This is a genomic window from uncultured Porphyromonas sp. (genome assembly GCF_900541275.1).
Taxonomy (GTDB): Bacteria; Bacteroidota; Bacteroidia; order Bacteroidales; family Porphyromonadaceae; genus Porphyromonas_A.
This window is the reverse complement of sequence record NZ_UQJH01000011.1, coordinates 1-47,615: the sequence shown is the minus strand read 5'-3', so window position 1 is coordinate 47,615 and position 47,615 is coordinate 1. Positions and strand designations below refer to the sequence as shown.

The following is a 47,615-nucleotide window of genomic DNA, read 5'->3' as shown; positions in this document are numbered from 1 at the left end:
AGGCATATATTTCGTCATATTGGGATAGATGATTTTTGGCTTACTGAAATCCTCCAAATATGCGCAGTTACGGAGGTTATAGGGAGTATCCCCTTTGTCTGCACGGACGGATATTTTATCCCAATATTGGTCCAGATGAGTCTTTACTGCAGGGTAATCGTTGATATCAATTCGTGGCATTTTTCCCTTAACGCCGTTGTGGGTATTGATCAGATATAGACCATTGTCCACGTATCCGTAGCGCTTGATGTCTCTGCCGCGCAATATGGGTCGTATAAGATCTTCCGTGCGCTGGTGCTCGTCCTCGGTCTGGCAGTTTGATAGGATCTCATCACGCTTGGCAGTGTCGATGATGAAGGCCTCGTTGCAGCCGGTAAGCACGCCACGATAAATCTGGATGTCCCAGTCCTTAAGCGGGGTGCCAACAGCCTCAATCTTCTCCTTGATGCGCTGCTCGATGGGGGTGAGGATGACCCAAGGGGCGGAAGTGAAGGCGGAGGGCGTCGCATGTTGCTGGACAAAAAGGCTCATTTATCGAGGGAGATGACCTCCTTGATGTAGCGGGAGAGGGTGTTGCGGTCGCACTTACAGATCTTGGCGATCTTGCGTAGCGAGATCTGCTCCTCGAGGAGTCCCTTGATCAACTGCTTCTTACGGTAGAGGGGATGCTTCTCCGGTGCCGTCTTGCGTCCCTTGGGACGCCCGAGGATGACGCCCTCGGCTCTCTTCCTGGCTAAAGCTTCCTTGGTGCGCTGGCTGATTAAGTTGCGCTCGATCTCAGCGCTTAGACCAAAGGCAAAGGCGAGGACCTTGCTCTGTATGTCGTCTCCTAAGCGGTAGTTGTCCTTGATCGTCCAGACGCGGCACTCCTTTGTCATACATATATTGAGGATCTCCATAATCATGAAGAGGTTTCGCCCGAGGCGGGATAGCTCGCTACAGATGATGATATCATCTCGGGTGACCTTGCGGAGGAGGTCTCCAAGCTGCCGCTTGGTGTAAGCCTTGGTGCCGCTGATGGTCTCCTCGATCCAGTCATCGACCAGGAGTCCGTTTCTCTTACAGAAGTTGTTGATCTCGAAGCGCTGGTTCTCTACCGTCTGCTTGTCGCTGCTTACTCTGATGTATCCGTACGTCATATCTAAGTGTGAGTTTGTGGTCCAACCTCTTGTGGAGATCAGGCCGGGATAAGTGAGTCGCAAATGTAAGTGCATACCGGCAGGAGGTGGATCGAGAAGTGTAGATTTGAGGAGAAACAAACCAATACAATAGCATATGGAATTTAAGAGACTTGGGCTCACTTCGGCAGCACCGAGTGACTTTACACTGGAGGCACTCAGGCAGCGCCATGCCGGCACTCTAGGCAGAGTTTACCACCTGATCAACCTCCGGGGTATAGACTTGAGTGCCTAACGCCTGAGTAGTGATGAAATAGGAAAGGATGCGAATATACCACCTCCCCGCCCTCCACTATCTCTCATGGTCTCCCACAGTCTCCTCTCTACAAGTAGTGTAGACATCTCTACCTTTTTCCCGCCACCTCGCCAATTTGCCTGCGCCCTCTCCCAGGGGTGACGCATTTGATCCTTACAGCCATGGAGAAGGCACCCCTCCGGGGTGCATTGCGACCCATCCGACCCGTCCGACCTATCCCAAAAACATCCCGTCACCTAATACCGGTAAAAGAATTCTCTAATACCGATATTAGAGATCACTAATACCGGTAAAAGAAATCTCTAATATCGGTATTAGAGATCCCCCCCTATCCGCCAGGGGGAACCCCACCTTGCGGGGTCTCTGGAAAGGGGGATTTCTGCTCGGCGACCCGCCAGGGGTCGAGGGGGTAGGGGCGGGTCTCAGCACATTTGAAACAAATGTGCGAGAATGGCACTTCGTGCAACATTCTCATAGAGCGAGCACCCTTCGGGTGCCTCACGACCCGTCCGACTTGTCCGACATGTCCGACCCGGGCATGGCGTCACCCCTGATCTACCGCCCGGGAGAGTAGGGAGAATAGGGGAGACCTTTGCATAATACCCCATCTGCGGCGTCACTTTCGAGATTCGGGCTTGGTCATGTGCGTAAGCACACTCCCTTCGCCCTCACTCTCAGTTCCTTGCATCTGGAGTGTTCTGCAAAGTCCCTGCCGAAAAAGCGGTGCTTTTTCGGTGAAAGACCATTTTGCAAAGGTCTTTAGGGGGGAAATGGCTACTTTTGTGGGAAGAGATTGTGACCACTTATGAAGTACGACATCACCTATACACTCGACCAACTCCCCGAGGTGGCTAAGGAGCTGCTGGAGAACTTTGGCGACCACCGCGTCTGGGCCTTTGATGCGCCTATGGGAGCGGGCAAGACGACGCTCATCGATGAGATCTGCAAGCTCCTCCGGATCCAGGAGGTGACCAGCAGCCCCACCTTTGCGATCGTCAATGAGTACCATACCGCGGACGACAGCGTCATCTACCACATCGACTGCTACCGGCTCGACGACCTGGCGGGCGCCTACCGCATCGGCCTTGAGGAGTACATCGACAGTGGCGAGTACTGCTTCATCGAGTGGCCCGAGGTGGTCACTCCGCTCCTCGACGAGGAGGCGCTCACGCTCCACATTGAGATCATCGACGACGGGCAGGCGCGCCGCCTCACCATCGACTGAGTGCCCCGATGACCGCCAGGCTGCTGATAGAGCTCTCGGTGGTGGGGATGTTTGTCCTCCCCGGGCTGCTGGCTCTCTGGGTCGGCATCGCCAATAGAGAGTGGTTTTTCTCCAACCCCCAGGCGCAGATATGGCTCCGTGCCCTGGGGCGAAAGGGTAGCCGCATCGCCACCATCATCATCGGTCTGCTCCTCCTCGCCTGCAGCCTCCTCTTCTACATTGATCCCCTCCACGTAATGAAGTCCTAAGCCCTGCCTATGAGACACCCCTTCTCCCCCTCGGAAAACGAGATGACTGACTACAACGCACCCAGGGGCAGACAGCTCATTGAGGATATCCTGAGCGGTCACTACGCCCGGGCCTTTGAGATGCTTGACGGCACGCCCACGGGCGACAGCCCCCGGCTCAGAGAGCTGACAGAGACCTATCGGCTCCTCTGCGACTACTATGCCAAGGGGGCTGAGGATCCCTCCCGCGACGAGATACTCCGCAAGATCGGGCGAGAGCTACGTATGCTGATCCGCGAGACGTGGGATGTAGAGAGGTTTCTGCCCCCAAGCTGCATAGATGCCAGGCGACGTCTCGGGGAGGGGTACGACCTGGCGGCGGACCTGGCGCACCCCCTGAGGAGGCAGGAGCCGGGCTACTACGACCGGCTGGACCGACTCTTTGACTACCTCTGGGCGACCAACCGGCTGACGGAGGCGGACTGTGAGGCGATACGGCGCTCTACCGACAGGGTGGAGCGGCACATGCTGCTCTCGGGGCTCTCCGTGGGGCTGTGCGAGGAGTATGACCCCGCCAAGCTGACCCTCCTCATCGAGGTGCTGGAGGATCGCGAGCCGGCCGATGTGGCGATCGCCCTGCCTGCCCTACTGATGGGCGGGCGAAGGCATCAGAGGGAGATCCTGCACTTCTACCCCGACCTGGCGGAGCGGGGGCTCGCTGCCCTGCGCCGCCTTCGGGAGGAGCTCCATATGGCGGTGGAGGTGCTCCTCGACACCTACGCCACAGAGCGCAATGACCGGATCTTCACCGAGGAGGTGCTGCCCAAGCTGCAGGGACTCGGGGAGCACCTGCGCGGTATGCCGGGGGCGACGATGGAGGATCAGGTGCAAAACTTCTACCACAGCCTCGATGAGCAGCGGGACGATGAGATAGAGGGTCTCCTCGCCGACGCGATGGGACGGCTGGGGGATATGCAGAAGGACCGCTTCGACATGGAGTACTCGTCGGCGAAAAACCTTAAGGGCTTCCCCTTCTTCGGCAGCCCTGCCCACTGGTTTTACTCCTACATCCCCACCCATCCCGATCTGATCGAGGGCAATGTGAGGATGCTGACCAACTGGGGCAAGGCACTCTTCGGTGGCCGGCGCCTGATCTCCTCCGACCGCTACTCCTTCTCCCTCATCCCCGGGCTCGACCGGATGATCCCGCGGATGGACCTGCCGGAAGGGGTCTCCCTCAGGGAGAGCGAACCGATGACGCTGCGGGAGCAGATGAGGGACTTCCTCTTCGGGGCCTACCGCTTCTACACGCTCTACAGCGATGCGGGCGACTTCATCAATCCCTTTGAGGGACATCCCTTCGTCCTCGACGGGCCCTTCACCCGCGCGGCAGACCTCTATACCGAAGAGCAGCTCTGCGACCTCGCGCTGCGGGTGGCGCACGATGGTCACTACGGCTGGGCGGGGCGGCTCTACGAGCAGTCACAGCGAGACTATGGAAGTCACTCTGGGGAGGTGTGGCGCGGCATAGCGGTGGTCTATATGATGGACGACAGGGACGAGGAGGCTCTCCACGCACTGGAGGAGGCGATCCGCGAGGAGGGGATGCGCAGCAGTACGGCAGAGAAGGTTGCCTCACTCTTGGTGAAGCTGGGTCGGAAGAGCGACGCCATCGACTTCATACGCAAGGCGGAGGATCAGGTGGAGGGTCCGGGAAGGGTCCGGCTGGTGGCGGAGCGTGTCCGGCTGCTGAGAGAGCGGGGAGAGCCGGAGGAGACACTCCAGGCGGCCTACAAAGCGGACTTCCTCGCCGACGGGGAGGATAGGGAGATCTCCGAGACCCTCTGTACCCTCCTCCTCGAGACGGGCCGGGCGGAGGAGGCGGTCAAGCGCGCCCACTCCTCCTCGCTCCCACTCCACGAGGGGGTCGCACTCCTCGCGACAGGAGAGCGGGCCGAGGGCATCGCCCTACTCCGTCAGGCACTCCATACGAAGCCCGGCAACGCCCCCCGACTCGAGGCGCTCCTGTCGCTCCTTGCTAGGTACGACATCCCCGACAGGGAGCGCGCACTGATCTACGACACCATCACTCTACCATCCTATGAGGCAAAGTAAGCCCACTCTCCTTCTCCTCGCCACCCTGCTACTGATCCTCGTCGGCTGCAGCCGCAAGGATCAGGCAGGCAGCCCCCTCGCCGTCGACCTCCGTCCCGGCACGCAGCCGGCACTGCTCTACACCTACGGCACGACCGCCATCAGGATCGACACGATCGATGGGAAGTATAAAGCGCACTTCGACCGCGACACGCTTGACTTCCTCGTGCTCACCGACACCACCGGACTGATAGAGGCGGTCCTGATCCCCGACACCACTAAGCTGAGGTACCGCCGCGGCAAGATCGAGGGAGCGCGCTACGCCGATGAGCTGATGGAGTGGCAGCGACTGATCACCGAGGCGGGCGACAGCATCACGCCCGACCTGAGGGACTTCTACGGGCGGATGACCGGCCGTCGGCTCAGCCTCTTCTACGCCCTCGACGGGCTACGGCGCTTCCCCGATCAGGAGCCATCACTCCTCAGGGGACTGCTCTCCGCGGCGCAGTACAGCCACACCGACCTCCTTACTGCCCTCGGGCTGAGCAACGAGACCTCTTTCAGCCGCTTCCCCGACCACTTTGGCAGGGAGGAGAGGGAGACAAAGGCCTTCATCAAGCCGGATCACTTCATGGCGGTGATGGCCCTCTGCGAGAGCGATATGGACAGCACGCTGCTCCGCCCCTTTTACCACACTGCCGACAGCCTCGGCGTCAAGAGTCTCCTACTGCTGATCGGGCAAGAGGAGGCGGCACCCTTCCTCCCCTCGTCCGACCGCCGGACCCGATTCGTCAGCGACAGCATCGGCGAGGCATCGACGATCGCCACCACACTCGGGGCGGAGAGCCTCCCCGCCTACTTCGTCATAGACACGCTTATGAGCGTCATCGATCGTCCCTCGGACCTCACCGAGCTGACCCGGTACATCCTCGCCCACGACACCATCCCACTGAAGAAGAGTAAGAGAAAATGATCGAGCTATCGGACGACCTCAGCTACCCCGGCGAGGGGGCTGAGGAGAGAGACCCCTCCCACGCCCTGGCCAAGATCTACGGACAGGCGGTCAATGGGCTCTCTGCCACCACGATCACCATCGAGGCACAGTGTCAGGACGGGGTGCGATACACGCTCGTCGGACTGCCCGATACGGCGGTCAAGGAGAGCCGGGAGCGGGTAGAGGCGGCGCTGCTGGAGTCCGGCATCAGCTGGAAGCGACGGCGCTACATCATCAATATGTCCCCGGCCGACATACGTAAGGAGGGCGCCGCCTACGACCTACCCCTCGCTGTCGTCCTCGCCGGGCTGATGTGCCCCCTCGACCTATCCCCTCTGGAGCGCGTGGTGGTGATGGGCGAGCTCTCCCTCGACGGCCGGATACAGCCGATCCACGGCATCCTCCCGATGGCGATCAATGCGGTGCGGGATGGCTTCCGCGCCATCATCGTCCCGCGTGCCAATGCGCGGGAGGCGGCAGTCGTCGACGGGCTGACCGTCTTCGCCGCCGACACGCTCACGCAGGTGCTCGCCTTCGTCTCCGGCACCGGGACGCTCGAGGTGGTGAGCGACCAGACAACGGAGGCGGACTTCGTCACCTCGATAGAGAGTATGCTCGACTTTGCGGATGTGAAGGGGCAGGAGGAGGTGCGGCGCGCCATGGAGGTGGCTGCGGCAGGCAATCACAATATCCTCATGGTGGGTGCGCCCGGCAGCGGCAAGTCGATGATGGCCAAGCGGCTCCCGGCGATCCTCCCGCCACTCACCAAGGAGGAGGCGATCGAGACGACGATGATCCACTCCGTCGCCGGCGTGCTGCCCCCCGACAGCGGACTGATGACGCGGCGCCCCTTCCGCTCCCCCCACCACACCACCTCCGGGGTCGCCTTAGTCGGTGGCGGCACCTACCCCAAGCCGGGCGAGATCTCGCTGGCGCATAATGGGGTGCTCTTCCTGGACGAACTGCCGGAATTTTCCCGCCACGTGCTGGAGGTTCTGCGGCAGCCGCTCGAGGACAGGATCGTCACCGTCTCACGAGCCCGCGGCACGATCACCTTCCCCGCCTCCTTCATGCTCGTAGCATCGATGAATCCTTGCCCCTGCGGCAACTACAATAATCCCGCAAAGGACTGCACCTGCCTCCCCGGGCAGATCTCCGCCTACCTCGGGCGTCTCTCCGGGCCTCTCCTCGACCGCATCGACATACAGGTGGAGATCGTGCCGGTCCCCTTTGAGGCACTCTCGTCGAGAGAGCCGGGCGAGTCGAGCGCCGTGATCCGTGAGCGGGTGCTGCGGGCGCGCGCCATACAGGCGGCACGCTACAGGGAGATCCCCGGCATCTACACCAATGCCCAGATGACTCCCGCCCTGATGAAGGAGTACATCCACATCGACTCCGCCGGGCGCGAACTCCTCCGCCGCGCCATGGACCACTACGGGCTCTCGGCGCGGGCCTACGACCGGATCCTCAAGGTGTCGCGCACCATTGCCGACCTGGAGGGATCGCCCGAGGTGCTCACCCACCACATCGGCGAGGCGGTCAACTACCGCAAGCTCGACCGCAGCAGCTGGGGCGAGGTAAAGTCGTAATCGCTCCTCGGTGTGATGAAGAGAGTCTACCACCTCGGTCTCCTTGGGCGTGACATCGGCTACAGCCGGTCCCCGGAGCTCTTCGCCGAGATCTTCCAGAGAGAGGGGCTCGACGGCTCCACCTACCGGCTCATCGACCGCCCGGAGGTGGGTCCCTTTTTCATAGAAATTCGCCGTACCGCCCGGTGGGACGGCTTCAACGTCACCACGCCCTACAAGACCGCCGTCATCCCCTATCTCGACCGGCTCGATCCGTCGGCATCGGCTGTGGGAGCGGTCAATTGTGTCACCTGCCGGGAGCGGATCCTCACCGGCTACAATACCGATGTGGAGGGCTTTGCCACCTCGCTCAGGGAAGAGATCGGGGAAGGGACTCTACCCGGCTGTGCGCTGATCCTCGGCAGTGGCGGTGCCTCAAGGGCTGTCCGGGTGGCACTCGAGCAGATGGGCATCCCGTCCGAGACGGTATCGAGGAGCCGGGGGCTCACCTACGAGGAGCTGACCCCGGAGCAGCTCGCCCGCACGCCGCTGATCGTCCATGCCACGCCACTCGGCAGTGCCAAGTACCCTGGCGCCAAGCCACCCCTGCCCTACGACGCACTCCACGCCGGGCAGCTGCTCATCGACCTCACCTACGAGCCGGAGGTGACCCCCTTCCTCGAGGAGGGGCTGGCGCACCGCTGTCGCACCGCCAATGGTCTCACCATGCTCCGCGCTCAGGCGGAGGCTGCCTGGCACCACTTCCGGGATAGGCACATCAGCGAGCCGTAATCCATCCCCTTCCCCCTTCCATGGGACACTGCGTCCGCAGTACTCGAAAACCGGGTTTTGCTGGCAAGGCTTTTCAGACGAAACTTGCGGAGCATATTATGAAGTGAAATCGGTACCTTTGCTCAAAGTAGAATAGGATGGAGAGGAATAGGCAAAAGAAGCCCAAGTTTAAGCTCAATCGTCAGACCTTCCTGGATCGCTTAGGCGACTTCTGGGAGGGGAAGTACTTGGTTCGCTCGATGAACACGCGGACCATGAGATGGGTGGTGGCAGTGGCACTCTTCTGCCTCGTCAGTATCTTCAATTCGTACCACAGCTTGCGACAGAAGAGCAAGGTGGACCGACTGGACCGCGAGATCACCGAGCTGAGGATGGAGTACGTATCCACCTCCTCAACGCTGATGGGCGCCCGTCGCCTGTCCGCCATAGAGAGCCGCGTCAGCGAGGAAGGACTGGAGATCTCCATCCCTAAGAATCCTCCCATTATCATCGACCGATAGCCGGTGGGAGAGGCGATATAGATGATGGAAGAGACGGAGCACAAGCTATCCAAGCAGGAGCAGCAGAAGAGACACAGACTGCGGCAGTCCTACCGGACCTACAGGATCATCGGTGGGATGCTGCTAGTGGCGGCGGTGCTCATCTTTGGCAGGACCTTCCTCACCGCCACGACAGATGCCCCTGCATGGCGTAAGCTCAATGCCAATATGCGCCGCGCCAATCAGCCCTCACAGCCCCTACGGGGGAATATCTACTCCGATGAGAACCACCCTCTGGCGATCAGCGTCCCCTACTACGACACCCGCATAGACTTCCGTGCCGGTGGCTTCGTCGACAGCCTCTTCACGGCCAATGTCGACAGCCTCGCCTATCAACTATCCAGCCTACTCAAGGACCGCTCCGCCGCCAGCTATCGCCAGCACCTGATGCAGGGATACAATAAGCGGAGCCGCTCATGGCGCGTCGCCACGCGCGAGGTGACCCACAGCGAGCTGCAGGAGATGCTCCGGATGCCCTACCTCCGCACCCGCAATCGCAATGTCTCCGGCTTCACCACCTCCCGCTACATCCGTCGCATACGCCCCTACGGTTCGCTCGCCCAGCGCACCATCGGTAGTCTCCGGCGCGACCCTGACAGCCTCGGCATCACGCACGGCAATAGCGGTCTGGAGCTCGCCTTTGACTCCGTCCTCTGCGGAAAGCAGGGGCTGGACGCCTTCATCTTTGTCCCCCCACGCTGGATCCGTGACCCGATCAAGCTCCCCACCGATGGCATGAGCGTCTACACGACGATCAACGTTACCATACAGGACATCACCGAGCGAGCGCTCCGTAGCGCCCTCGAGGAGTACGGCGGCACCTGGGCCTGCGCCATCGTCATGGAGGTGGCGACGGGGCAGATCAAGGCGCTCTCCAATCTCGATATGGCGGGTGAGGGACACTACATCGAGCGGACCAATCACGCGCTGGCAGACCTGCTGGAGCCGGGCTCGACCTTCAAGGCTATCTCCATCCTCGCCGCCCTCGACGAGGGCTACGTCACGCCGAGCGACACCGTCGATACCGGCAGCGGGCGCTACACCTACCGCAAGGGGCTGACGATCGTGGACTGGAAGGCTGGAGGCTTCGGTCGCGTCACGGTGCGAGAGGCGATGTATCAGTCCTCCAATATCGGTGTTGCTAAGACGGTGCTGAGGGGGTTTGAAAAGCGACCGGAGGACTTCTACAATAAGCTTATGGGGATGAATATCTTCTCCCCCATACGACTTGAGATCCCCGGCACCGCCGTCGCCCAGGTGGCAGACATCAAGAACTGGGGACCGGGCACCCTGCCGTGGGTCTCCTTTGGCTACAGCGTCCAGATGCCCCCGATCTACACGCTGCGCTTCTTCAATGCCGTCGCCAATGGGGGCAAGATGATGGAGCCCTACCTCGTCTCCCGCGTCACCGGCGAGGGCAGCACTTACTACGAGCGTGAGCCACAGGTGATCAATAAGCAGATCGCCGGACGTGCCGCCATCGACTCCCTGCAGAGCATCCTGCGGGGCGTGGTGATCCAGGGTACGGGGAAGCGGATCAATACACCCAATGTGACCGTCTCCGGCAAGTCCGGCACCGCCCAGTGCATCGATGCGGCGGGGCGGTATATGAATAATCGTCACCGCTACTCCTTTGCCGCCTACTTCCCGGCCGAGAAGCCAAAGTACTCCTGTATGGTGGTGATCAACGCACCCTATAAGGGCAATATCTCCGCTGCGCCCGGTGCGGTGATCCGCAGCATAGCCGAGCAGGTGAGCGCCACACAGCACAAGATCCTCCTCCGCGAAGTGCAGAGCGACTCGACAGCCGTCTTCACCCACGTCATGGGCGGAGGACTCCGCAGCGGTGTGGAGCAGGCGGCTCACGTGACAGGGATCAAGCGACCCAAGGGGAGCGCCGACTGGGTCGGCTACCTCCCCGAGGATAGTCTCCAGCGCCTCAGCGACCTGAGCATCCGGATGAATACGATGCCCAACGTCGTCGGTATGGCCACCTCCGACGCCCTCTATCTCTGCGAGACCCTCGGTCTGAGGGTCACCTGCAGCGGTCGCGGAGGGTACATTACCCACCAGACGCTCACCCCCGGCACCCCTCTGAGGGGTAGGGGAGCGATCCGCCTCACGCTCGGGGAGCCGAAGTAATAAAATCATCTCTTTATCTCACAATAGGTAATGAAACTCAGTAAAATCATGCGGGGCGTCCCCCACGAGCTGATCGCCGGGGAGGACAACATCGAGATCGGGCAAATATGCGCCGACTCGCGCTCCGTGGGCAAGGGGGACCTCTTCGTCGCCCTGCGCGGTCTGGTGACCGATGGACACCGATTCATCGATCAGGCGCTCGACCATGGTGCCGCAGCGGTCATCTGTGAGACCGTCCCCGACGAGTATCGCCCCGGGATCGCCTACATACGCGTCGAGCACACCGACGTGATCCTGGGAGATGTGGCAGCCAACCTCTACGACCACCCGTCCGACAAGCTCCGCCTCGTCGGCGTCACCGGGACCAATGGCAAGACCACCATCGCCACGCTCCTCTATGAGCTCTTCCGCAAGCTGGGCTACCGCGTGGGGCTGATCTCCACCGTCTGCGTCCGCATCGACGATGAGACGACACCGAGCCACCTTACCACACCCGACGCTCTGACGCTCCAGAGGTACCTCCACGAGATGGTGGAGGCAAGCTGTAGCTACGCCTTCATGGAGGTCTCCTCAATAGCGATCCACCAGCACCGCATCGGTGGGACCACCTTCGCCGGCGGGATCTTCACCAACCTTACCCGGGACCACCTCGACTACCACAAGACCTTCGCCAATTACCTCCGGGCAAAGCAGATCTTCTTTGACGAACTGCCGGAGGAGGCCTTTGCCCTCACCAACCTCGATGAGACGAATGGGATGGTGATGGTGCAGAACACCCGCGCCCAAGTCCACACCTACGCACTCAAGCGAAGTGCCGACTATAAGGGACGGCTCCTCGAGGAGCATCTCGACGGGACGGACCTGATCATAGACGGGGAGGAGATCTCTGTGCGACTGGTCGGAGCCTTCAATGCCTACAACCTCCTCGCCGTCTACGGTACAGCGCGACTGCTCGGGGCCCCTAAGGAGGAGACCCTCCGCCAGATCAGCACCCTCACCGCCGTGACGGGGCGCTTCCAGACCCTCGCCTCCAAGCGGGGATACTACGCGGTGGTCGACTTTGCCCACACGCCCGATGCGCTGGATAACGTCCTCACCACGCTCACCGACCTGCAGCGGGTCCACCACGGACGCGTCATCACCGTCGTGGGGGCGGGAGGACACCGCGACAAGGGCAAGCGACCCATCATGGCCGCCACCGCAGCGAAGTACTCCGACCTGCTGATCCTCACGTCGGATAACCCCCGCGACGAAGATCCGCGGCAGATACTCGAGGACCTCTGCGAGGGACTCTCGCAGGAGCAGCTCGCCTCCACGCTCCGCCTTGTGGACCGGCGCGAGGCGATCCGCACAGCCTGCACCATGGCACAGCCTGGAGACATCATCCTCATCGCCGGCAAGGGACACGAGACCTACCAGGAGATCAATGGGGTACGGCACCACTTCAGCGACGTGGAGGAGGTGCATCGCGTCTTTGAGGACGAGGAGCGCAGGAGCGAGTAGCCTATGCTGTACTACCTCTTCGACTACTTCGCCTCGCAAAACCTCCGCTGGTCGGCGGTATTCAATTACGTCAGCACCCGTGCCACCTTTGCCGTCATCGTCAGTCTGATCGTCTCCATCGTCATCGGTCGGCAGATTATCACCCTCCTGAGGGAGAAGCAGATCAGCGACGCCGTGCGACCCTACACCATCGAGGGTATGCTCTCCAAGAAGGGCACCCCCACGATGGGCGGGCTGATCATCCTCGCAGCGATCCTGATCCCGACGCTGCTCTTCTGCCGGCTCGACAATATCTACATCATCCTGATGATCATCGCCACGCTCTGGCTCGGCGGACTCGGCTTTGCAGACGACTACATCAAGGTATTTAAGAAAAATAAGGAGGGTCTCGCCGGGCGCTACAAGCTCGTCGCTCAGATGGGTCTTGGCGTGCTCGTGGCGCTCGTCTTCCTCACCTCCCCGGCGGTGGTGATCAAGGAGAATGCCCGCCAGGTGCTGGAGGAGGGTAGGGTGGTGACCGAGTTTGCCACCGTAGAGACGCAATCCCTCCAGACCACCATCCCCTTCGTCAAGGGGCACAACCTCGACTACTCCGCCATCGCACCGTGGCTCGGGATAGGGCAGAATAGTGAGCTCTTCACCATCATCTTCGTCAGCCTGCTCTTCGTCTTCATCGTGATGGCGGTCTCCAATGGCGCCAACCTCACCGACGGGCTTGACGGCCTCTGCACCGGCTCCTCAGCGATCATCGGTGTGGTGCTGGGGATCCTCGCCTACATCTCCTCCCATATCGAGATGGCAGCGTACTTCAACGTCATGTTTATCCCCGGGGCGGAGGAGCTGGTCGTCTTTGCTGCTGCCTTCATAGGTGCGACGGCGGGCTTCCTATGGTTCAATTCATTCCCCGCACAGATCTTCATGGGCGACACGGGGAGCCTGACGCTGGGCGGCATCATCGCCATCTTTGCCATCGTGATCCGCAAGGAGCTGCTCCTGCCGATCCTCTGTGGCGTCTTCCTCGTGGAGACGCTCTCGGTGATCATCCAGACCACCTACTTCCGATACACCAAGCAACGCACCGGCGTGGGGAAGAGGGTCTTCAAGATGACCCCCCTCCACCACCACTATCAGAAGCCCGGTGACGGCAGTATAGACGCCCTCCTGCAGCGGCCCTACCGACCGATCCCGGAGGCGAAGATCACCACCCGCTTTTGGCTCATAGGCATCGTACTGGCGGTGCTGACGATAGCGACACTTAAGTTTAGATAATATAGTATGGAATACACCATTGTCCTGGGAGGGGGCGAAAGTGGCATGTGGGCCGCCCTCCTGGCGAAGCGACTGGGGCACAGGGTCCTCCTCTCCGACAGCAATACGCTCCGCGATGCCACCCGCGACTTACTGCTCCAGCATGGGATACGGATCGAGGAGCGGGGACACTCCCTCCCCGAGCTCGAGCGTGCCACAAGGGTGATCAAGAGCCCCGGCATCCCCGACAGCGCTGCTGTGGTACAGCGCTGCATCGAGGCCGGCGTGCCGATCGTCTCAGAGATCGAATTTGCCGCACAGCACGTTGCCCAGGGTAGCACCCTCGTAGGCATCACGGGGTCCAATGGCAAGACCACCACCACCACCCTCACCGCTCACCTCCTGCAGGCGTGTGGCATCGATGCGGTGGCGTGTGGCAATATCGGTCTCTCCCTCGCCCAGTGCCTCGTCCGCGACCCGCACAAGGTCTACGTCATGGAGCTCTCCAGCTTCCAGCTCGACCATATGTACGACACCCACCTGCACGCCGCCGTGCTGATGAATATCACGCCCGACCACCTCGATCGGTACGACCACAAGCTGGAGCTCTACGCCGATGCCAAGGGAAGGGTATTCCAAAACCAGACCGAGGAGGACTACGCCATCACCTTCGCCGATGATCCTGAGACAGCCACCATGCTCGCCCGCAGGGATCCAAGCCCGGCGCGCGACCTCTCCTTCTCCCTCACCCGCACCGACACCGCCGCCTACCTCGAGGGCGACAGGATCCACATCCGTCTCTCGGGTGGCAAGGAGTGCCTCATCGACTACTCCCGCCTGCAGCTCAAGGGCCCCCACAACGCCTGCAACGTCATGGCCGCCTGTCTCGTGCTCCACGCCCTGGGGCTAGATCCCGACCTCGAGGACGGCACCGTCACCGGTGCGCTGGAGGACTTCACCGGCATAGAGCACCGCATGGAGCTGACGCGCGTCCTCCACGGGGTGAAGTACATCAATGACTCCAAGGCTACCAATATCGATGCCACCCGCCACGCCCTCGAGGCGATGCCTGACGGGCGGACGATCCTCTTCCTCGGCGGTACCGACAAGGGCAACGACTACGAGGAGATCAAGCCACTCGTGGAGGCGAAGTGCAAGGCGCTGATCTACCTCACCACCGACAGCGCCAAGCTGCACATGACCTTCGATCCCCTGCCTATCCCCTCCTTCGATGCGACGGGGATGGAGGAGGCCTTTGTCCTCGTGCAGAGTCTCCACCCGCTGGAGGGCGATGTGGTGCTCCTCTCACCCGCCTGCGCCTCCTTTGACCTCTTCAAGAACTACGAGCACCGCGGAGAGTGCTTCAAGGAGCAGGTCGCCAAGCTCTGACGCCTGACACTCATCTATATAGAGCCGACCCGTACGTAATGTACGGGTCGGCTCTTTTTTTATCCTAACACGCCCAGAGCAGATGTACTCCTCTGTACGTGAAAGCCCTAACTCCGAAAGCAAGGGAGCAGATCGCCTCAGTGCAATAGTCTCATTATATTTGCTTCCTTGGCTCAATAAGCGAGAAGGGCAAGACTTCTCTCTAATAGTTACTCGCTTATGGATTAGAGATTCTTCATCCAAGGAGCCAATAAATTACTCTTACCGACACGATGTATGAGGGGCTTTGGGGCGGGTAAAGTGATACAATTCATTCCCATCTTTGTCCAGCAAAAACATCGTAAGCCGGCCACTCTTGATGGAGATGAATGCAAACCCCGTCTCCGGACTACAAAATTGAGTCCCCTCTATCGGCTTCACTTTACGCGAGAGAGCACCCGAGGTCACCACCACATAGTCTACACTGCTACTATCTCTATGTATGTGCTGATGGTTGTGTATATGACCACTAAGATAGAGGTCGGCATGATACTTATCCAAAAGTGGAGCGACATATTTCTGCATATCCAGTCGCTCGGAGTCCGCTTTACTGGTATCGGCGTAGATTGGGTGATGGCCGGCAACAATCTTATAGTCTGCATTACTACCGGCTAATCCACTCTCAAGCCATGCCAATTGCTCCTCTCTGCTTTGCCCCTTCACACTTTTATACTCAGCATCATTGCGGTATTTATCGATTAGAGGGCAAGTGTCAAGCAAAAAGAGGTCGACAGTCTCTCCCTCATCAGTCCTGAAGCTTAGAGAATAATAGCGTCTATGGAGCTCCCACCGGCGACTAATCTTAGAGTAGTCGATCATGGCTTGCACATTACCCTTCTGTTCGTGGTTACCAATAATTGGGTACCATGGGATTTGTAGCTCGGGATGGTCATAGATCAATTCAAAATTGGTCATCCAAAGCGGGTCAGACACACTCTCCAAACCTATATAGTGGAAGTTATCCCCCAGAGTAAGTACAAACTCGGCATCTCCTTTACCGGCAAGCTCACCCATACTGTGAGCTATTGCTTTTTGGTCGTAATACCCATTGCGACCCTGGTCGGTGATAACAAGGAAGTTAAAGCCATCCTCGCTTGCCTCAGCTACCTCAGAGAGTGTCCTTTGGGCCGATACGGCTAATGGTAGCAATAATAACCAGAGGGCAATAAGTACTCTATTCATCTTATTTATCATACTATTAATCATCTGAGCTAATTACAAATTCCAGCGAATGCCAGCGTTAAATGTAGGCTTATAAAGCTCCAACTGCATCAACCGATCCTTTTCGCCTTGATAGTAATAGAGAGGGGTATTGAGTAAATTATTGGCATCAAAGAATACTTGCAAATTAGGCTTGATTTTATAATTGGCATTGAAGTCTAAAAAGGCTTGGCTTCCATAGTAACGATCTTCAAAATCATTTTTGCCCAATTGGTCCACGTAAGAGCTTGTAAAGTTGTATGAGATCCGCGCAGTAAAGTGCTTGTCTTCATACGCCAAAGAAGCATTGACAGTATGGGGTGCAGATCCCGGCAACATCATACCCTTACGCTCTTCACCATCCTCATTAGTGATACCCGAAGCCTTGGAGTGAGTGTAGGTATAATTTAGGTACAGAGACAAGTGCCGCAAAAAAGACGAGGGCAAGAAGTCAAGCTGACGATTGTAGGATACCTCCAGCCCATATATATCTACCGACTCACCATTGTGATGTGTCTTGTAATCCCACTCCTCACCCTCTGGAATTGGGTTGTGGCGGTCGGGGTAAAGCTGAGCAAAGTCATCGTGAGTAAAGCTACTGGTAGCATAGGTGTAGATGAAGTCATTAAGACGCTTGTAGAAAAGACCTGCGGAGAGTGAAGCAACATTACCGGGGTAATACGAAGCGATTAGGTCCACGTTGTGGGCATAGGTACTCTTGAGGTCTGAGTTGCCAAGCGAAATATTGTGGTCGGCATTAGAGATATTCATATAGGGTACCAGCCAATAGTAATTGGGACGTGCTATGGAGGTTGAGTAGGCAGCTCGGAGTACTGTCCTCTTATTGGGCTCATATTTGAGAGTCAAGTTGGGGAAAAAGTTGGTATAGCTATTGTTGTCCTTCACATTTTCGCCCTTCTGATCCTCAACTAAGGTATGTCCAATGTAGTCAATCGCTGTGTGCTCAATACGTAGCCCTGTGATGATCACAAATCGGTTAGTGACATTCTGATCCCACCTCAAGTATCCGGCGTAAATATTTTCTTTGGCATTATAATTAGCTGTCCAGTATTCACTGAGGATTGCCTCGCTTTCATATTTACTGGGATCATTTAGCTCTAGACTCCCAAGAAATGTTTTGCTTGGAAATACGCCCGGTACATAGCCTTTACTATTGAGAAACTTCGGGTCGTTCCACTCAACCAGATCCATCTCCGTAAAGGATGGGAAGCTGGTTTTAGGCTCATATTCATAGTAGATATTGTCACGATCCTTCTCCTTTAATCGGATCTTGACTCCCGCACGGATACGACCTTTCTGCTCCGAAATAACAGAAAAGGGAAAGCGGAAATTGAGCTTGCCACCCCACTCATTTTCATAGGTCATTTGCTCAGACTCGGAGAGCGTTTCTAGGCCAAACTTATCTAAAGACTCATTCTGTGCTGTCACCATAGGATAGCGAGTATCCGAAAGGTCTTGCCCAAAGAGGACTTTCTTCTGTCGCATATTGATATACCGCTCGTGGGGTCGATGCTCGGAAGCTCTAGAAAAAGAGATCCCCCAATTCATCTCAATTTTGCTCCTCAATAAGTGTTCACCGCCCAATGCGATGTCGTAAACACGCTGATCCTCTAACCGACGGTTGCGATTGCGGTCATTGTCTATCCCTCCTTTGGTTTGGCGATCAATCCGACCTGAATAGGTACCATCCTCCTCCAAGCTCATCTTGGACATACGGTATCGGAAGCGATTCTCTCGATCATCACGCCAGTTGTAAAGCGTCTTAAGGTAGATGGAATGAGAGCTATTAAACTTATAATCCATATTGATGGATCCGCTACGGCGAATGCGCTGCACATCGTACTTGCGGATCTGAAAGTCCTTCAAAAAGACATTGCTGTCTTTGGACGTCCATTCCCCCTCAATATTGTCTGACCCATAATCTTTATTTTGGTAGGAGAGCGAAACAACCATACCCAGTTTTTCATCAAAAAAATGATTGCCATAGGTGAGCGAACCATTAATGGTTGGTCTGTTCCTGATCATATTATAGCCACCACCCATGTTGATGGATAGGTTTTGACTCCTCGGTGCAGTTTTGGTCACTAGATTAACCGACCCTCCGATAGCATCGGCTTCCATATCGGGCAGCAGGGTTTTATTAACCTCTATCATTGAGATCATATCACTGGGTATCAGATCCATCTGCACGTTACGGTTATCTCCCTCAGCACTAGGTATACGCCCACCATTTAGGGTGACGGAGTTGAGGTGAGGTGCTAAGCCTCGCATCACTATGTTGCGGGCTTCTCCCTGGTCATTCTGCATGGTGATACCGGGGATCCGCTTCAACGCATCACCCACATTGGAGTCGGGAAATCTACCGATATGGTCAGCAGAGACCATATTTGTGATGTTACTATTACTCCTCTCAGTATTAATAGCACGTGCTTGACCTTTCGCCAATTCACCTAAAACTACCACCTCTCCGGTAGTAAAGGTAGACTCTTTCAGCTTTACTTTGATGCTACTATTTTTGCCTTCAATTACGGTCACCGTCGAACTATATTCCTCAAAACCAATGTACTTAACGCTCAGAGTATACGTACCAGCGGGTACACCAAGGAACACAAACGAACCATCGGCCGCAGAAACGGTGTATCTATTATCCCTATCCAATGTCAGGATCGCCCCTGGCAGATACGACCCGGTTTCATCAAGAATGACACCTGATAGGTTTCCCGTGCCTTTGGTCAGCTCTCTTTCCTCTCTACTGCTTATTAAGGATTCGACTGCAGAAACCTTTGGGCTGTAAGATAGGAGTGAAAGACCTGTAGCCACGCACCACAGTAGTACCCTTCCTTTCCTAAGAATCATAAAATGTCTCTAGTGTATAAAAATTATTGATAAAGTTTCCAATCAACTCGCACACAATAATAGGATATCTATATTACAACGATCCTTAATCAATATGACGTATCGGTTACACTAAATAAGACCTTTGCAAAATGGTCTTTCGCCGAAAAAGCGGTGCTTTTTCGGCAGGAACTTTGTAGAATACCCCAGATGCAAGGAACTGAGAGTGAGGGCGAAGGGAGTGTGCTTACGCACATGACCAAGCCCGAATCTCGAAAGTGACGCCGCAGATGGGGTATTATGCAAAGGTCTCTAAGTAGCTGTCGTATCATGCCTACCATCATTACTATCCCAAAGCGGGCGTATGGTGGTTAGCAGACTAAAGCTCTCTATCGGGCGAAGGGTGAGGCACATACAGTTGTGTCTATCAGAAGAGGGAGCAGAGAGTGAATCACCCGAGAGGGCGACTCATAATAGGCTACCTCAGGGGCCCGTATCGGGACTGTTACTTTTTATCCTAACACGGGATGTTGGCAGAGTGTCAATAGAGGGGGATTTCATGTTAGTCTGTGTGGAAAACTTTTTCTCGGATTTTGCTTGCTTTTGTGGCCGAAAAAAGGAACTCAGAAAGCCATCCGGATAGCCAAACTTTTTCCTCGAAAGTTATGCACCACTTTTCCACAGCCCCACTCACAATTTCACCATTCAGCCAATGTTGCTTGGGTAGGGCGTTCCTCGGAGGGGCTGACTGTTTCACCAACACTTTCCACACCCTTCACCATCTTCCTTTACAGCATTACATCAAGTCTATCTCTCTAAAAGGTATAATAGGATGAAAGGAGCGGGAGCGGCACGACAAAGCAAAGACATAGGGCTGCTCACTCCGTAGGCATCAGTCGATCCACGAAGTGCCTAAGACCGATCTGTACAATACACTGCTAATATCCCTCTATATCACTCCGATACGTGGTATCTCCTCCTTATCGGAGCATATAGGTTGTTGATCACCTTGCCTTGTATATGTTGGGCAATCTCATCGTCCCCCGATACAGCTCCTACTTCACACGCCAAAAGGTTTTGCGTTGCCCTATGGCTCTCTTACCGCCACCGGAACTTAGGAGACGCTACCTCATTAATCCTCTGTATCTGCATATCCAGGGCGAAGTCAATGTACGGATTGTAGTCCTCCGTTTCATAGAAGTGATCTATGGCGCTGCGGTATCGGAGTATGTCTGCCTGCCTATTAGATCGCACCGGGATGATATGAGCGCTCATCAGTACGATGCTCTCCACAAGCCGTGAGGTCCTCTTATTGCCGTCCGAGAATGGTTGCAGGCGAGCTATGTTGCAGTGCAGAAAGATGGAGCGAGCAAAGGGGTCATCGTACTTTTCTTGCTCTATTAGTATATCTGTGAGCTTCTGCTTGATCAATATAGGGTCTGATGGAGGGATATAGTCAGAGCCGGTTATTCTGACCTCGTGTGATCTTAAGGTGCCCCTTTGGGAGAGGGGCAAGAGGTCGTTTGTCAGCATTGCGTGTAGCTCCATTACAGTACAAGGATTTAGCCTTAGCTCTCCGCCCTTTTTTGATACGCTCTACACAGTCGATAAAAGTGTTGTATAAGTTCTTGAGCATAGTGGCCTCTGTGTAGGTCTTTAGCGAGGTTATACCGTCCTTAAGGAGGCACTCGGTCTCTACGTAGGTGTAGGTATTGCTCTCGATCTTAGCGGAGTAGTAGGCCCAGTAGATGCCCAGATCCACTATCTCGTAGCTCTCCAGAGTAGAGAAGTCAGCAAATGGATTACTGCTAATGAAGCGAGCTTTCTCTCGCTGATCGTGGCTCAAAGTCAAGTGCTGCATATATAGATCCCTGCCATAACGTCGGTTGATGCCGATCATCACAGAGCAAACTTACTGATATAATGCGTCTCCCCTTAGTGGCTTGACCGGTCTGCCCGCTCCTTACCTCTTATTATATACCTTAAGAGATAGACTTGATGTAATGCTGTAAAGGAGTAGGAGGAAGGGTGTGGAAAGTGTTGGTGAAACAGTCCAGTCTCCCGAGGAACGCCCTGCGCCAGCGACTTTGGCAGGTTGCACAGAGTGTGAGTGGGGCTGTGGAAAAGTGGTGCATAACTTTCGGGGAAAAAGTTTGGCTATCCGGAATGCTTTCTGAGTTCCTTTTTTCGGCCACAAAAGCAAGCAAAAGAGGAGAAAAAGTTTTCCACACGCACTAACACCTTTTTCCCCTCTACTGACACTCTACCAACACGGAGTGTTAGGATAAATGAGAGACGATGAAAAATCTACCCTCCCTCAGAGATTTCTCTAATACCGATATTAGTGAACTCTAATATCGGTATTAGAATCGTCTAATATCGGTATTAGGTAAGTGGCTTACCTATAGAGGCCATTTTTTACCCTTTGCGAGCGCTTATTTGTGTATTGTATCGTATTTCAGCTTACGGGCATAGGAGAAGTGGAGTCCCGATAGGGGCTGTAGCTAGCTATACATCTATAGACCCAGGAGCTTAGGGAACCACTCGGCGAGAGGAGAGGGGCAGCTGAGTAGCCCATCATTGTACTGAAGGTTGCGGAGAGAGAAACGGATGCGCTTCTCGGGGCTGTACTTGCTCGTGTATATACCAAGGCTCCTCCCGCTGACAGAATTCTCTGCCTTGACCTCTATAGGTATGATCCGCTCGCCCCATTGAATGACAAACTCCACCTCTGCCGTATTATCGGAGGTCCAGTAATAGGGATGGCGATTGTCAAGTAGTGGCATGAGTGACTGCAGGATCGCATTCTCTGCCAGACTTCCCTTAAACTCCGTGAAATTTGCACTCGGGCTCATCACGGTGGAGGGTGGGAGATTGGCAAGACGGCGCAGCAGGCCGCAATCGCACGCATAGACCTTAAAGGCTCTCAAGTCCTCATACGCAGATAGGGGCAGCCCGGGCTTGGAGATATTGAATATCCGATAGATCATACCGGCATCCTCGAGCCAGAGAAGTGCGTCTTCGTAGTCCTTGGATCGAGCTCCACTCCGGATGATTTTGTAGATGAATTTCTTATTCTCCTTAGTCAATTGCGAGGGCAGAGAGTGCCACAAGGACCGGATGCGAGGGATGTCGCGTGGCTCTGCGTACTTGGAGAAGTCCAGCTCATAGAGATCCAGTATGTCCTGTAGAACCTGCTCCACACGCTCCATACCCTCTCCATCAAGGAGTGCCGTGGCTGCCTCAGGCATACCTCCACATACTAAGTAACGGCGATACTCTGTGGTGAGTTTATTGAGGATCACCTCGGGGAGATGCTCCGGCTCCTTCATCTCCTCTACATAGGAAAAGGTCTTGGGGTCTGCCGTGCGGAGATACTCCCTGAAGGTAATCGGGTACATATGCAGCAGGCTTACCTTGCCTACCGGTACGGTCATACTCTTGCGCTTCACGGCGACACCCAGTAAGCTCCCTGCTGCCAGGATGTGGTACTCTGGTGCATCCTCGTAGAAGTACTTGAGGCTGTTGAGGGCTTCCTCGCACTCTTGTATCTCATCAAATATGAGGAGTGTCTTCCCCGCCTCGAGAGGTACGTCTGCAAAGATGGCAAGCTCCTTCAGGATCCGCTCCGGCCTCTTGGAGGTGCTGAAGATGGACTTGAGCTCAGGCTGTCGGTCGAAGTCAAACTTAGCGTAGTAGTCAAAGTGATCGGCTCCAAAGGACTCCATCACCCAGGTCTTGCCGATCTGCCGAGCACCCTCGAGTAGAATGGGCTTCCGGTGGGGGGAGTCTTTCCACCGGATAAGGTAGTCACTTATGTCTCTCTTAATGGTCATAATACACTTTTAAGTGCGGAAAAGTGTCAAAAATCACACTTTTCCTTAGTTAATAGTGCAATTATAGCGATTGTTGGGCATATCGCCTAATAGGCTTGGATGGGGTAGGAAGAGGTGGTGCACTTGAGATATTACGAGGGCGATCGCACATCGGTCACCGCTACACGGATGACCTGTGCCTATGGAGCGAGCACCCGCAAGGGGTGCTTCATTCCCGCCTTTTCACGGTGGTAACTGGTTCTATACCACTCTAATGAGATACCTTTATGGGGGCTTGGGAGAAGGGAAAGGGTGAAAAATATTCTCACTATAGGACTTTTGTGTATCTTTGTCTCAGTAAGGGGCTTTGCGTAAGGAGAGACACCTTTACAGGAACGATACTTCAGCTATCTGATAAGAGTTATGAGCCATACACCTGAGATATATCCGCTGTGTCAGCTGCCGGATGCTAATGTAGAGCGCTACGGGGTTGCAGCCCCCTGCCTGCTCATCCGCGATAATGCCTCCAGGACGTGGCATGAGATGAGTCAGCAGGCCTTTGCCGACCTGACGCACCGGATGGCTGCGGCACTCATCCGCTTCGGGATCCGTCCTCAGGAGGGGGTGGCGATCTTGTCGGAGAATAAGGGGGAATTCCTCGCCCTCGACCTTGCCGTGCAGCAGATACGCGCCTTCAGCATACCCATCTATGCCAGCTCCACCGCAGGAGAGATCCGCCATATCGTGACGGAGGCGGAGATCAGGCTGATCTTTGTGGGCGACGACAGGCAGCACAGTATGGTGAGCGAGGTGGTGAAGGATCTGGACTGCACTGTGGTCTGTATCGAGCCAAGTGAGAGGAGACCCTTTGACGGCATTAGGCTGACTGACTTCATGCAGATGGAGGAGGGCGAGTATGAGCGGTACCGGGCGGAGATCAAGGAGCGGATGGCAGACTACAGCCCGGACGACATTGCTTTTATCCTCTACACGAGTGGTACCACCGGCACATCTAAGGGGGTACCGCTCACGCAGCGCAATATCATCACGTCCATCAAGGCTCACTTGGTGATCGAGGGCATGAAGCCGGGCAGGGTGTCGCTGATGTTCCTGCCGCTGGCACATATATTTGAGAAAATGTTTAGCCTCCTCTGCCTGCAGTGCGGGGTGACGATAGCGGTGAATGAGAATGCACGCTCGCTCTTCCACTCGCTCAAGGAGGTGCACCCGCACTTTATGTGCAGTGTGCCGCGCCTCTGGGAGAAGCTGCATCAGGGGCTGATGAAGTACGTGCGTGAGGCGCCTAAGTCGCTCCAGAGCGTGGCTCGGAGGGCGATGAGCGTGGCGACCGCCTATCAGGAGAAGTATATCTCGACGGGACGGAGAGCGCCCCTCCTGAGGAGGCTGCAGTATAAGTTTTACGACAACATCTTCTTCCACACGATCAAGAAGAGGCTCGGCATCGACCGGGGGCTGGTCTTCCCCACCTCCGGTGCGGCGCTTAATGAGCACGTCTACCGATCGCTCCTCTCGCTGGGCATCCCGATCATGTATGGGTATGGCCTGACGGAGACGACGGCATCGGTATCCTTCAGCCGTCAGGGCGACTTCGTGATCAGCTCCGTGGGGCGTGTCATCGACCCGGTGGAGGTGAGGATCGATGAGTCGGAGGGGGGCGAGATACTGGTGCGGGGTGATACTGTCACGCCCGGCTACTACAAGCGCCCGGAGGAGAATGCGAAGGTCTTTACGGCCGATGGATTTTTCCGCACCGGAGACCTCGGTAGGATCGATGAGAAGCGCAACCTCTTCTACATCGAGCGGAAGAAGGATCTCTACAAGACAAGCAACGGGAAGTACATCGCCCCCAACTTCCTCGAGGGACAGATCCTGCAGGACGAGCTCTTCAGCCAGGTGGTCACCATCGGCGATAAGCGCAATTACGTCACCGCTCTCGTGGTGCCGGACTATAAGGTGCTGAGCGAGCTGATGGGCGAGGGAGCGCCGACCGATCCGAAGGAGCTGGCAGAGAGCGATGAGGCGCAGAGGATCGTCAAGGAGCATATCAATGAGACGCTCCGTGAGCAGGCCGACTATGAGCAGGTACGGCGGTTTGTGCTGCTGACAGAGCCCTTCTCGATAGAGAATGGCCTCCTCACCTCGACGATGAAGATCCGCCGAGCGCGCATCATCGAGCGCTACACGCCCGAGATAGATGCCATGTATGGCTACTCGGTCGACGAAAAGCCCGAGCTCTGACCCACACCATACGCCAAAAAAAGAGGCGTCCGGGGGATCTCTAAGTCCCTCGGACGCCTTCATTATTATCTTTGCTGTACCGAATTTAAGCCGCTGTGAAAAGAATAATATCCTTTTTTACAAAAAAAAAGAGAAGTAAGTTTGTTTTCGCTCCAAGTGAAGAAAAATCAAATGAAACCGATAAAAGTGCTATCTAATGTGAGCAACTAATCGGGGAATAGTCCGTACATTTGTGTCGTAAAGCTTGGTGCGAGGCATTTCGATCGCTCTGTCGGACACCAATGCGAACCTTTTAATTACTTACTTAATACATCATTATGAATCGCTGTAAGCCAAAAAAACTCCTGGGTCTACTGCCGATCTTGCTGCTCCTCCTACAGACAGGATGCACGATCGGTGACGAGCTGAGTGAGACGGCGACCCTCACCCTCTCTGAGGTGGGGATTGTCTCGCTCGATCCGGGTAAGGTGACTCGCGAGGTCGGCGTGACGACGGATGCTCCTGACTGGAGCTGCTATACCGCCAATAGCTGGATCTCGGCCACCAAAAAGGATGACCACACCCTCCTCCTCAGTGCGGAGGCTAATCCCACCTCAAGCGCTCGCATGGGATCCGTGGTGGTGACCGCCTCCGGCGTGCGTCGCCAGCTCACCATCATGCAGGGAAAGGGCACCGAGGTGATCATTGCTCATGCCGGTAGCAGTGCCGGCTCGAGTGAGCTCAAGATCACCCAGTGGGGTGAGACCCGCTCCATCGACGTGGAGAGCGGTACCGACCTCTGGACCGCCAAGAGTGACGATGAGTGGATCACCGTCACGCCCTATCCCGTCGCCAAGCGGATCGATGTCCGCGTAGCTCCCAACCGCAATCGCGAGCCTCGTGAGGGGAAGATCATGATCACCCTGCAGGGTGAGAGCAGCGGAGGTGCTGAGATACGTGTGACTCAGAGAGGAGTTGACTGGTTTATACTCCCCTATATGAATTTTGAGACAGCGACAAGGCCCGACATCCAGCTCTTCGAGAAGGAGAGAGGTGGTGCCATCGAGGATGAGAGTGAGCGCTTCTTCACCTTCTCCACCACGAGCAGTGCCTTCCCACGTGTCGTATATACGATCTATGCGGGTGGTGCCTACCTGTATGCTCAGGTGGATGCCTCCTCGACGCAGCTCCTCCTCGGTGAGGCGCGTCTGGAGCTGATCAGCTTCCTCAAGGAGAATGGCTTCACCGAGCAGGTGGATGAGAATACCTTCCGCCACAAGGATCAGCGCAATCTGACGGTGGAGATCAAGCCTTTCTTCAAGAATACACCACACCTCCTCTTCTCCTACAAGCCGGAGCAGCCCAAGGCGATGCCTACTTTTGACACCCTGCCTCTCGGACTGACCACCTTCGGCATCACGAAGGACAAGGTGAAGGAGTACGAGGACAGCGTGGGCGGTAAGGAGACCTACAATTATGAGGATGAGTACGAGTTTGTCACGCCTCCAGGTGAGTATAATGCCGATGGGCGGCTCTATCTCTTCCATCAGGATAAGAAGAGTGGCGAATACCTGCTCGAGAAGACCCGCCAGTACTTCCTCGACACGGATCGTGCCTTCTGGAACTACAAGGGGTACTTCACACCGACAAACGAATTTATGGCCCTGTGCGAGAAAGAGGGCTTCCACTTCGAAGAGTACAATATCCTCGAGCATGTCTACGTCTTTGTCTCCAAGGAGAAGGGGCTGACCATGGGTGCTCAGTGCAAGAAGTTCTTCGGAGATCCCGATCCGATCATCGTCCTGCAGATAAATCCCGGGACCAAGATGATTGCCCACAAAACCAACCGTAAGTAAACCACCACACGACATAATCAGATCATGAATAAATCACTACATATACTTGCATCGCTCCTCACAGTACTCCTCTGTTGCTTCGGATGTACGCCTGAGAGCTTAGAGAAAGAGCCGACCATGCTCGAGCTCGATAAGCCGGAAGTACGACTCACCAAGGACAAGGGCGAGATGGTCGTCAGCGTGCAGACCAATGAGGAGTCTGTCGTAGCCATCAGCAATAGAGACTGGATCACCGCAGTACCTGAGGGGAAGTCCGTCAAGCTGGTCTATGATGAGAATAAGGTGATCGGCCAGCGTGATGCCGTCGTGCTCGTGCAGGCGGGAGACTTAGTCAAGGCTCTTAAGGTGACTCAGGAGGGCAACGCCCTCGATGTGACCACCGTCCCCGAGGCGATCGTACTGGAGCCGTGGGACAGCGAGGTCACCATCAGTGTCCGCGTCAATGGTGAGGGCTGGACCTGCACCTCAGCCACCGACTGGATCCAGGTCACCTCTCTCCCGTGGAAGAAGGAGGTGATCCTCCGCGCCGATGCCAATAAGAGTGGCGGCGCACGTCAGAGCGAGATCATCTTCCAGGTAGAGGGAGAGGCCGGCACCGTAGCGGTCACTGTGAAGCAGAAGGAGTGGCCACTCTTCCTCCTGCCCTACATTGACTTTGAGTACGGCACCATGAGCCTCATCTCACGCTTCGAGATGGAGCGCAGGAGCATGATCAAGCAGACGCTCACCGGCTCTGTCACCTTCACGACCACCAGCCCGATGATGAGCCAGATAGCCTACTCCTTCTCCACCAAGGGTGTGATGACGGCCGCACAGGCTTACATCGCCGCCGACTACACGACCACCGATAAGGATGGCGAGACGATGATCACCGAGGAGGCGATGCATGTCATCGACTCCGCGCTCCTCGCTGAGGGCTTCACGGAGAAGCAGGGCAAGCTGCGCTACTTCAATCCCAGCAATCGCGTCGTAGCCTCCATCAAGGATCACACCTACGACCCCAATATCGAGTACATCTACATCCCGAAGCAGCCGCAGGCTTACAAGACCTTCGACAAGATCCCCTACATCCCCGTTGCATTCGGTGCCGACTACGACGAGGTAAAGAAATACGAGCAGGAGAATGGCGGTGTCTACAACCCTGATGGCGATCAGTACGATGATGCCCATAACATCTGCTACTTCGAGTACAAGGTGCCCGGTAGCAAGCAGATCAAGTCGCGCAACTACTACCTCAGCTGGGATGCCTCCAAGCAGAAGGTCGGTGTCCTGCTCGCTACCTTCCAGGAGTGGTCTGATATCAATCTGGTCTACTGGGAGTACAATGGTCGCCTTAATATCACTGAGGAGTTCCTTGCCCTATGTGAGAAGGATGGATTCAAGTACAACGGCAAGACCTCTGACGGCAAGATGGACGTCTTTGTCAATGCCTCTAAGGGTGTCCAGATGAGGACCCAATTTGCCCACTTCAACGGCGAGGATGATCCGTCACTCGTCATCATGATGCTGCCCTACGTGCCCTCCAATACGCAGACGAGCGCTCTCGACCATAAGATGACTCAGATGAAGAAGCTATGGAAATGAGAAAAAAGCCAAGTATGGGGCTCTTAGCCCTCCTCATTGCCCTCGGACTCGGTCTTGCCGCCTGCTCCGACAGGACGGCACTCGACCCTGAGGAGCCTGAGCAGTCTGCCGAGGTCGATCCGGCAGGTCAGGGGGCGACCGTCCCCGGTCTCGTCCGCGTCCGACTGACGCCCGACCTGGCCGACAAGATCGGTACCCGCGCCCTCCGTGCTGATGATCCTGCGCTGCGGAGCTGTGATGCGCCCATGAGCGATCTCCTCCGGAGTATCGGTGCTCGCGAGGTGAGGCCGGTCTTCATCATGGAGCCTGCCTATGAGAAGCGTATGCGCCGGGCGGGACTCCACCTCTGGTACGACATTATCCTCGATGAGAGTGCCGGTGAGAGTACCACGCTCCGCTCTGCGTCTGAGGTCGCTGATCTCCCCGGAGTGGATCTGGTGGAGCAGGTGCCTCTCTATCGGACGATGGATGAGCCGGTATTCTTCCCCCTCAGAGCCTATAGCTTTGACTCAGAGCGGAATGAGAATGATGTGATGCCCTTCAACGACCCCTACCTCCGCAAGCAGTGGCACTACCACAATACGGGATCGGGGCTCAAGTCTCTCAAGGGGGCTGATCTCAACCTCTTTGAGGCGTGGAAGCAGGAGACCGGAGACCCCTCCGTCATCGTCGCTGTCATCGATGGTGGTGTCTACTACGAGCATGAGGACCTCGCGCAGAATATCTGGGTCAATCCCAATCCCGGGCAGGGCGGGTACAATGGCGATATCCACGGGTACAACTTTGCCGACGAGGATGCCAATATCGCGTACGATGCCCACGGCACGCACGTGGCAGGTGTGATCGCTGCGGTGAATAATAATGGCATCGGTGTCTGCGGTGTCGCTGGTGGTAATGGCAGTCCCGACTCCGGTGTACGGATTATGGTCTGCGATGCCTTTGGACGAAAGAATGGGCAGGCCTTTGAGCGCGCCTTTGTCTACGCTGCCAATCACGGCGCCGTCATTGCGCAGAATTCCTGGGGTGGCTCCAAGTTTATGTCCCCCTCTCTCAAGAAAGCGATCGACTACTTCATCGACTATGCCGGCTGCGATAATGATGGCAATCAGCTGCCCGACTCTCCGATGAAGGGTGGGGTGGTACTCTTTGCCGCCGGTAATGAGTCCTCGGACGATATGTCCTACCCGGCCGCTTACGGTCCGGTGGTGACCATATCCGCCATGGCTCCCGACTGGAAGAAGGCGTACTACACCAATCGTGGCGAGTGGATCAACCTGATGTGCCCCGGTGGTGACCTCCACTATCCCGGTGGACAGATCTACAGCACCTCGGTACAGAAGAAGGTGGACGAGCAGACGGGGAATATCCTCGCTGCTCAGAGCTACTACGAATTCATGCAGGGGACCTCGATGGCCTGTCCTCACGCCAGCGGTGTGACCGGACTGATCGTCTCCAAGTATGGCGGACGTGGCTTCACGAATGCTGACTGTAAGCGTCGTCTCCTCTCTGCCCTCCGCCCGTCGGACATCAATGAGTACAATCCGGGATTTGAGGGCATCCTCGGTGCCGGATACCTCGATGCCGCTCGTGCGCTCGACAGCGACTCCTCCAAGGCTCCTGCACAGGTCAAGGACGTAAAGGCAGAGCCGGGATATACCGACCTGACCATCACCTTCCCTGCCGTGGCAGACCCTGATGACCGTACCGCAAGCTACTACGTCATCTACTACAGCGATAAGGAGCCCCTCACCGCCTCTACCTACAAGAGTGCAAAGTCTACCAAGGTCTTCGGACTGAAGTATAATGTGGGCGATAAGGTCTCCTATACCAGCCACAACCTCTCGATCCATCAGAGCTACCACTATGCCATAGTGGCGGTAGACCGCTGGGGCAATGAGGCAGCACCCACCTTCTTCTCCTCCTCTACGCTCGACAATGCCGCTCCTGTGGTGACCGTAGAGGGACCTAAGGAGATCCGCCTCGCCGGCAGTGAGACAGCTCGGCTGCTCCTCAAGGTAGCCGACCCCGAGGGTCACACCTGGTCCTATACCATGAAGGGTGATCTCCTCGGCATCTCGGCCAATAGAGAGGAGGAGACGATCCTCGTCGATCTCTCGGCAAGAGGCTCCGTAGGGAAGCACGACTTCTCTGTGGTCGTGAGGGACCAGTATGGCGCTGAGACGGAGGTGAAGATCTCCTACGAGGTCTACCTCAACTCCGCCCCCGTGCTCTCCAAGCCGATCACGCTCACCTATCTCCCGATAGGCCGTGAGCAGACCATCTCTCTCGGAGACTTCATCACCGACCCCGATGGGCATAAGCTGACCTACGCCGTCACCTCCTCAGCGGATCAGGTCGTCGCAGTGAAGCTGCATGATGGTGTGGTCACCCTCAAGGGACTCACCAAGGGTAGCTCCACGGTACAGATACATGCAGTCGATGAGCTGGGTGCTGAGCTCTATGTCAGTCTCAGCATCAAGGCAGTGCCTGACGATATAGTCTACCATGTATACCCGATCCCGACCTATGGTGACCTCAATGTCGTCCTATCGGGACAGATCGGTAGCGCCACCATCTCCGTCATCGCCGGCAATGGGTCGGTAGTCTACAAGGAGGCTGTCAGCGGCATCACGGGTGAGGGGAGTACCCACAAGATGGATCTCTCCAAGCTCGCCGGTGGCAAGTACCTGCTCCAGGTGGAGGGTAATAATGGTCTGAAGTATACCCGATACTTCGTGAAGTACTAATTGACTCATACCCTATGTATATCATGAAACCAATATACGTCATTGCTCTCCTCCTCGCTGGGATCACTCTCACCGCATCCGCCCAGGACTCAGGGACGCTACCCGTGCTCTCGCAAAATCCTGATGCACTCTCTGCCGCCATGGGACAGACGGGCGGTAGCACCCTCTCCGGAGGGCACTATATCTACTCAGCACCCGGGGCAGTATTTGACCGGAGTGAGCGCTTCTCGCTCTCCTACACCGGCATCATCGGTACGGGACATGACTCGATGTGGTCGGGGAGTGGATTTTACAACGCCGTCACCGGGAGCTGGAGATTTCGCGACAAGCATGCCGTGATCGCAGGCTTCCGCTACCTCGGCGGGGGAAGTGTCCTCACGTCGACGGAGAGCGGGGATGGTCGCGAGATACACCCGATGGACATCACCGCTGACCTCGGCTATGCCCTTCGCATCAACAATCACTGGAGAGCCTACGTGGTGGGACACTTCGTTGAGTCGTACATCGGTAAGATCGCTCTCACCGGTGGTGGGTCGCTCGGTGCCACCTACGGCAGCCGGCTCTCCTCTGTACCCCTCGGGTACACCCTCGGAGCCTCTCTCCGTAATTTCGGTGGAGCGGTACTCTACGGCAAGAAGAGTGGCAAGTACTCTATGCCCGGCTCCGTCACCCTCGCCGGTGACCTGCGCTATGGGCTCACCTCGGAGTGGACGCTGCTCGCTGCGGTGACGGGGGACTACCTTGTCCAGCCCGCCTCTGCTAAGCAGTACGCTGTCGGTATCGGACTGGGTGTAGCATTCCTGGATGTGATGAGCTTCCAGCTCGGTGGCACCATACTGCCCGGTCGGTACTACCTCACCGGAGGTCTCTGCTGCCAGCCGACCCGCAATGTCTCCTTAGGTCTATCCTGTAGGGTAGCCCCGCAACAGCGGGAGACCAATCACCTCGCCCTATCTGTAGGCTGTCACTTCTGAGCACTGCAGCATAGAGTCTCTAAGCAACCCCGGCTCTCAGCATAGGGTGACTGTGCACCGGAGCCACAGCTATAGCGGTATTAGTCTCGAGGCTAATACCGCTATTAGCTTGATCATCTCACACCGGAGTAATACGCTGATCCGATGAGAGCAAAAAAAGAGAGGTCCCCCGCAGGCATTTCTATCCTGCGGGGGACCTCTGTACCGGGGCTCTCTGTCCCGGTGGTGGGAGTTTACTTATCGGACTGCTCTGTCCTCGCCTTCTCGCGGAGGAGCTTATGCCGGCGCTGGGTAGGCGTCATATCGTACTGACGGCGGCAGAAGACGGTGAAGTGGCTCGGGGAGGAGAAACCAAATTCCTTGATGATCTCCGAGAAGGGCACCGCGGGATCGGCGAGCTGACGATCAATATACTTCGCCTTCTCCTGTAGCATCCAGGTGTAGGGGGGGACATTGAAGGTCTCCTGAAATCTCTTCTTGAAGACCCGCACCGGCATCCCTCTCTGGTCGGCAAGATCCTGGACGGTCTTGGCGCGGAGGAAGTTTTGGACCACAAACTCCTTGAAGTCGATCTCCTGGTGGAGCAGCGGGGCGAGGAGCCATGCGATCTGCTCCCGGTCGTAGAAGGCGCCGAGGAAAAAGAAGAGCTCCTTGAGCTTCGACTCGTAGATGTTGATGCAATTGAGCTGGTGACTATTCATGTAGAGCATGCTGTCGAGCACCATCTTGATCGACTCGTGTGTAGGGAGCGAGATGAAGACATGCGACGTGGGTGCCTTGTCCTTGAGCCGAGCGATGGAGTAATTGTCGCAGAGTTGCGAGGGCTTGCTGAAGAAGAATGTGTGGACCTTTGTCTCTTTGCCATCGCCATAGATGGTGACGGTGCGCTGCGTGCCTAAGAAGAGGAAGTGATCCCCCCGGCAGGCGTGCCGCTCTGTCTCATCTCTATAGCTGTAGGATGAGGTGCGCGCCTCCACGAAGACAAACATGAAGTGCTTCTCGCTGTCGATGGTCAACTCCTCGCCCCGCTCGAGAGTATAGGTACTGAGCGGGCAGCGTAGTGCGCATGCGTAGTAGTGACAATTGAGGTGTCGATCGAGGTCGACAACATCTTTCTTATTATTGGTAATCATTCCTTCTCCATTACTCTAAATATCAGTACCCTCCGAGGAGTCCTCTGTCTTGCAGAAAGTTTTACAAAGTTAGAGCTTTTCTATCAAAGGAGCAAGCAAAATGCAAAAGGAAGATTGTACAATCCACATTTAGCCCCTCGGCTGATTTTTGCCCAATTATGTAGGGATCTCGGTGGTAGGGACACAATAAAAGGTGCACGCCACAATACTCTGTGACGTGCACCCATAGGCTTGCGGAGAGTGAGGGATTCGAACCCCCGGTAGCTTGCACTACAACGGATTTCGAATCCGCCGCATTCGTCCACTCTGCCAACTCTCCTCAGATGTGTGGCAAAGGTACGATATTTTTCTCTTAGAATCCGAACTGCACCTGCGTCCTGATGTGATGCACCGGTCCGAAGCCCGCCTCAGAACCCAGGGTGCCGGGGACGCGGTACTCGAGCTGCCAGCGGCACTTCTTGGCAAACCATCTCTGGATGCCCACCGTGCCGGTGAGGAGGCTCTCGCTTGCGCTCCGGTCGGTCCTGAGCCAGTCGACCGCACCATAGAGCTCGAAGCTCTTCGGCAGGTGCCCCACAGCCATGAGGTAGGCTCCGTCACCGGTCGTCTCTCCGGTCTTTGCGATGAGGTACTCGGCGGAGAGGGTGACGGGGCGGTAGTCGAGGGTGAGACCGACACTGGCGCTACTGCGCTTGTAGGCGTCTCCCGCCTGGATCTCTCCCCTCGCACCCATAGCGTGCATCTCGCCACCGAGGTAGGAGGTGTGGAGGGTGATACCATGGTAGGGGCGGACGTAGAGCGCCCCGCCATACATCTTGGTGGTGCCGAGATCGAGGGTATTCATCCCCTGACCATTCATCACGGCGAGCTTGTAGGTGAGGATCTTGCCCCAGAGGTCGCCCGACAGCTCGAACCCGATGTCTCGCCCGGAGGTGCCGCGGTAGAGCGGGTCACCGCTCACGCCGGCAAAGTAGCAGGTGGGGGTGGTCCAGCCGGAGGTGAGAGGGAGTAAGGAGGGGGGGATCTGATTCTCCATACCGAAGGGGGTCTTCATCTCCCCGATGCGGACCCTGAGCTGGGGCATGAGGGTATACTGTAGCCAGAGCTCCTTGAGCTTCGCCGGGCTGTGGAGCTGGACGAGGATGCCCATACTCCAGCGGTCGGTGATCTGACCCTTGGCGACGAGGTTGATCTTATTGATGGCAAAGGTATTGGTCCCGTGGACATTGGGACCGAAGGCAGCATCGTAATAGGTCTGCCCCCACCCGGTGACGGTGATATGGTCACGGAGCTCGCCGGAGCCCTGAGCGGTGGCAGTGAGTGCGAGACCGCTGATGGTGAGTAGGGTAAGGAGTATTTTCCTCATGATTATTGATGAAAAGGGTTTAGATTGTCTTGACTAAGTCGTCCATGCTCTTCCGCTTGCGGGTCGGCCGAGTGGCGTCGGGTAGGGGATAGCCGAGAGCGAGGAGGGCGACGGGTGTCTCCCTGCCCTTCTCCAGCCCCATATCCCGGGCGCAGAGAGGTCGGTCAAAGGCATTGATCCAGACGGAGCCGATCCCGAGGTCCTCCGCCTGGAGCTGCATGTAGGCGATCGCAATGGCGGTGTCGGTGTAGAGGGAGTTATTTTCCTTATCCGGATAGACGTAGGCTGCGGCATCCTCCCCCACGATCAGGAGCACCTCGCGTGCGGTGCGGAAGTGGGCTCTATTGTACCACTGCTCTGCACGCTCGCGCATCTCTCGGCTACGGATCCGGTAGATGCGGAAGGGCTGATTATTGCACGCTGTGGGGGCCTGCACCGCCGCATCGAGGATCAGCTGCATATCCTCCTCCGGTATATCGCGTGTCGTATCGCACTGACGGACGCTGTAGCGCTCCATCACTAAGTCTCTGAAGTCCATTTGTCTCTGCTCTATGGAGTGATCTCCCCCTCTTCCACCGGGTGGGGGAGTGACCCTCGGATGCAAAAGTACCTAAATTCGGGCGCTTCCGTTTTTACGACAATTATGTATCTTGCTCTACCAACAATTAAGTCACTTCGCGCTAATGGATAAGGATAGTACTACCACCTTTAGAGGCAATGACCGGATCCTCTTCGGATTTATATGCGGTCTCCTCTCCTTCTGGCTCTTTGCCATGACGCTCCTCAATGTGAGGGGCGAGATGAATGCTGACCTGGGGCTCTCCCCCTCGCTGCTCAATCTCGCCGTCTCCGTCACCTCCCTCGTCTGCGGGATCCTGATCGTGCTCATCGGTGGTCTCGGGGATCGCCTGGGGCACACACGGATGACCCGCCTCGGGCTGATCCTGGCGATCGTGGGGGCGGTGCTCATCGCCCTGACGCCCGGTCACTCACCGCTCACGGCACCGATACTGCTGCTGGGGCGTATCTGTCAGGGGCTGAGCGGCGCCTGCGTGATGCCCTCGACGCTGGCACTGCTACGGGTATTCTGGGACGAGAAGGGGCGACAGCGGGCGATCAGCCTGTGGAGTATGGGTACCTGGGGCGGTACTGCATTTAGCTCCCTACTCGGGGGATATATGACTCAGTGGCTCAGCTGGAGGTGGATCTTTTGGCTCGCTGCGGCGGTGGCTCTCCTCGGGCTTTTCCTCATCCGGACCCTGCCTTACTACCGCCCGGGGAGTGACGCGAAGGGCGGGCGGGACATCCCCGGCATTGCCACGCTGATCCTCGGCATCGTCAGCCTGCAGCTCTATGTGACGGAGGGTCCGCAGTGGGGCTGGGTGGATGTCAAGTCTCTTGGCCTGCTCCTCACGGCGACGATCTTCATCCTCCTCTTCATCGGCATTGAGCGGGGTGCCAAGCACCCCTTCCTCGACCTCCGAGTCTTCCGAAACCCGGTCTACAGCGGCGCCACGGTGGCTAATTTTCTCCTCAATGCCTCCACCGGCATCATCATCATCGTCAGCAGTCTCCTGCAGCTGGCCTCCGGTGTGCCGGTGGACTAGGTGGGGCTGATGTCGATCGGCTACGGCGTGTCGATCCTGCTCTTCATCCGTGTCGGGGAGAAGCTGATGCAGCGCTATGGTGCGCGACTCCCTATGCTCCTCTCCTGTGGCACGGTCGCAATGGCCCTCTGTCTGCTCCTCCCGACAAATGTGATGGCAGGTACCTATATGACGCTTGTCGTGATCGCCTACTCGCTCTTCGGTGCCGGGCTGGGGCTCTTTGCCACCGCCTCTACCGACTCGGCTTTGGCTACGCTGCCGGAGAGCCGCACGGGGATCGGCTCGGGGATCTTCAAGATGGCTTCCTCGCTCGGCAGCTCCTTTGGCATTGCCATCTCGACCGCAATCTTCCAGGACATCGCCTACTCCGCTGAGCCGGTCACTCTCCTCAGCGAGGTGGTCACCTTTGTCGGGCGACAAGACAATGTCACGATCCGTCAGGGAGCGATGGCCGCTTATCTCTACAATCTCATCATCATCGTCATCTCCTTTGCCGTCATCTACTACTCCATCCCCAAGAGCCAGGGCAAGACAACGGTAGCGAGCAAGTAGCAAGGGAGAATTACTCCGCACTGTGCGAAGAGAGATACCGAATCAGTATATCCGAGTCCGTATCGGCTCTGTCCGGGGGCAGAAGATATGAGCTATCGGCTATTTTGTCAAATCCTCCCCCTCCGCTCAAAACATACTCTGACAGAGCCATAGTGTACTCCTTGTTCTCCTCCAATGGTGCTCCGTCCACTCGGATGATTAGCTCCTCATTGGATCTGTCTATCTCCACGCCCGAGAGTGCGACATCGTCTCCGTCTATTATCGCTTTCTCAAGGAGCCTCCGGACGGAGTACCCGGGGAGTCTGACGGGTATGATGCGATTCTCGTAGGGAAGGATGGAGTACACGTCTCTCAGGGTGATGTCTCCACTCCTCAGGTCTGCACGGATGCCACCACTCTGTACTAGGGCGATGTCTGTCCCATAATGCTCTCTGAAGGCCTTAGCCACCAGCTCCCCCGTCCGTCGTCGTGTACAAATGCGGTCCTGAGGCAGTGTGGTAAGCCGGACTCCCAGTCGGGACTCGATCTCTTCATCGATTGCCCGGACACGATTCTCCAGACGCTCGTCCGGTCTTACTGACGGACTGATGGGATGTACTGAGAGAGCGTGACTACCACCCTTACTGCGCAGCGTCACCTCGACGAGGTGACCCATATTGCCGCAGCCATCGACGATCATTTTATCTCCCACGAAGTGTACGTTGGTGATGTACTGGGAGGTCTCCTCGCCCAGTATGAGATCGATCTGAGGACACTCCCGCAGGAGCTGCTCATTGAGCTCGCTATTCATCTGCGTCAGTGCGATGATGTAGTCTGCTCCGGACAGATGGCCTACGGCATCCCGGGCGCAGTCTATGATGTCTCTCTGAGTGATCCCTGAGTGGGGCGAGGAAGTATTCACCTTATCGACCAGCCCCATAATGCCGATGCTGAGGTCTCCGATCCTGTGAATGGTGAATGGGACACTGCCACTGATGGTACCACCCTCCCTGGTCATAGTATTGCTGCTTATCCACGTAAACCTCGCCCGATGAGTCAGTGCCAGCGTGTTGTCGATGCCGTAGTCAAAGTCGTGCTGACCATAGTTGGCGTAGTCGACACCGATCTCACTGAGGAAGTCTACCATTATGCTCCCTCTGTACAGCTTTCCGGCGAGGGTGCCACCGCCCAGATCTCCCCCAAATAGTAGTAGGGCATCAGGAGAGGACTGTCTGATGGAGTCCACGACTGTCTTCATCCGGGAGACACCTCCGAGTAATCCCCCCTCTGTGGAGACCATATCCGGCTCATGGGCGTCATTGAAGTACAGGATCTTCACTGCCTTCTCTTGCGCTGATAGAGCAGTACAGTTAGCTATCAGTGTTAAGATAAGAACTAAGTATTTTCTCATAGTGCTGCTTAAAAATGATTATCCCACGCCACCATCTCTCAGGAGGCGTGGGATAATGAAAGTATGTGTGTAACTAAGTGATCAGAAGTTCATCGTGGCAGAGAGAGACCAAGTGCGACCGTAGCCAAAGGCCACCTGGTTCTTCTTGTTGATTCCCTTCCAGTTGTTCTCTTCCTTGGCATCAGCAGCGTAGTTATTGAAACCGCGTGCGATGTACTTAGTGTCAAGAATATTGTTGACGTTGAGCCTGAAAGAGAGTCCCTTCACAGCACTTGTGTCACTGAATCTGAGTCGGTACGATACGCCTCCGTCCAAAGTGCTGTACGCAGGCATCTTCAGGTTGGTTGTACCCTCCTTTTTGAAGTCTGTTGCATTAATAGCAGAGTAGTTCCGGTCGTTGTAATACCAGTTCAGGTCTGCACTCAGCCCTTTGTAAATACGTGCCTTGGCACCAAGTCGGGTCTGGAATTGTGGAGCACCGCCGATCGGAATATTCTCGAGATACAGCTTCGGCTTCTCTCCCTGTACAGGACGATTGAGATCATCGTAGATATCAGCAATGGCGGTACTTCCGTACTTCCAGTTACCATATGAGATCATCCCGAAGATGTCGAGGAAGTGAGTCGGGTGAGCAGTCACCTCAAGCTCGACACCACTGTGAACCTGATCCACGTAGGTGCGCGCCTGCCTTCTATCCTCACCTATATTTGCGCTAAAGGACTGATACCTGTCTTTCCACTGTGTGAAGTACGCATTCAGGACAGCTCTGACGAGAGAGGAATTGAATATGTAGCCACCCTCAACACTTGTGATACCCTCGTTCTTGATACCCTCCTGCATCTCGTTGGCACGGGAAGTGTATGCATTAGGATAAAGGGATGAGAAGAAGGGCTGACGGGAGAAGTATCCGGCATTGATGAAAGCATTGTTGTGGGTGTCAAACTTCCAGTTGACTCCTCCCTTGATATTACCACCCCAGCGGTTAGTCCACTTGGTCCACTGCTCAGCGGTAGGCACCTCGAAGTACTCGTGACGCTTATAAAACTGACTGGAGACTGACCCCTGTACAAATGCCGAGATATGCTCGTTATTATACTCTGCCTGACCGAAAAGTCCGGTCCAGCCTACGTGGCTATCGTAGTTACGATTTACCTTCTGAGCATTTTGCATCTCTGAGATGGCCAGAGGATTGAGGCTTACCTCGTCTCCCACAAAGACGCCTGCGGAGTTCATGTCCACATTCTCGTAATACGCATCGGCACCCAGCAGGTCATTCACAACCCGGTAGTGCTTGCCGACATAGGTACGGAGGTCGACTCCGGCATTGAAAGTCCAGTTGTCTCCCACCTTTGCATCAAGGTTTGAGAGCAGACCATACCAGCTGTGGTTATTCATCGAGGAGCGAAGTACAGTACCCCCACCACGTTCTGTCACGACATGCTTGCCATTCCAGTAATGATTCTTACTGTCGAGATTTGTCCCGTCCCAGGCAGGTACGCTTTTCTTGATACCTTCTACGGTTTCTCCTCTATTTGCCTTGACGAGGTCATCCACCTTGATCAGACCGTTCTCGTCATCCGGGATTTTATAGTGTGGTGTCCCGAAGGTGCCGGTACCACCTCCAAAGCCCCATGATCCATAGAAAACCGTGGAGAGGGAGGTCTTATCGCTGATTTTCCAGTCCCAATTGAGATTCGCAACAGGCTTGTGATAGAAGTTTCTGGAGAAACTATACGGCTTTCCATCAAGGTATCCCCAGTTGGAGTTGTATCGGGTGCCGAATTTCTCGTAGGTGTAAATGCTCTCCCTAAAGCCCTGGTTATGCACCTGGGGTGCCCCGGTGGTAGTGAAGTTGAAGGAGTGCTTGTCATTGAGCTTATATCCAATGGACAAGAAGTAAGTCCCTCCATATCCGGGGGTGCAGTCGATGTATCCATCACCGCGCCAGTAGGAGACGAGAGCACTGATGGCCCACTGTCCCTGCAGCCCGGAGTCATAGCTGATGGATGATTTGAAGTATCCATCGTTACCGGTCACAAACTTAAGGCTTCCTCCCTGATCACGGTCAGCTGCCTTGGTGACAATATTAGTCGTACCACCGACGGAGGAGATCCCGATCTTGGAGGATCCGAGACCTCTCTGCTGCTGTACGACAGACGCTACGTCAGCGACGCCGGACCAATTGGACCAGTAGATACCACCCCACTCCATATCGTTGACCGGCTGACCATTGATCAGAACGAGTACATTGGCTTGGTCAAATCCTCGCACAGTGAAGTAGGCATCACCATACCCACTATTATTAATGGTGTGTACACTCGGGACACCCTTGAGTGCCTCGGGGAAGTCGAGGTTACCCATCTTCTCAGTCACCTGAGGGCCGGTGAGCGTCGTCGCGGCAATGGGTGTCTGCCGATCCTTGACGATGTCGATGAGACTATTCCCCACGACCACAACCTCGCCAAGGGTGCTGGCGTCCTCCGCCATCTCGATCCGTCCTAAGCTCCTCTTCTCCGGAGAGACTGTGATCTCTCTGGTCTTGTATCCTATGTAGGACACCACGATGACCCCCTTGCCATTGATGCTGATGGTGAAGTTGCCATCGATATCGGTGGAGGCACCATTAGAGGTTCCCTTCTCCAGGACGATGGCTCCCGGGATGCTCTCTCCTGATGTAAGATCCACGACCTTACCGGTGTAGCGCGTCTGTCCTATGGCCACTGCTTCAAGCAACAGAAGTGCCAAGACGGCAAAGATTGCTCTCGTTCTCATACGCAGAAATCTTAAATAAAGTATGTTGGTTGATTACTTCCTATCTTAGTCGCTTATAATTTGTGCAAAGATAGCTTTAAGGGGTGACATTTCTGTTACTTTTTCCATCTATGTGAGAAACCTCATCGGAGAAACCCACGGGGGCGTGCAAGACAACATTTCCTGCCCTAGTTGCACAACTCCTCGGTCTGTCGATCTGACAAAAAGGCACACTTATCCCGTCAGAAAAATGTCGTACCTTTGTCCTCGCGAGAGCCCGGGTGGCGGAATTGGTAGACGCGTTGGTCTCAAACACCAATGGAGTAACATCCGTACCGGTTCGATCCCGGTTCCGGGCACTTGAGGGTGAGTCTCCTTGGACTAAAGGGTCCGGGGAGGCTCGCTTTTTGCACTGATGTAGGTGGGTAGCTTTTTTTGGTACCTTTGTTAGAGTAAAATTGCAAGTAGGATATGTCACCATTTTCCATACTCCTTCTCCTCGTCTTAGGGGTGATCCTCTACTCCCTATGGCCCTTGATACGGCAGATAGCACGCATCAGTGCGGTGCATCGGCAGGTCAAGCGAGAGTACCGCCGCCGAGAGGAGGAGGCTCAGGAGCAGGCTGCTCGGGATGAGCGCGCTCAGAAGAGCAGTGCCGATATCCTGCGGGAGGCACAGCACGACCTCGGTGGAGGCAGCTATGTCGAGTATGAGGAGGTGGATGATGACACATCCGGCAACTCATGACACTACAATCACCAATCAATATAAATACAGTACACTATGAAGATGACTGACAGACTGATCGCCGCTATCAACGAGCAGATCAATAAGGAGCTCTACTCCGCCTATCTCTACCGCTCTATGGCTATGGATACAGCTGACCGCGCCCTCGATGGTGTGACCAAGTGGCTCAAGCTCCAGTCCCATGAGGAGGTCGCCCACGCTGAGGCGATGATCTCCTACCTCGAGGGACGTGGCGTGCGCCCCGAGCTGAAGCCGATCGCTGGGGTGCCCAATTCCTTCGGCACCCTCCGCGAGATCCTCACCCAGTCGCTCCACCATGAGCAGTCCATCACCAAGTCGATCGAGGAGATCGTCAAGATGGCCACTGAGGACCACGACTACGGAGTACGCGTCTTCTTCGAGAAGTTTGTCGTAGAGCAGGAGGAGGAAGAGGAGAACGCACAGCACAATCTCGACCGCCTCGATCTCATCGGCGATTGCGCTGTCGCCATCTTCGATCAGGAGATGGGTATGCGCGAGTAAGAGTAGCTCAGTAGACAAGCGTGAGGATGGGTGACCTACCTATCCTCACGCTTTTTTTTGATGAAATTGCGGAAAGAGATCTCTTATCGCAATTAGGGCACCTGCTGTCACAAAATTATGGGTACCTTTGGTCAAACACTAAAACCAAATCACAACACAATTATGAAATCAGATATCGAGATCGCCAGAGAGGCGAAGCTCAAGCCGATCCAGGAGATCGCTCAGTCACTTAATATCCCGGAGAAGGACTTCCTTCCCTATGGTCACTACATGGGTAAGATCAGCCTGGATGTCCTCAAGGAGAAGCAGCACGGTGCCGGGCACCTGATCCTCGTCACTGCGATCACGCCTACCAAGGCCGGTGTCGGCAAGACTACCGTCTCCATCGGACTCGCCCTGGGGATGAATCAGATCGGCAAGAAGGCGATCGTCGCTCTCCGCGAGCCCTCCCTCGGTCCGGTCTTTGGCGTCAAGGGTGGTGCCGCCGGTGGCGGCTACTCACAGGTGCTGCCGATGGATAAGATCAATCTCCACTTCACCGGAGACTTCCACGCCATCACCTCCGCCAATAACACCATCTCGGCTCTCGTCGACAACTACGCCTACCGCCACCGCAATGACGAAGATGGTCTCTCCAAGATCACCTGGAGGCGCGTGCTGGACGTCAACGATCGCAGTATCCGCCACATCATCACCGGCCTCGGGGATGGTAATGGTGAGGTGAGCGAGACGGGATTTGACATCACGCCCGCATCCGAGATCATGGCGATCCTCTGCCTCGCCAAGGACATAGATGACCTCCGTCGCCGGATCGACAATATCGTCGTCGGGTACAAGAAGGACGGCAGCCCCTTCACCGTGGGAGATATGAAGATCGGTGGAGCGATCACCGTCCTCCTGATGGACGCCCTCCAGCCCAATCTCGTCCAGACGACTGAGAATACCCCCGCCTTCATCCACGGTGGCCCCTTCGCCAATATCGCTCACGGCTGCAACTCCGTCATCGCAACCAAGATGGCGATCCACTATGGTGACTACGCCATCACGGAGGCAGGCTTCGGTGCTGACCTCGGCGCCGAGAAGTTCCTCGACATCGTCTGCCGTCAGAATGGTCTCCAGCCTGCCGCCACGATCCTTGTGGCCAGCGCCAAGTCCCTCAAGCTCCATGGTGGTGTCAAGGACGCTGACCTCAGCACGGAGAATGTGGAGGCACTGAAGAAGGGCTTCACCAATCTCGATCAGCACGTGGAGAATATGCGGAAGTTTGGTCAGAGCGTCGTCATCTGCATCAACCGCTTCCCCACCGACACCGAGGCTGAACTCGAGGCGATCCGCCTCCACTGCGAGGAGCTCGGCGTGCCCTTTGCCGTCAATAACGCCTTCGCTGAGGGCGGCAAGGGAGCGACAGAGCTGGCTCAGGTGGTCGTAGATACCATCGACAAGCACCCCTCCAAGCCCCTCACATTTGGCTACGATCTCGACAGCCCGGTCAAGGAGAAGATCGAGGCCCTCACGAGAGAGATCTACCGGGCAGATCGCGTGGTCTACGACAAGAAGGCGATCAAGGCGCTCAAGATGATCGACGAGCTGGGCTACGACAAGTTCCCCATCTGCATCGCCAAGACGCAGTACTCCTTCTCCGACGATGCCTCCCTCCTCGGGGCTCCGAGAGACTTCGAGATGCATGTCAATGACATCGTCGTCACCACTGGTGCTGAGATGATCGTCGTCATCATGGGCAGCATCATGCGCATGCCGGGACTCCCCAAGGTCCCCAATGCCGAGAAGATCGACATCGTCAATGGTGAGATCGATGGCCTGAGCTGATCGACCCTGTTATTAACTAGAGAGGGGGCTGTGCCTATGCGACACAGCCCCCTCTATATATGTAGATAAGGTGTATTCCATCACTGCCTATTGTAGAGCTTGTCAATCAAACTAGTGTGCTCGGCTTTTTGGTGGGCTGTCCGACAGCTAAGTTTTTGGTACCTTTGAGACGATAGATTATGACACATACAATCATTAGTATCCATATATGAAAGGACGCGTACTTATTATCGGTGCCGGTGGTGTCGGTACCGTCGTGGCTCAGAAGGTGGCCATGAATAGGGACATCTTCACCGACATCACCATCGCCAGTCGGACGAAGAGCACCATCGATGCCCTCGTGGCTAAGATTCCCGGTGGCAAGGACTTCATCAAGACCGCTCAGGTCGATGCGGACGATGTGGAGCAGCTCTGCGTGCTCATGGAGCGCGTACAGCCCGAGCTGGTGATCAATGTCGCCCTCCCGTACCAGGACCTCCCCATCATGGATGCCTGCCTCCGCTGCGGGGTCAATTACCTCGACACCGCCAACTACGAGCCCAAGGACGAGGCGAAGTATGAGTACAGCTGGCAGTGGGCGTATCAGGATCGCTTCAAGGAGGCAGGCCTCACCGCCATCCTCGGCTGCGGGTTTGACCCCGGTGTCTGCAGCGTCTACACCGCTTACGCTGCCAAGCACCACTTCGACGAGATCACCCACCTCGATATCGTCGACTGCAATGCGGGTGATCACCACAAGGCCTTTGCCACCAATTTCAATCCCGAGATCAATATCCGCGAGGTGACTCAGCACGGGCGCTACTACGAGGATGGCGAGTGGATCACCACCGAGCCACTCGAGATCCACAAGACGCTCACCTACCCTGAGGTCGGTCCCCGTGAGAGCTACCTGATGTACCACGAGGAGCTGGAGAGCTTGGTGAAGAACTACCCCTCCCTCCGCCGGGCGCGCTTCTGGATGACCTTTGGGCAGGAGTACCTGACCCACCTCCGTGTGATACAGAATATCGGCATGGCGGGCATCGAGCCGATCAAGTACAAGGGCATCGATATCATCCCGCTGCAGTTCCTCAAGGCAGTCCTCCCCGACCCCAAGGAGCTCGGGAGCGACTACACCGGCCAGACCTCTATCGGCTGCCGCATCCGAGGGCTGCGTGGCGGCGAGGAGCACACATACTACATCTACAATAATACCGACCACGCTGCGGCCTACAAGGAGACCGGTGCCCAGGGTGTAAGCTACACCACCGGCGTCCCAGCGACGACAGGCGCGATCATGTTCTTCAAGGGGCTCTGGAGCGGTCACGGAGTCTTCAATGTCGAGGAGTTTGACCCCGATCCCTTCCTCGAGGAGGTGGCTAAGCAGGGTCTCCCCTGGCACGAGCTGCACGACATCGATCTGGAGCTCTGAGGATTTTTTCATAGGAAAAGAATAAGTGACAAGCTATACTATGGCAGATAAGAAAGAGATGGGCGAGGACCAGAGCATCACCGAGGAGATCGAGGGCGCTGCCCCTAAGTCTCATCGCGTCGAGGCGGATCCCAATAAGCTCAAGGCTATGCAGGCGGCTCAGGCCAAGATCGAGAAGACCTTTGGCAAGGGCTCGCTGATGAATATGGCCTCTCAGGAAGTGCAGCCCATCGAGGCAATCCCCACCGGCTCCCTCACGCTGGACCTCGCACTCGGTGTCGGTGGCTATCCCCGTGGTCGCATCGTAGAGATCTACGGCCCGGAGTCCTCCGGTAAGACCACGCTGGCGATCCACGCCATTGCTGAGGCGCAGAAGCTCGGTGGTCTCGCTGCCTACATCGATGCAGAGCACGCCTTTGACCGCGTCTATGCCGAGGCCCTCGGCGTCGACCTCTCCCGCCTCTGGATCTCTCAGCCTGACGACGGTGAGCAGGCCCTCGATATTGCTGAGAACCTTATCCGCTCCTCCGCTGTCGACGTCGTCGTCATCGACTCCGTCGCTGCCCTCACCCCCAAGAGTGAGATCGATGGAGAGATGGGAGAGAATAAGCTCGGTCTCCAGGCCCGCCTCATGAGTCAGGCGCTCCGCAAGCTCGCTGCCCTCATCAGCAAGACCCGCACCTGCTGCATCTTCATCAATCAGCTCCGTGAGAAGATCGGTGGCTACGGCAATCCTGAGACCACCACCGGTGGCAACGCCCTTAAGTACTACGCCACCATCCGCATCGACATCCGCCGCAGTACAGCCCTCAAGGACGGCGAGGAGCAGGTGGGCAACCTCACCAAGGTCAAGGTGGCGAAGAATAAGGTCGCTCCACCCTTCCGTCGTGCAGAGTTTGACATCATGTACGGCAAGGGCATCGCCAAGTCCGGCGAGCTGGTCGACATCGCTGTCGATATGGGTATCATCGACAAGAGTGGCTCCTGGTACAGCTACGGAGATATGCGCATGGGCCAGGGACGCGAGGCGGCCAAGACTCTCCTGGAGGAGAATCCCGACCTCGCCGATGAGATCGAGGCCAAGATCAAGGCTCGTATCGCCGAGGACAACGCAAGCAAGGAATAGGTAGGAAAGGGCGTATTGACGGGTGCAGTTGGCATTTTCGCTGCTTAAATTCAAAAAGTTTGCTAACGAGATGTTTCATTCCTGTTAAGTAACAGATTTTGCCACCTTGATGTAAACGCCATTTTGTCGCACCTTTGCATCATTACAATCACAAGATGCGTAACCTAATCAATCTTTCTTACCTAACATCCTAATATTTTGTGGAACCTATAGTAAGGGTTGCACGGGAGTGCAACCCTTATTTTTCTCCACAGGAAAGAAAGGACCACACTATAGAGAGGGCAGATCCGTTGCAAGCGGGTCTGCCCTCTTTTTTTCCTAGTCCGCTCAGGTGGAAATCTAATACCGATATTAGAGACGACTAATATCGGTATTAGGCAACTCTAATATCGGTATTAGACAACCCTAATATCGGTATTAGTGGAGCGCTGATGGGAGGCGGGTCTTGAGCTTGGTCTACGGGAGGTCTGACTTTGGGTGAAATGTGTTTTTTTTCGTGTTGTAAGTCAGCGACTTGCGGGATCTTCGTAAAATATTTCCGAGAGAGGGCTTGCAGGAAGTAAGAAATGTTGTACCTTTGCACTCGCAAAGCCGAGAGGGATACGCTCCTGAGGCTCCGGCAGAGGTCGGGGTGAGCGGATCGGGAAAAAGAATTTTCCAAGTTGCTTGCAGGAATGAAAAACTTTCGTACCTTTGCACTCACATCACCGCCCGAGGGG

At 56.2% G+C, this 47,615-nt stretch carries 35 protein-coding genes, 2 tRNA genes and 1 pseudogene; 25 read left to right on the top strand and 13 right to left on the bottom strand.

Features of this window, described 5'->3' with window-relative positions; translation table 11 throughout:
- Nucleotides 1-531 (bottom strand): annotated as a pseudogene (locus QZR17_RS05870) (class I SAM-dependent DNA methyltransferase); the annotation flags it as partial.
- The gene (locus QZR17_RS05865; protein ID WP_297128835.1) at nucleotides 528-1,139 is read right to left on the bottom strand and encodes a master DNA invertase Mpi family serine-type recombinase; all 612 of its coding nucleotides are present in this window, start codon (nucleotides 1,137-1,139) and stop codon (nucleotides 528-530) included. The pseudogene QZR17_RS05870 and the gene QZR17_RS05865, both read right to left, overlap by 4 nt.
- A gap of 136 nt (nucleotides 1,140-1,275) precedes the next feature.
- Between QZR17_RS05865 and QZR17_RS05860 the strand changes: the two genes are divergently transcribed.
- The 12 genes from QZR17_RS05860 to murD all read left to right on the top strand — a co-directional run bounded on the left by QZR17_RS05860 (nucleotide 1,276) and on the right by murD (nucleotide 15,155).
- Nucleotides 1,276-1,413: a hypothetical protein gene (locus QZR17_RS05860; protein WP_297128832.1), complete on the top strand. Its 138-nt coding sequence runs from the start codon at nucleotides 1,276-1,278 to the stop codon at nucleotides 1,411-1,413.
- An 826-nt stretch (nucleotides 1,414-2,239) separates the two neighbouring features.
- Nucleotides 2,240-2,659, top strand: coding sequence for a tRNA (adenosine(37)-N6)-threonylcarbamoyltransferase complex ATPase subunit type 1 TsaE (tsaE, locus tag QZR17_RS05855; protein ID WP_070466991.1), 420 nt, complete (start codon nucleotides 2,240-2,242; stop codon nucleotides 2,657-2,659).
- An 8-nt stretch (nucleotides 2,660-2,667) separates the two neighbouring features.
- Nucleotides 2,668-2,907: an Imm17 family immunity protein gene (locus QZR17_RS05850; protein WP_297128828.1), complete on the top strand. Its 240-nt coding sequence runs from the start codon at nucleotides 2,668-2,670 to the stop codon at nucleotides 2,905-2,907.
- A 9-nt stretch (nucleotides 2,908-2,916) separates the two neighbouring features.
- Nucleotides 2,917-5,001, top strand: a complete 2,085-nt coding sequence (locus QZR17_RS05845) for a hypothetical protein (protein ID WP_297128825.1) — start codon at nucleotides 2,917-2,919, stop codon at nucleotides 4,999-5,001.
- Nucleotides 4,988-5,953, top strand: a complete 966-nt coding sequence (locus QZR17_RS05840; RefSeq protein ID WP_297128823.1) for a hypothetical protein — start codon at nucleotides 4,988-4,990, stop codon at nucleotides 5,951-5,953. Before QZR17_RS05845 ends, QZR17_RS05840 begins: the two co-directional genes overlap by 14 nt.
- A complete protein-coding gene (locus QZR17_RS05835) occupies nucleotides 5,950-7,563 on the top strand; it encodes a YifB family Mg chelatase-like AAA ATPase (protein ID WP_297128822.1) in 1,614 nt (537 codons plus the stop codon). The genes QZR17_RS05840 and QZR17_RS05835 overlap by 4 nt, the downstream gene beginning before the upstream one ends.
- A gap of 15 nt (nucleotides 7,564-7,578) precedes the next feature.
- The gene (locus tag QZR17_RS05830) at nucleotides 7,579-8,334 is read left to right on the top strand and encodes a shikimate dehydrogenase (protein ID WP_297128841.1); all 756 of its coding nucleotides are present in this window, start codon (nucleotides 7,579-7,581) and stop codon (nucleotides 8,332-8,334) included.
- A gap of 137 nt (nucleotides 8,335-8,471) precedes the next feature.
- Nucleotides 8,472-8,834: an FtsL-like putative cell division protein gene (locus tag QZR17_RS05825; protein WP_297128820.1), complete on the top strand. Its 363-nt coding sequence runs from the start codon at nucleotides 8,472-8,474 to the stop codon at nucleotides 8,832-8,834.
- A gap of 21 nt (nucleotides 8,835-8,855) precedes the next feature.
- The gene (locus QZR17_RS05820) at nucleotides 8,856-11,015 is read left to right on the top strand and encodes a penicillin-binding protein (RefSeq protein WP_297128818.1); all 2,160 of its coding nucleotides are present in this window, start codon (nucleotides 8,856-8,858) and stop codon (nucleotides 11,013-11,015) included.
- A 30-nt stretch (nucleotides 11,016-11,045) separates the two neighbouring features.
- Entirely contained in the window at nucleotides 11,046-12,518 is a 1,473-nt protein-coding gene (locus QZR17_RS05815) for a UDP-N-acetylmuramoyl-L-alanyl-D-glutamate--2,6-diaminopimelate ligase (RefSeq protein WP_297128815.1), read from the top strand.
- 3 nt (nucleotides 12,519-12,521) lie between these two features.
- On the top strand, nucleotides 12,522-13,787 hold the full coding sequence (mraY, locus tag QZR17_RS05810) for a phospho-N-acetylmuramoyl-pentapeptide-transferase (protein WP_297128813.1): 1,266 nt from the start codon (nucleotides 12,522-12,524) through the stop codon (nucleotides 13,785-13,787).
- 6 nt (nucleotides 13,788-13,793) lie between these two features.
- Complete coding sequence (gene murD, locus QZR17_RS05805; RefSeq protein ID WP_297128810.1) at nucleotides 13,794-15,155, top strand: UDP-N-acetylmuramoyl-L-alanine--D-glutamate ligase; 1,362 nt, start codon at nucleotides 13,794-13,796, stop codon at nucleotides 15,153-15,155.
- A 261-nt stretch (nucleotides 15,156-15,416) separates the two neighbouring features.
- Here the strand turns inward: murD and QZR17_RS05800 are convergent, their stop codons facing one another.
- The 5 genes from QZR17_RS05800 to QZR17_RS05780 form a co-directional block, all read right to left on the bottom strand.
- The gene (locus QZR17_RS05800) at nucleotides 15,417-16,376 is read right to left on the bottom strand and encodes a metallophosphoesterase (protein WP_297128808.1); all 960 of its coding nucleotides are present in this window, start codon (nucleotides 16,374-16,376) and stop codon (nucleotides 15,417-15,419) included.
- A 33-nt stretch (nucleotides 16,377-16,409) separates the two neighbouring features.
- A complete protein-coding gene (locus QZR17_RS05795) occupies nucleotides 16,410-19,271 on the bottom strand; it encodes a TonB-dependent receptor (protein WP_297128805.1) in 2,862 nt (953 codons plus the stop codon).
- A gap of 1,077 nt (nucleotides 19,272-20,348) precedes the next feature.
- Entirely contained in the window at nucleotides 20,349-20,783 is a 435-nt protein-coding gene (locus tag QZR17_RS05790; protein ID WP_297128838.1) for a Fic family protein, read from the bottom strand.
- Complete coding sequence (locus QZR17_RS05785; protein ID WP_297128843.1) at nucleotides 20,707-21,111, bottom strand: hypothetical protein; 405 nt, start codon at nucleotides 21,109-21,111, stop codon at nucleotides 20,707-20,709. The genes QZR17_RS05790 and QZR17_RS05785 overlap by 77 nt, the downstream gene beginning before the upstream one ends.
- A gap of 655 nt (nucleotides 21,112-21,766) precedes the next feature.
- Entirely contained in the window at nucleotides 21,767-23,086 is a 1,320-nt protein-coding gene (locus QZR17_RS05780; protein WP_297128802.1) for an ATP-binding protein, read from the bottom strand.
- Nucleotides 23,087-23,488: 402 nt separating this feature from the next.
- Here QZR17_RS05780 and QZR17_RS05775 point away from each other — a divergent pair, with 402 nt between their 5' ends.
- The 5 genes from QZR17_RS05775 (at nucleotide 23,489) to QZR17_RS05755 (ending at nucleotide 32,464) form a co-directional block, all read left to right on the top strand.
- Nucleotides 23,489-25,324: a long-chain fatty acid--CoA ligase gene (locus tag QZR17_RS05775; protein WP_297128798.1), complete on the top strand. Its 1,836-nt coding sequence runs from the start codon at nucleotides 23,489-23,491 to the stop codon at nucleotides 25,322-25,324.
- A 317-nt stretch (nucleotides 25,325-25,641) separates the two neighbouring features.
- Nucleotides 25,642-27,159, top strand: coding sequence for a BACON domain-containing protein (locus QZR17_RS05770; RefSeq protein WP_296164456.1), 1,518 nt, complete (start codon nucleotides 25,642-25,644; stop codon nucleotides 27,157-27,159).
- A gap of 24 nt (nucleotides 27,160-27,183) precedes the next feature.
- Nucleotides 27,184-28,743 carry a BACON domain-containing protein gene (locus tag QZR17_RS05765; RefSeq protein ID WP_296164454.1) on the top strand — a complete coding sequence of 520 codons (1,560 nt, stop codon included), beginning with the start codon at nucleotides 27,184-27,186 and terminating at the stop codon, nucleotides 28,741-28,743.
- On the top strand, nucleotides 28,740-31,490 hold the full coding sequence (locus QZR17_RS05760) for a S8 family serine peptidase (protein WP_297128795.1): 2,751 nt from the start codon (nucleotides 28,740-28,742) through the stop codon (nucleotides 31,488-31,490). The genes QZR17_RS05765 and QZR17_RS05760 overlap by 4 nt, the downstream gene beginning before the upstream one ends.
- A gap of 23 nt (nucleotides 31,491-31,513) precedes the next feature.
- Nucleotides 31,514-32,464, top strand: a complete 951-nt coding sequence (locus QZR17_RS05755; protein WP_297128792.1) for a PorV/PorQ family protein — start codon at nucleotides 31,514-31,516, stop codon at nucleotides 32,462-32,464.
- A 233-nt stretch (nucleotides 32,465-32,697) separates the two neighbouring features.
- On the opposite strand, the gene QZR17_RS05750 is transcribed toward QZR17_RS05755, so the two are convergent.
- The 4 genes from QZR17_RS05750 to QZR17_RS05735 form a co-directional block, all read right to left on the bottom strand.
- Nucleotides 32,698-33,597, bottom strand: coding sequence for an AraC family transcriptional regulator (locus QZR17_RS05750; RefSeq protein WP_297128789.1), 900 nt, complete (start codon nucleotides 33,595-33,597; stop codon nucleotides 32,698-32,700).
- 234 nt (nucleotides 33,598-33,831) lie between these two features.
- A tRNA-Ser gene (locus QZR17_RS05745) sits at nucleotides 33,832-33,916 on the bottom strand.
- Between the two features lie 33 nt (nucleotides 33,917-33,949).
- Nucleotides 33,950-34,963, bottom strand: coding sequence for a hypothetical protein (locus tag QZR17_RS05740; protein ID WP_297128786.1), 1,014 nt, complete (start codon nucleotides 34,961-34,963; stop codon nucleotides 33,950-33,952).
- Nucleotides 34,964-34,982: 19 nt separating this feature from the next.
- Complete coding sequence (locus QZR17_RS05735) at nucleotides 34,983-35,501, bottom strand: nitroreductase family protein (RefSeq protein ID WP_297128782.1); 519 nt, start codon at nucleotides 35,499-35,501, stop codon at nucleotides 34,983-34,985.
- Nucleotides 35,502-35,646: 145 nt separating this feature from the next.
- On the opposite strand from QZR17_RS05735, the gene QZR17_RS05730 reads away from it, so the two are divergent.
- Nucleotides 35,647-36,570, top strand: a complete 924-nt coding sequence (locus tag QZR17_RS05730) for an MFS transporter (protein ID WP_297128779.1) — start codon at nucleotides 35,647-35,649, stop codon at nucleotides 36,568-36,570.
- A gap of 9 nt (nucleotides 36,571-36,579) precedes the next feature.
- Nucleotides 36,580-37,122, top strand: coding sequence for an MFS transporter (locus QZR17_RS05725; protein WP_297128776.1), 543 nt, complete (start codon nucleotides 36,580-36,582; stop codon nucleotides 37,120-37,122).
- A 10-nt stretch (nucleotides 37,123-37,132) separates the two neighbouring features.
- Here QZR17_RS05725 and QZR17_RS05720 read toward each other — a convergent pair whose 3' ends face one another.
- Together QZR17_RS05720 and QZR17_RS05715 are read right to left on the bottom strand one after the other, a co-directional pair.
- Entirely contained in the window at nucleotides 37,133-38,440 is a 1,308-nt protein-coding gene (locus tag QZR17_RS05720) for a 5'-nucleotidase C-terminal domain-containing protein (RefSeq protein WP_297128774.1), read from the bottom strand.
- A 153-nt stretch (nucleotides 38,441-38,593) separates the two neighbouring features.
- Complete coding sequence (locus QZR17_RS05715) at nucleotides 38,594-41,284, bottom strand: carboxypeptidase-like regulatory domain-containing protein (RefSeq protein ID WP_296164731.1); 2,691 nt, start codon at nucleotides 41,282-41,284, stop codon at nucleotides 38,594-38,596.
- Between the two features lie 254 nt (nucleotides 41,285-41,538).
- On the opposite strand from QZR17_RS05715, the gene QZR17_RS05710 reads away from it, so the two are divergent.
- The 6 genes from QZR17_RS05710 (at nucleotide 41,539) to recA (ending at nucleotide 46,896) form a co-directional block, all read left to right on the top strand.
- A tRNA-Leu gene (locus QZR17_RS05710) sits at nucleotides 41,539-41,622 on the top strand.
- Between the two features lie 112 nt (nucleotides 41,623-41,734).
- A complete protein-coding gene (locus tag QZR17_RS05705) occupies nucleotides 41,735-42,010 on the top strand; it encodes a hypothetical protein (protein ID WP_296164898.1) in 276 nt (91 codons plus the stop codon).
- A gap of 36 nt (nucleotides 42,011-42,046) precedes the next feature.
- Entirely contained in the window at nucleotides 42,047-42,532 is a 486-nt protein-coding gene (locus QZR17_RS05700) for a ferritin (protein WP_297128770.1), read from the top strand.
- 162 nt (nucleotides 42,533-42,694) lie between these two features.
- Complete coding sequence (locus QZR17_RS05695; RefSeq protein WP_297128767.1) at nucleotides 42,695-44,359, top strand: formate--tetrahydrofolate ligase; 1,665 nt, start codon at nucleotides 42,695-42,697, stop codon at nucleotides 44,357-44,359.
- A gap of 208 nt (nucleotides 44,360-44,567) precedes the next feature.
- A complete protein-coding gene (locus QZR17_RS05690) occupies nucleotides 44,568-45,770 on the top strand; it encodes a saccharopine dehydrogenase family protein (protein ID WP_297128765.1) in 1,203 nt (400 codons plus the stop codon).
- Between the two features lie 40 nt (nucleotides 45,771-45,810).
- On the top strand, nucleotides 45,811-46,896 hold the full coding sequence (recA, locus tag QZR17_RS05685; protein ID WP_296122175.1) for a recombinase RecA: 1,086 nt from the start codon (nucleotides 45,811-45,813) through the stop codon (nucleotides 46,894-46,896).
- Nucleotides 46,897-47,615: the final 719 nt, after the last annotated feature.

What these genes read in the sequence shown, in the direction of transcription:
- murD (WP_297128810.1), top strand. Translation starts at nt 13,794, where the DNA reads ATGGAATACACCATTGTCCTGGGAGGGGGCGAAAGTGGCATGTGGGCC.
- recA (WP_296122175.1), top strand. Translation starts at nt 45,811, where the DNA reads ATGGCAGATAAGAAAGAGATGGGCGAGGACCAGAGCATCACCGAGGAG.
- QZR17_RS05795 (WP_297128805.1), bottom strand. Translation starts at nt 19,271, where the DNA reads ATGATTCTTAGGAAAGGAAGGGTACTACTGTGGTGCGTGGCTACAGGT.
- QZR17_RS05705 (WP_296164898.1), top strand. Translation starts at nt 41,735, where the DNA reads ATGTCACCATTTTCCATACTCCTTCTCCTCGTCTTAGGGGTGATCCTC.
- QZR17_RS05820 (WP_297128818.1), top strand. Translation starts at nt 8,856, where the DNA reads ATGATGGAAGAGACGGAGCACAAGCTATCCAAGCAGGAGCAGCAGAAG.
- QZR17_RS05840 (WP_297128823.1), top strand. Translation starts at nt 4,988, where the DNA reads ATGAGGCAAAGTAAGCCCACTCTCCTTCTCCTCGCCACCCTGCTACTG.
- QZR17_RS05695 (WP_297128767.1), top strand. Translation starts at nt 42,695, where the DNA reads ATGAAATCAGATATCGAGATCGCCAGAGAGGCGAAGCTCAAGCCGATC.
- QZR17_RS05725 (WP_297128776.1), top strand. Translation starts at nt 36,580, where the DNA reads ATGTCGATCGGCTACGGCGTGTCGATCCTGCTCTTCATCCGTGTCGGG.
- QZR17_RS05775 (WP_297128798.1), top strand. Translation starts at nt 23,489, where the DNA reads ATGAGCCATACACCTGAGATATATCCGCTGTGTCAGCTGCCGGATGCT.
- QZR17_RS05770 (WP_296164456.1), top strand. Translation starts at nt 25,642, where the DNA reads ATGAATCGCTGTAAGCCAAAAAAACTCCTGGGTCTACTGCCGATCTTG.
- mraY (WP_297128813.1), top strand. Translation starts at nt 12,522, where the DNA reads ATGCTGTACTACCTCTTCGACTACTTCGCCTCGCAAAACCTCCGCTGG.
- QZR17_RS05835 (WP_297128822.1), top strand. Translation starts at nt 5,950, where the DNA reads ATGATCGAGCTATCGGACGACCTCAGCTACCCCGGCGAGGGGGCTGAG.
- QZR17_RS05690 (WP_297128765.1), top strand. Translation starts at nt 44,568, where the DNA reads ATGAAAGGACGCGTACTTATTATCGGTGCCGGTGGTGTCGGTACCGTC.
- QZR17_RS05860 (WP_297128832.1), top strand. Translation starts at nt 1,276, where the DNA reads ATGGAATTTAAGAGACTTGGGCTCACTTCGGCAGCACCGAGTGACTTT.
- QZR17_RS05845 (WP_297128825.1), top strand. Translation starts at nt 2,917, where the DNA reads ATGAGACACCCCTTCTCCCCCTCGGAAAACGAGATGACTGACTACAAC.
- QZR17_RS05715 (WP_296164731.1), bottom strand. Translation starts at nt 41,284, where the DNA reads ATGAGAACGAGAGCAATCTTTGCCGTCTTGGCACTTCTGTTGCTTGAA.
- QZR17_RS05740 (WP_297128786.1), bottom strand. Translation starts at nt 34,963, where the DNA reads ATGAGGAAAATACTCCTTACCCTACTCACCATCAGCGGTCTCGCACTC.
- QZR17_RS05815 (WP_297128815.1), top strand. Translation starts at nt 11,046, where the DNA reads ATGAAACTCAGTAAAATCATGCGGGGCGTCCCCCACGAGCTGATCGCC.
- QZR17_RS05700 (WP_297128770.1), top strand. Translation starts at nt 42,047, where the DNA reads ATGAAGATGACTGACAGACTGATCGCCGCTATCAACGAGCAGATCAAT.
- QZR17_RS05790 (WP_297128838.1), bottom strand. Translation starts at nt 20,783, where the DNA reads ATGCTGACAAACGACCTCTTGCCCCTCTCCCAAAGGGGCACCTTAAGA.
- QZR17_RS05730 (WP_297128779.1), top strand. Translation starts at nt 35,647, where the DNA reads ATGGATAAGGATAGTACTACCACCTTTAGAGGCAATGACCGGATCCTC.
- QZR17_RS05785 (WP_297128843.1), bottom strand. Translation starts at nt 21,111, where the DNA reads ATGCAGCACTTGACTTTGAGCCACGATCAGCGAGAGAAAGCTCGCTTC.
- QZR17_RS05865 (WP_297128835.1), bottom strand. Translation starts at nt 1,139, where the DNA reads ATGACGTACGGATACATCAGAGTAAGCAGCGACAAGCAGACGGTAGAG.
- QZR17_RS05755 (WP_297128792.1), top strand. Translation starts at nt 31,514, where the DNA reads ATGAAACCAATATACGTCATTGCTCTCCTCCTCGCTGGGATCACTCTC.
- tsaE (WP_070466991.1), top strand. Translation starts at nt 2,240, where the DNA reads ATGAAGTACGACATCACCTATACACTCGACCAACTCCCCGAGGTGGCT.
- QZR17_RS05750 (WP_297128789.1), bottom strand. Translation starts at nt 33,597, where the DNA reads ATGATTACCAATAATAAGAAAGATGTTGTCGACCTCGATCGACACCTC.
- QZR17_RS05830 (WP_297128841.1), top strand. Translation starts at nt 7,579, where the DNA reads ATGAAGAGAGTCTACCACCTCGGTCTCCTTGGGCGTGACATCGGCTAC.
- QZR17_RS05850 (WP_297128828.1), top strand. Translation starts at nt 2,668, where the DNA reads ATGACCGCCAGGCTGCTGATAGAGCTCTCGGTGGTGGGGATGTTTGTC.
- QZR17_RS05825 (WP_297128820.1), top strand. Translation starts at nt 8,472, where the DNA reads ATGGAGAGGAATAGGCAAAAGAAGCCCAAGTTTAAGCTCAATCGTCAG.
- QZR17_RS05735 (WP_297128782.1), bottom strand. Translation starts at nt 35,501, where the DNA reads ATGGACTTCAGAGACTTAGTGATGGAGCGCTACAGCGTCCGTCAGTGC.
- QZR17_RS05780 (WP_297128802.1), bottom strand. Translation starts at nt 23,086, where the DNA reads ATGACCATTAAGAGAGACATAAGTGACTACCTTATCCGGTGGAAAGAC.
- QZR17_RS05760 (WP_297128795.1), top strand. Translation starts at nt 28,740, where the DNA reads ATGAGAAAAAAGCCAAGTATGGGGCTCTTAGCCCTCCTCATTGCCCTC.
- QZR17_RS05765 (WP_296164454.1), top strand. Translation starts at nt 27,184, where the DNA reads ATGAATAAATCACTACATATACTTGCATCGCTCCTCACAGTACTCCTC.
- QZR17_RS05800 (WP_297128808.1), bottom strand. Translation starts at nt 16,376, where the DNA reads ATGAATAGAGTACTTATTGCCCTCTGGTTATTATTGCTACCATTAGCC.